Origin of the sequence: Rhizobium indigoferae (assembly GCF_034554815.1) — a bacterium.
Classification (GTDB): domain Bacteria; phylum Pseudomonadota; class Alphaproteobacteria; order Rhizobiales; family Rhizobiaceae; genus Rhizobium; species Rhizobium leguminosarum.
This window is the reverse complement of record NZ_CP140635.1, coordinates 278800-334641: the sequence shown is the minus strand read 5'-3', so window position 1 is coordinate 334641 and position 55842 is coordinate 278800. Positions and strand designations below refer to the sequence as shown.

Sequence of the window (55842 nt, the reverse complement as noted above, 5' to 3'; positions counted from 1 at the left end):
ATGTTGGCGATGTTGTTCGCGATGACTTCCAGATTGGTCTGCTGGGCATCCATGCCCGTTGCTGCGATGGCGAGCGCTCTCATGTGTTCGTCCTCAAATCAGTTACATCTGCATCTTGGTGACTTCGAGAAAGGCCGAGACGACCTTGTCGCGGATGGCAATCGCGGTCTGCAGCGTCTGCTCGGCCTGGAGCATGGAATCGACAACTTCACGCGTCGTCGCCGTGCCCTTGATACCGGCAAAGGACATGCTTTCCGCACCCTTCAGGCTGCTGACCGCGTCGCTCGCCATGTTGCCCATGACCGAGGCGAAGCTCATGCCATTGGCCGCACCGGCGGCGCCCGGCATGGTGGCGGCAGACGACGAGGCGGAATTTTCGGTGTCGACGGCGCCGAGCGCGCGGGTCATCGAAAGGTTGCTGACATTCTGGACGCTGCTGATCATTATTATTGGCTCTTCAGGAGATCGATCGTGGAGGAGATGAGATCGCGGGTCTGTTTGATGGTCTGCAGATTGGCGTCATACGAGCGGTTGGCTTCGCGCATGTCGGCCATCTCGACGAGGATGTTGACGTTCGGCAGTTTGACGACGCCCTTCTGGTCCGCAGCCGGGTTGGTGGGATCGAATTCAGTGCTGAAGTCGCCTTCGTCGACGCCGACCTTCTTGACGCCGACCGTCTCGACGCCGCTGGCGCGATCCATCTGCTGGCCGAAGGTAATCGTCTTGCGCCGATAAGGCTCGGCGCCGGGCGTGTCGCCGGTCGAGCGGGCATTGGCAATGTTTTCCGAGACGATGCGCAGGCGCGTTGACTGTGCTTCGAGCCCGGAGCCGGCGATTTTCATTGCTGCTGAAAGCGGATCCATGACTTTACCTTCTGACGGTCATCAACATCATGCGGTTGAAGGAACTGACCAGCGAGGTGTTCAGATCGTACTGGCGCTTGATATCGCCCGACTTGGAAAGCTCCTCGGCCAAACCGACGGTATTGCCGGATTCCTGAACGCCGATTTCCTGGTCGAGTGCAGCGTCCTTGACGTCGATATCGCCGCTGTTGCTGAAATCGTTACCGCTGAGATGCGCCGGATTGGTGCGCGCCATAGCGATGTCGGACTTGTCGAGCACAGCGTCAAAGGGCGTGACGTCCTTGGCGTGGAACTTCGGGGTATTGGCATTCGCGATGTTGCCGGCAACAACCTGCTGACGAATCGTCAGCCATTCCGCCTGTCGCGAAGCCAAGTCGAAAAGTTGGATTGGTTGCATGAAACTCTCCGTTTTTACTGTCCCGAACCTAGTGCGGTAATCTTGCGTGGGACTTACGGGAATTCAGGCTTCGCGAGGCTTTTGTGCGAACGCCGCCGCTATCAAAGGAACAGGGGCAAAAGAACAGGGGCTCCGGCCGGTTCGCGGCGGAGCCCCTGTTGCCTGGCTTTGCGGACAGGTTCAGTTGTTCTGGTAGGTCTCGCCCTTGGAGGTGACGATCACCCATTTGCCGTCGCGCTGCTCAAGCGTCGCAAGGCGGCTTTCATCGGGCAGGATCGAGCCGATGCGCACCACATACATCCCGGAGGGATCCTCGATCAGCGCCCGGCCGTTGGAAACATGCAGCAGGCGGAAGGATGATTTGCCGGGGAAGGGCTGATCCTCCAATATGGGGCCGCCATCGCGCTCCTTGCCGAGATCGGACACCGTTGCGGTCGTCAGCGGATCAATCGGCGGGGCCTTTTTTTCCCCCTCGTTCTTGTTGACCATGGCAAGCGGCGAGACGCTGAAGACGTTGCGCGCCGGCCAATCCGGCAGTTCGCGCGAATTGCTGCTGGTGGCAACATTGATGCCGAACTTATCCGCGTTGAAGAACACGTACCAGGGGAAGAAAGCGGAGGCGCCGGCAAGCGCCAGGCCGGTGAAGGTCAGCAGCCGATCCAGGATGACGGTTTTCCTGCGCTGCTTCAGGGAAGCGATGCGTTCGTCGTCGAATTCAGTCACGTCTATCTCCTCTGGATGGGTCCGCCCTGATTGCCCATGCCGGCTGCAGCCTTGAGCGCGCCGGCGAGATCGGCAAAGGCATCGGGCGAGTCGCGATCGCCCGGAGACTGTTTCAGGACGTCGTAAATGATCGGCACCTGCTTGACCGCCATGTCGAGATCGGGATCGGCACCCTGGCGGTAACCGCCGATCAGGCGCAGGTCGCGCGTCTCTTCAAAGCGGTGAATCAGCACCTTCAGCCGCGACACCAGCTTTTCCTGGTCCGGCGTCCAGGCCTTGCGGGCAAGACGCGAGATCGAGGCAAGCGGATCGATCGGAGGATAGCGCCCTTCTTCGGCGAGACTGCGCTGCAGGACGATATGACCGTCGAGGATGCCGCGCGTCGAATCGGCAATCGGGTCGTTGTGATTGTCGCCGTCGACGAGGATCGAGATGATCGCCGTGATGGTTCCGGCGCCCTCGGGGCCGGGACCGGCGCGTTCCAGCAGACGTGGCAGCTCGGTGAAAACGGAAGCGGGATAGCCGCGCGCGATCGGCGGTTCGCCGGAGGCGGTCGCTACCTCGCGGATCGCATGGGCGAAACGCGTGACGCTGTCGACGATGAAGAGGACGTTCTCGCCCTTGTCGCGGAAATGTTCGGCGATGGTGACGGCCGTCAGCGGCGCCATCTTGCGAAGCATCGGGCTCTCGTCGCTGGTTGCGACGACGGCGATGGCCTTCCTCATATTGCTGCCGAGCGTATCCTCGATGAATTCGCGCACCTCGCGGCCGCGTTCGCCGACGAGCGCAATAACAACCTTGTCGAAAGCATCAGCGCGAGCGAGCATGGACAGAAGCGTCGACTTGCCCACACCGGAGCCGGCGAAGATGCCGAGGCGCTGCCCCAGGCAGAGCGGCGAGAAGATGTCGATCGCGCGCACGCCCGTCTTGAAGCCGGTCTCGACACGCTTGCGGGTCATCGAGGGCGGCGCGGTATTGGAGATCGAGCGGCGATCGAGCCCTTCGGTGACCGGACCCAGCCCGTCGATCGGTTCGCCCAGCGAGTTGACAGTGCGCCCACACCAGCTGTCAGACGGTGAAATGCGGAAGGCGCCCTTGCGGATGACGGTGTCGTGTATGCCGATCGGCTCGCCGGGTTCGATCGGGCAGACATAGATCAGTTCCGGCTCGACGCGCACGACTTCGCCTAGATGGATGCCGGTCGCGGATTTATGGGCCACGAACTCGCCGAGACGAACATGGCGGGAGAGGCCGTGAACCGTGTAATGGCCGGCGGCGATGGTCTGCACGCGACCGCCATGGGCAACTGCGAACTCCGGCGATGCGTATCGGTCGACGAGGCCCGCCAGATGCGCCAGCTTCGGGGAAAGGCCGTCCTCAGACAGTAGCGTGGTGCTCATGCTTTAACTTTCAACTTTCGCCTAGCGGCTGCCCCCAAGTGTCTGGACGGCTTCCTTGAAGGAATCTTCGCTGTCGCGCATCAGCGACGAGACACTTTCGAAGGCGCGGTTGACTTCGATCAGCTGGGTGATCTCGCGCATGGCGTTGACGTTGGAGTTTTCGAGATAACCCTGCTCGACACCGACATTGAAGCGGTCGACAACGGCGCGCGGCTGGTCGGTGGTCATGATGCCGCTGTTTTCGTAGCGCAAGTAACCCTTGCTGATATCGGCCTCGAACAGACCGAGCGAAGCGACCTGGCGGTCGCCCTGATAGATGATGCCGTCGGTGCCGACGGCAGGCTCGCCGCCTTTGGTGTTCAGCTGGATCGGGGCACCGCCAGCGTCGAGAACCGGATATCCCCGGATCGAAACAAGTTCGCCGGTTTCCTTGATCGTGAAGCGGCCATCCCTCGTCAGGACGCGGCCGGCCGGCGTATCGAGCGAAAACCAGGCATCACCCTTGATGGCGAAATCCAGCATGTTGCCGGTGTGTTGCAGTTCGCCGTTTCCCTCGTTCAAATAGTCGTTGCCCTGGGAAACGAAGGCGACTTTGGTGTTCAGCTTGTTCTTGGTATTCGCCACCATCTCATCGAACTTCACCTCGGTGGCGCGAAAACCGGTCGTATTCACGTTCGCCATGTTGTCTGCGATGGTGTTCAGACGCTTTTCGAGGGCCATCTGCGACGACAGAGAAACATAAAGACCGGATTGCATGTCGGTAAGCTCCAAGCATTGGCGATGAACGGGACGAAAAGCCGGGCGTCGTCTCATGTGGTTCGGCCGGGATTTCGCTGAGGCGGCATCTCAGAAACGGGCGCGGGCACCCATTCGTCTCCTTTAGACTGACGGCAGATGCTTGCGCGAAGCTGGCACGCGGAAATGCCTCGCGATCGGGCCTTTCATCAGCCTCACGCAAGGCAGAAACCCTATCCGTCTCAAAGAAAAGCAACGTTCAGATTGGGCTGACGATGAATATCATTATCGGATTTATAGTGACTTGCGGCTGTATCGTCGGCAGCTTCATGGCGATGGGCGGCGAAGTGGACGCGCTGTTCCAGCCCTTCGAATTCCTCATCATCGGCGGCGCCGGCCTCGGCAGCTTCATCATGGCGAACCCGATGAAGGTGGTGAAGGACTCCGGCAAGGCGCTCAGCGAAGCCTTCAGGCACGCCGTGCCGAAGGAACGCAATTATCTCGATACGCTCGGCGTGCTCTATTCGCTAATGCGCGACCTGCGCACCAAGTCGCGAAACGAAATCGAAGCCCATATCGACAATCCGGCCGAATCGACGATCTTCCAGGCGGCTCCGACGGTTCTGAAGAACAAGGAGCTGACGGCGTTCATCTGCGACTACGTACGCCTGATCATCATCGGCAACGCCCGCAGCCACGAGATCGAAGCGCTGATGGACGAAGAGCTCAACACCATCATGCACGACAAGATGAAGCCCTACCACTCGATCCAGATCATGAGCGATTCCTTCCCGGCGATCGGCATCGTCGCGGCCGTTCTCGGCGTCATCAAGGCGATGGCCCACATCAACGATTCGCCTGAAGTGCTCGGCCACCTGATCGGCTCGGCGCTCGTCGGCACCTTCCTCGGCATTCTCTTGTCCTACTGCGTCTGCTCGCCGCTGGTCTCCCAGATCAAGGTCGTGCGCAACAAGCAGCACCGCCTCTACGTCATCGTCAAGCAGACACTGCTTGCCTATATGAACGGCTCGGTACCGCAGGTCGCTCTCGAATACGGCCGCAAGACGATCTCGGCTTACGAGCGTCCGTCCATCGATGCGGTCGAGCAGGAAATGATGAACCCAGGTGGCGAAAACAAGGCGGCTTAAATGACTATGAGCAATGCTTCGCACGACAAACCGACAATGGATCCTGCCCTCCTCGCCAAGCTGACAGGCGGGCTTGGCGACAGAGGCAGGGTCGCCAAGATCTGCAGTTCCTTCGGGGAAATCTACAGTGAATTCTTTCCCGACGTCATCAAAAGCGAGACCGGCCTCGACGTGACGGTCAACTATCTCGGCTGCGAGATCGGCTACAAGAACCACCTCATCGAAGACCTGAGCGCGAACGTCACACTCGTCGACGCGACGCTGCGCAACTGGTCGCAGAACATTACGCTTGCCTGCGGCAACGGCTTCGTCATCACGCTGATGGAGCATCTGCTCGGCGCCACCGCCGATACAATCGAGGAACCGGCCGACCGGATGCTTTCGATCATCGAGCTCGATCTGGCGGTCATGGTCTTCGACAAGATCGCCAAGGTGCTGCGCTCGGCCGTCAACGCGCCGGGTGGTTTCGAACCGAGCCTTTCGGCTCCGCACGCCCATGACACGCGCGCCCGGCCGCAGGAGGATCGTCCGGATGAATTCGCGGCCGCCATCAACATGTCGATCGCGCTTGCCGGCATCGTTTCGGAATTTTCGTTGATCGTTCCGCAGACGGCACTGCTCAAGACCAAGGTGACGCCGCCGAAGCCGAAACGCCAGGCCAGCAGCAACTCAGCGGAATGGACCGAACAGCTCGGTGACCAGGTCCGCCGCTCACATGTCACGCTCGAGGCCAAGATCAGGCTGCAGGACCTGACGCTGCGCACGATATCGAAGCTGATGGTCGGCGACGTCATTCCGTTCCGCGACCACGGCGACGTGCGTGTCGAGGTCAGCGCCAACAGCAAGGAATTGTATGTGTGCGAGTTCGGGCGTTCAGGCGAAAACTACATGGTCCGCGTCAAGGATACGATGAACTCGGATGATGAACTCATCCGTCATTTAATGAATTAATCGGTTCTCTGGCTTTTGGGCTGCAAAGGCAGTTTGAGGCAAGTTTCAACTGGAATAGTGATTTCATGGCTACGAAGAAAACACAGCAGAACAGCGACCTCTCCCTGGATCTTCCGGGCAGCGAAGCGGATCTCGATCAGGCGATCGACGATCTGCGCGGCGTGCTGAAGCAGGATGCCGACGGCGACCTGTCGCAGTTTGGCGACGACCTGCAGAGCGACCCCTTCGCAGCAGGAACGGACCTGGCGGCCTTTGGTGGCGAGACTTCGGAAACCCCCTTTGGCAGCGACGATTTCGGCGGCGACTTCGGCGGCGGCGATGCCAGCCCGGCTGCCGGCATGGATTTCGGCAGCAGTTCCTTCGAGGCGTCGCCAGCCCCGCTCGGCAGCGCTTTGAATTCCAACTTCGACCTGATCATGGACATCCCGATCGACGTCCAGATCATGCTCGGCACCAGCCGCATGCAGGTCTCCGGCCTGATGAACCTCAATGAAGGGGCGACGATCGCCCTCGACAAGAAGATCGGCGAACCGGTCGAGATCATGGTGAATGGCCGCAGGATTGCCCGCGGCGAAATTACGGTGCTTGATAACGACGACACGCGATTCGGTGTGAAACTAATAGAAGTTTTGAGTACGAAAAAAGCCTGATCCCTGTGTGGGACGGAGAGGTTAGACCATGATGGACTTTGACGATTTCGGCGGCGCGCTAGCCGGGAAACCGTTGACCCAGGCTGAAAAGGCGGCGGCTGTTCTTCTCGCTATGGGAAAGGGAGTCGCCGGCAGGCTGTTGAAATATTTCACCCAGGCCGAACTGCAGACCATTATCTCATCCGCCCAGTCGCTACGCGCCATTCCGCCGGACGAGCTGCTGTTGCTCGTCTCCGAGTTCGAAGACCTCTTCACCGAGGGCGCCGGACTGATGGACAACGCCAAGGCGATCGAGGCCATCCTGGAAGAAGGCCTGACGCCCGACGAAGTCGATAGCCTGCTCGGCCGCCGCACCGCATTCCAAGCTTACGAAACCTCGATCTGGGATCGCCTTAGCGAGGCGGAGCCGACATTCGTCGCACAATTCCTGCTGCGCGAACATCCGCAGACCGTCGCCTATATTCTTTCGATGATGCCCTCCTCCTTCGGCGCCAAGGTGCTGCTGCAGCTTCCCGACAACCGCCGCGCCGACATCATGAACAGAACGGTCAATATGAAGGCGGTCAGCCCCAAGGCTGCGCAGATCATTGAAAACCAGGTCATGACGCTGCTTGCCGAGGTCGAGGCAGAGCGCAATGCAGCCGGCTCGACGAAGGTCGCCGATCTCATGAACGAGCTCGACAAGCCGCAGGTCGACACGCTGCTCAGCTCGCTCGAATCGATCAGCCGCGAATCGGTCAACAAGGTTCGCCCGAAGATCTTCCTGTTCGAGGACCTCATGTACATGCCGCAGCGCAGCCGCGTCATGCTGCTCAACGACATCTCGACGGATGTGCTCACCGTCGCGCTGCGCGGGTCGCCCCCCGAGATTCGCGAATCGGTTCTCTCCGCCATCAGCCCACGTCAGCGCCGCATGATCGAATCGGATCTGCAGAGCGGCATGGGCGGCGTCAATCCGCGCGAGATCGCGATTGCCCGCCGCGCCGTGGCCCAGGAAGCGATTCGCCTGGCCAATTCCGGTCAGATCGAGCTCAAGGAAAAGGAAGGCGACGCTTCGGCGGCCGCCTAAAACGCGTCGCAGTGAACTGATTCATGCGACTCGTTTTAGTTCCTTGTTTTATGCACGTCGTTATCCCGGAACCGCTGCACACTTCCAGGCAACATGCATCGGCACGTCGAGACTGTTGACAAATCCGGCATGCCGAAAGGCGGCTGTTGATCGCCGTGCCACAGGCGACTACCCTTCCAGCCATAGACCGCGCTCTAAAGCGCGTCGCATAGAACTCGGTTCCTGCGACGCGCTTTAGAGCTTTGTTCTGATGCATGTCGTTATCCCAAAACCGCTGCACCTTTTTGGGGCGGCATGCATTAGCTGCGGCCTATTTTTTTGACGGAGGGCCGCGACTTGGCAGACGATGACAAGGACAGCAAAACAGAAGCCCCAACCGCGAAAAAGCAAAGCGATGCCGCGGAAAAGGGCAACGTGCCGTCTTCGCGCGAGCTTTCGATCTTTGCGACGATCCTCGCGACCTTCATTTACCTCGTATTCTTCCTTCCCGACAGCGTCGGACGCATGAGTGAAACGCTGCGCGACATCTTCGAACAGCCCGATCAATGGAAGATCGAGACGGGGCCGGATGTGCTGGCGCTGTTCGGGCGGCTCGGCTGGGCAAGTGCCGCGCTGGTGGCGCCTGCCTTCATCCTGTTCATGGTGTTCGGCATCGCCTCCTCCGTCTTCCAGAATCTGCCGACGCTGGTGCTTGAACGCATCCGCCCGCAGGCCTCGCGTATCTCGCCGATCAAAGGCTGGTCACGGCTCTTCAGTGTGCCCGGCCTGGTCGAATTCGGAAAGTCGCTGTTCAAGGTGGTCGTCGTCGGGGTGATCCTGTTCTTCGTGCTCAGGAGCGAATATTTCGGCTCGATCGACGCGATGTTCTCCGATCCGCAGACGATTCTCGTGCGAATGATGGCAGCGATGCGCAAGATCATCATCGTCATGCTGATCGCCACCGCGATCGTGGCAATCGCCGATCTTTTCTGGACGCGCCATCACTGGTTCACCGAGCTGAAGATGACGCGGCACGAGGTGAAGGAAGAAAACAAGCAGGCGCAGGGCGACCCCTTCGTCAAGAGCCGGCAGCGCTCGCTGATGCGCGACCGCGCGCGCCGGCGCATGATCGCCAACGTGCACCGCGCGACGCTGGTGATTGCAAACCCGACGCATTATGCGGTGGCGCTGCGTTACGCGCGTGAAGAGAACGATGCGCCGGTGGTGCTGGCCAAGGGTCAGGACCTTATTGCGCTCAAAATCAGGGAGATTGCCGAGCAGAACGGCATACCGGTGTTCGAGGATCCGCCGCTTGCGCGCTCCATGTTTGCGCAAGTCTCGATCGATAGTGTCATCCCGTCAGTCTTCTATAAGGCCGTTGCGGAGCTCATCCACCGGGTCTACGCCGCAGACGCCAAGAACAAACGGGTCAGATAAGCCGAATGAAAAAATGCCCCCACTCTACCCAGCGTGAAAAGATCCTCGCAGACGCGATCAGCCCGGTCGCCACTGAACTGCGCCTTCTGGATGCTTCTGACCTAATTTCACTGCTGCGCTTCGAGTATTACGGCAATCTTTCCGATCTCGTCGCTTCGGCGGCGGAGCTTTTCTTTCATCCGGGCACGGTGAATTTCGGCCTGGGCGGCAATTATACGCTGGAGTGGGGTGGCAAGCCCGAAGTCGTTCTCGACCTGGAAATCAAACCGCGCGGCGTCACCGTCTACGCGCAGCTCACCCTTGCCGAAGATCACGCCGGCATCGAGATCAATCATATCGCTTTCCAGGATCCCTCGGCCGATCCTGACGAGAACACCATCTTCCTCAAAAAGAGCCTTCGGGAAGCGCGTTACAGCGTGAACCAGCCGCCTCAGTCGCTGGCCGGCTGAGGACTTTCAAGACAACCGAGCTTTCACATTCGCCTTGGACCGCAATTCAAAGCCTTACAGCCTGCGCGGGTTCAGCTGATATAACCGAGCCGGATTGCCTTGGCGATCGCCTGAATACGGTTGACGGAATCGAGCTTGATGGTCGCCGAGCCGAGATAGGCGTTCACGGTGTGCACCGACAGGCCAAGCTTGTCGGCAATCTCTTCGCTGATGCGGCCGTCGCCGGCAAGCTGTAGACAGGCGATCTCGCGTTCGCTGAGCGCCTCGGCGGCGGCGGTGCGGCGTTCGTCGAGCGAGAGTAGATCCATCATGATATGGCAGCAGCGACCGTGCAGTTCGACGATGGTATCGCTCGATGGATCGATCTCATCGCCGGTAAAAAGGATGAAACCGTTGCCGACGGCGCCGAGCCGCACCGGAAAGGCAAGTCCGGAGAAAGGCAGAATACCGTCCTGCAGCCGGGTCATGAACGGCGCGAAGTCCGCCGGACCGGGCGCCGCACGGTCGTAACCGCCGGCCCATGAAAGCGGCAGCAGCGATTTGTCGATATGGTCGAGAAGAATATCGCCATAGGCGTCTGCGAAGGCCTTGCCGAAACCGGCATTGGACGGTCCCCAGTTCTCAAGCTCGCAGGCAAGCCGCTGCTTTGCCGGAAGGCCCGAACCGCTGACGCGGAAGATCGCGAATCCTTGCGCATCGACGAGCTTCTGCATCGCGATCAGCCGCGGAAAAAGATCGGACCGGCTGGAAATCCTGCTCACACGCACCATGCGCAGCTGCTCAGCGCTGCTCATCGTCCTGCCTGATGGGTGCCCCATAGATCCCCCTATACGAGATTATTCCGGACGGCGAAAGCAATGGCCTCGGACCGGGTCTTGGTCGCCGTCTTGCGCATCACACTGGTGATGTAGTTGTTGATGGTATTGCGGGAAATTCCGAGGATCATCGCGATCTCGTCGCTGGTCTTGCCCTCGGCAATCCAGAACAGGCATTCCAGTTCCCGGTCCGTCAATTCGAAATCGCGATCGACCCTCGTCCCGCCGCAGCGAAGGAAGCTCGCGACATAACCTGCAAGCAGACCGACATCGCGCAACCGCTCCGGCGAAAGAATGAATCCCTCGCCGAACAGGAACATCAGAGCCAGCCGCGACCGGCCGACATTGAAGGTCACCGAACAATATTGGCGGCTGGCGCCGTCCGGAACTTCGGCACTGTCAGGCAGAAGAGCAAAATTCGGCTGGAAGACCTGCATGCATCTTTCCAGCTCGGTCGAACGTGCATAGCCGCGGACCAGATCATTGGCGATGTCCCTGACCAGGTCGAAGGGCCAATCAGACGAAACGATGAAATCGAGGCCACTTTCCTGGAGGAGATCGCAGCGCGCCAGAAGATAGTGCGAAGCACCCACGTAGTCCGTCAGTGCGCGCAGGCCAGACTGCAACCTGCCGCTGCTGGTGACACCGTGGAGGCGCTGGAGCAGCTCATCGCGCGGCAACAGATCCGGCACCACCGCACTCGCGAAATTCGCCATCTGCCTCTCGCCTTTGCTCGCCTGAATTACATTCATATCCATTGGCAACGTCCTGCGGCTGAGAAACGATCGAACTCGGTGCAACAGCAATTTTTCTGTAAGGGATTCAATTCAAGTCCCGCTCGAATCCCATTTCGAATCACCTAAGGGTAAGCCAGCCGATGCAAATCACCATCTCCGACTTCTAGGGATTTACTTTCGCTGTCGCCAATGCACTGATTCGATCACTCGTTCCAGCCTTCAAGATATAAGGAGGCTAAGGTGATTCTGGCGGTATCGCAACTTGCTTCGCGTTTTACGCGAGTCCCTCTCATCATGTCGCGCTACAGCCGCATTTCAGTGATCGGGTCTATCGTCTTATTCGAATTCCCGACCCTGAATGTCAGGCCGGGTCTCTCGTATCTGCAGTCACGGCTTTTCGGCAAACAGCGGTTGGGGAATCACGCTTCGGGTACCGACATAAAAAAGGCCGGTTGCCCGGCCTTTGCTTTACGCTGCGTCGTCGATCGCCCATTTCCTGAGGATTTTCGCGGCGCGTTCCTCGTTGATCTCGACCATACGGGAAAGCTTGCGTTCCGGGCCTTCCTTGACGCGCCGATTGAAGTTTCCATCGTCGTCGCCGAGGCTGAGCAGGTCCTCGGTACTGTCGAAGCCGAAATCGGACCCGAAGCCGTCCATGAGAGCGCCACCGGCGGCGCCTGATGCAGGCGCGAAGTCCGGAAGCTCGAGGCCGGCCGCTTCCGGCGTGGCGTCGCCGAAAGCCGCGGAGCTGCCGTTGCCGCTGACGCTGCGCACCAGCGGCCGCAGACCCATCCAGACCACCACGAAGGCGACCGCGACAAAGGCGAGCGAGTTGATGATGCCGGCAAGGTTGCGGCTCAGCATGTCCATGACGCGGACGCCACCGGTGGCGTCTTCAAGCAGCTGGTTTTCGAGGAAGTCCATGGCCGTGACGGTGACGACGTCGCCGCGCTTGGCGTCGATGCCGGCCGCCGAAGCGACGATCTTCTGCATTTCGGCAAGATAGGCATCAACCTTGGTCTGGTCGGCGGGTTCTCCGACCATCTTGGCGATGCGGCCCTTGTTGACCACCACAGCGATCGAAAGCTTCTCGACCTTATAGCTGTTACGGGTCGTCGCCGTCGTCTTGCTGTTGATTTCGTAGTTGGTCTGCTCTTCGCGCTTGTCGGATTTGTCCTGCGATTCGGGCCCGGCGGAACCGCCGGCCTCGGGGGCCGCCTGCGGAATGTTCTGCTCGACCGTCGTCGCGCTATCGGACTGCTTCTGCTGTGACTGCTGGGCTTCCTTCGTCGAGCGAACCGAGCGTTCGACCTTGGATTCGGGATCGTAGGTCGTTTCCTGGATCTGCTGGGCGTCCGTGTTGAGATCGGCGGTGACGCTGGAGCGGAAGTTGTCCATGCCGAGGAAGGGTGCCAGCGCCTTGTCGATGTTGGATTCGACTTCCTGCTGAACGTTCTGGACGATGTTGAGCGAGCGGTTCAGCGAGCTGTTGCTCGCCTCGTCGCCGGAAGCGAGCAGCTGGCCGGCGGAATCGAGAATGGTCACGTCATCGACGTCAAGCCCCGGCACAGCCGAGGCGACGAGGTGGCGGATCGAGGTCGCTGCGCTGCGCCCGGTGGTCGCGCTGGCGCGAATCATGACGGAGGCAGTCGGTTTCTGCTCCGCCTTCCGGAAGTTTCCGACCTCCGGCATGACGATGTGGACGCGTGCGGCTGTTATGCCCGAGATCGACTGGATGGTGCGGGCGATTTCGCCTTCCAGCGCCCGAACCCGCGTCACCTCCTGCATGAAGGAGGTCAGGCCAAGAGAGCCGACATTGTCGAAGAGTTCGTAACCGGCATTGGCGCTGTTCGGCAGGCCGCGCTCGGCAAGCATCAAGCGGGCCTTGCCCGTCATCCCCGCGGGGACGCTGATGCTGGTGCCGTCCGTGCCGACCTGGAAATTGATGTTGGCTTCGGCAAGCGCCATGCTGATCTGGTTGAGATCCGGCGAGTCCAGACCGACATAGAGCGTTTCCTGTGCCGGCTTGTTGACGAAAAGGGCAGCCGCAAGGACGATTGCGATAGAGACGGCACCGACGCCTCCAAGAATCATCAGGCGCGTTCGGCCCAAGGCGCCGAAGTTCTTAAATATCTGAACTAATTGATTTAACAGATTCATTCTGTTCTCGCACGATCCGTCAAAGACAAAGCAGGCTTATTGCCTCATCAGACGAATAGTCGGCGAAACTTGTGCGAGCGTTTCGTGAAGAACGGCAGGGCCGAAAAGGTCCCAAGCATGTCGCGCAAAGGTGTGCTGCGGTTTTGCGAAAACGACATGCGCAAAATGGGCCTAAAGCGCAAGGCGCGAATCTGAAGATTGCGACGCGCTTTAGAAGAAATCGAAGTCGCCGGCTGCCTTGCTCAATGGCTGGGAATGGCCGTGGCGTGTGGCGCCGCCCAATGCCTTCTGCATCTCTGCCAGCTTGACGAGGCTGAGCGCGGTTGCGACATCGACTGCCCAGCCGTGCGGGATTTCACCGGTGATGGTATCGATAAATTCGGCAAGGCCGCGCGATTTCTGCACTGCCAGATCAATGCCCTGCATGACCTTCATGGCATCCGGCGAATTCAGGATTTCGGCGCCGCCGATTTCGAGAAGCTGCGGCTCGATGCGCTCGATGAGATAGGCGACATCGTGCAGTTCGGACACGATGCGCATCAGGATGTCGCTCAGCGCTTCAACAGGCGCAGGCGGCTCCATCACCGGGTTAAATGTCATATGAAAATCCTCGCCATCAAAAAAATTCGATACTGGTTTCGACGGGCTTCTGCGGAGCGGCGGGACGCTGCTCGAGAGCGACAGTTCTCTGCGTTTCGGCGCCGGTCAGGGGGTATTGCCGCGCACGACCGGAGACCGGCCAATATTCAAGCTTGCGTCCATGCTCTCCACCGGTCGAGGAACCGACCACCGGAATGCCTTCATCCCTCAGGAACTGCACGGCGAAGGCCGCGTTCTGCTCACCGACATTGGAGAATGTCGAGATCGTCTTCGCGCCGCCGAAGATTTTTGCTTCCAGCCGGTCGCGCCGGGCGCCCTGCTTCAGGAGGCCGTTGATCAGCAGTTCCATCAGATGCACGCCGTACCGCGTGGCATCGCCACCTGAAGTCGGCGACGTCGCCGAACCGGGCAGCAGAAAGTGGTTCATGCCGCCGACACCGGCGACAGGATCTCTGAGGCACGCAGCCACGCACGAACCGAGAATGGTCGAGAGGACCGCATTCGGATCGCTCAGAACCTTGTACTCGCCCTGAATGATGTGCACGCGGCGGGCTGCCCCCTCAGTGATCATTTCAGGGCTCCAAACACGGCTTCGATGGCCGCTTTCATCTTCTCGATCGTGAACGGCTTGGCGAGCACGTTGTTGGCGCCGAGCTGGGCCGCCTTCTGCACCAGCGCGCGGTCGCCCTGGGCGGTCAGGATGATGAAGGCCGCCTTCTTGGTGTTCGGGTTGGTGCGAACAGCCTGAAGGAAGCCGATGCCATCCATCTTCGGCATGTTGAAGTCCGAGATCACCAGGTGGTGCGGCTGCTCGGCCATGATCTTCATGCCCTGCTCGCCGTCGCCGGCCGAGGTGATCTGCTTGAAACCGAGCTGGGTCAGCGCGTCGCTGAGCAGCAACCGGCTCGTTACCTGATCATCGACGATCAGAACTTTGATTTTCTCCGCGATCGACATTTATTCGGTCCCTTCCTTTCGGGCGGCTGTCATTTTCAATATTTCTTCACCGATGGCAGACAGCGGGAGCTGCTGCTCAACGGCGCCAAGTTCGTGAGCAACCCTTGGCATTCCGTAAACGACACAGGTTTTTTCGTTCTGGCCGAGCGTTCTGGCGCCGGCGTGGCGCATTTTCAACAATCCGGCGGCGCCATCGCGGCCCATTCCGGTCAAAATCACACCGACGGCATTGCGGCCCGCCAGTTCCGCGACCGAATCGAAAAGTACGTCCACCGAGGGGCGGTGACCGTTGACCGGTGCCCGGTCAACGAGACGGCAGCACGGCGCCGAGGCGCTGCTGACCTGGAGGTGACGCTCGCCGCCGGGCGCCAGATAGATCTTGCCGATTTCGAGACGGGCACCATCGGTCGCTTCCTGCACCACCGGCGCACAGAGACGGTTCAGTCGTTCGGCGAAGCTCTTGGTGAAGGTCGGCGGCATATGCTGGGTGATAACGGTCGGCGGGCAATTCGCCGGAAATTTCTGCAGCACGGCGATCAGCGCCTCGACACCGCCGGTCGACGAGCCGATCGCGACGATCTTGCGGCCGACCCGGAAATCGGCGACCGAGGGTGGTGGCGCGACGGCGGCAGCAGGCTGGGAATACTGGCGTTGCGTGCGCGCGGCGGCCTTGACCTTCTCGGCGAGGTCGCCAAACGGCCTGAGTTCGCCCGGCGCCGGCTTGCCGACGCAGTCGAACGCGCCGATCTCCAGCGCCGCAAGCGTCGCCTCGGCGCCGCGATGGGTCATGGTGGATACCATGATCACCGGCATCGGACGCAGCGTCATGATCTTTTCGAGGAAATCGAGACCGTTCATGTTTGGCATCTCGATGTCGAGCGTCACGACGTCGGGGTTCAGCCGCTTGATCGCTTCGCGCGCTTCCAGCGCATCGCCGGCCTGGCCGATGACGTTGACCTCGGGGTCGGAACTCAGCACGGCGGTGATCAGGCCCCGCATCGTCGGGGAGTCGTCAACAACGAGAACTCTTGCCGGAGCGCTCATGCCTTCCTCCCGAGACCTTTGGCCGTATAGCGATAGGTCGTGATGCCGATATTGTCGAAGACGTGTTTTGCCTCACCCGAAACGCGCTCGGAATGGCCGATATAGAGATGCCCGCCCTCCGGCAGCAAACCGGCGAAACGTTGCCAGATCTTCATCTGCGTCGGCTCGTCGAAATAGATGACGACGTTGCGGCAGAAGATGACGTCGAACTTGCCCTTGAACGGCCATTGCGCCATCAGGTTCAGCTCGTTGTAGGTGATCAGCCGCTTGACGCGGTCGTCGACCTGGAACTTCCTGCGGCCCTGTATCTCGACTTCGCTGAACCATTGCTTGCGCATGGCAGGCGACACGGTTTCAAGCGCGCTCTCGTCATAGGCGCCGGCCCGGGCGATCGCGAGAATCTTCGGATCGATGTCGGTTGCCAGGATCTTGAAGTCGTAGTCCGCGACATTCGGCATCAGCGACAGCACCGTCAGCGCGATCGAATAGGGTTCCTGGCCATCGGAGGAGGCGGCTGACCAGATGCGCACCCTGCCGCCCGATCTCGCCCGCTGCAGAAGTTCCGGCAGGACATGGTCGCGCAGGTGGTCGAAATGGTGGTTCTCGCGGAAGAAGCGGGTAAAGTTGGTGGTCAGGTGCGAAAGCATCTCGCGCCGCGGCGCAGCACCCGCCGGCGAAGCGACGAGGTCGCAATATTCCCGAAAGCCGGACAGACCGAGATTGCGGATATGCTTCGATAGACGCGAATAGACCAGCGACGCCTTCGTCTCGTTGAGGAAGATGCCGGCATCCGAATAGATCATTGCGGCGATCTCAGTGAGGTCGCGGCGCGTCAGCGGATATTCTCCGCTCGCCAGGACCTCGTCGGATCCCTGTCTCTGATCTTTTGCGCCCATTACACTCATGCGGCTTCGCTTTCGGTCTCTGGAAAGAGGGATTCGAGTTCGATCAGGCAGATCATTCGCTTCTCGATGGCGAGAATGCCGCGGGCAAATTGACGCTCGAGTTCGGAGGAGATCTCGGGCGTCGGCTGGATGGTTTCGTCGGTCACCGTCAGGATATCAGAAACGGCGTCGACCAGGAGGCCGACGACCTTACGCCGGACCTGGGCGACGATGATGACATGACGGGCAGTCGGATCGGCCGGCTTCATGCCGAGCCGGGCCGCAAGATCGATGATCGGCAGCACCGCGCCGCGCAGGTTGATGACACCCAGCATATAGCCAGGCGAATGCGGCATCGCGGTCGCCGGGGTCCAGCCCCGGATTTCGCGAACCGACATGATGTTCACGCAAAATTCCTGATCCCCGATGCGGAACGCGATCAGCTCGCGATCCCCCTCGTTCAGATTTTTTACAGTGTACGACATTCCCTTAGCCCACCGCTGCTAACGACATTTCCGCTTTGAGCGACTGGCCGCGCGAGGCGCCGACAACTGCGTCGACATCGAGGATGAGAGCCACGCGGCCGTCGCCGAGGATTGTGGCGGCAGCAATGCCCGGCACGTGGGTGTAGTTTGCTTCCAGGCTCTTGATGACCACCTGGCGCTGACCCTGGATGGCGTCGACCATCAGGGCGCGCTGGCCGCCGCCTTCGGATTCCACCAGAAGCGCCACGCCCTCGACCGGATTGGCCTGGGTGGCGCGGAAGTTCAGGATGCGGCCGACATCGACCAGCGGGCAGAAGCTGTTGCGGATCGAGATCAGCCGGTGGTTGGCACCGAAGGAATGGATCGCGGCAGCTTCCGGCTGCAGCGTTTCGACGATCGCGGTCAGCGGCACGACCAGCGTCTGGCCGGCGACGGTGACCACCATGCCGTCGAGGACGGCGAGCGTCAGCGGCAGGCTCATGGTGAAGACCGAACCGTGGCCCGGCTTCGAGGTGATGTTGATGCGGCCGCCGAGCGCCTGGATCGAGCGCTTGACGACGTCCATGCCGACGCCGCGGCCGGAGATGTCGGAGATCTTGTCGGCCGTCGAGAAGCCCGGCAGGAAGATCAGGTTGTCGATTTCCTCGTCCGACAGGTTGGCGTCGGCCGGGATGAGGTCGTTGTCGATCGCCTTCTGGCGGACCTTTTCGCGGTTGATGCCGGCGCCGTCGTCGGCAAGCTCGATCAGGATGCGTCCCGAACGATGCTTGGCGGTGAGGCGGACCGTGCCTTCGGTGTTCTTGCCGGCGGCTGCGCGCTTTTCGGGTGTTTCGATGCCGTGGTCGACGGCGTTGCGGATCATGTGGGTCAGCGGCTCGGCCAGCTTGTCGATGACCGTCTTGTCGACTTCGGTGTTTTCACCTTCGGTGATCAGGCGGATCGATTTGCCGGTCATGTCGGCGATTTCGCGGACGATACGCGACATGCGCTGGAACACCGGCTTCACCGGTTGCGCGCGGATCGCCATGACCGAGTCCTGGATCTCGCGGGTGAGCTGCTGCAGCTCCTCGAGGCCCATATTGATCGAGGAGGTGCCGGTCGTGTCATTCTCGATGACGCTCTGCGACAGCATCGCCTGGTTGATGACCAATTCGCCGACGAGGTTGATGAGGCGGTCGACACGGTCGAGATCGACGCGGATCGTCTGGCCGGCACCAGCGGCATTGTTCTGGGCGGCAGCACTTGCTGCGGCCGCTGCGGCGGCTGCCGATTCCTTCTTCTCGACGCGGGCGGCGGCTGCGGCCATCTGCGTGACGTTGGAGGCATTTTCGGCGGCGGCAACGGCTGCGGCCGTCTCTTCGGCGCGCGCGTCTGAGGCGGAAACCTCTTCCGTTGCGCCCGTTTCGTCCAGGATCGACAGATCGAAGGGGACCGGCACCATCGGCAGTTCGTCGTTGCTGGTCGCGTCCGCCCTTGATTCTTCGACCGGCTTCACCGTCAGCTCGCAATCCCACTCGGCGAATTCGAAAACGGTGCGAATGGCGTCCTCGCCCTTGTCCGTCTTGATCGTGACGTTCCAGAAGAAATAAGCGCCTTCCGGATCGAGTTCCTCGAGGCCCGGCAGCTCATCCGTATTGCAATAGATCGTCATTTCGCCGAGGCGCGAGAGGTCGCGCAGCAGCAGGGTGGCGTCATTGCCCTTGGAATAGAGTTCGTAGCGCGGCTTGAAGATGACCTCATAGGCCGGCATGCCGCCCGCATCGCCCTCACCGCCAAAATCGTCAAAGGAAAAGGGGACTGGCTGGAAGCCGCTGTCGTCGGTCGGCTTGGGGGTCGGCGCCGGAGCGGCCGGAGCAGCCTTTGCGGCGGCCTTCGGCGCCGGCGCTTCGGACGATGCCGAGGGAGACGGCAATTCGCCGTTGGCCAACGCCTCAAGTTCCTTGACGAGGCCGCGGCTGCGGCTTTCATCGACGCTGCCGCCGTCGCGTGCGGCGTTCGTCAGGTCGGCGAGCACGTCGGCCGACTTCAGCATCACCTTCAGGACATCCTGGTTCGGCTCAAGCTTGTTGGATCGAACGCAATCGAGAGTGGTCTCGAAAACATGGGCGAAGGCTACCAGATCGTCAAGGCCGAAGGCGCCGGCGCCACCCTTGATCGAATGCACGGCACGGAACACCGCATTGACGGTTTCCGGATCGCGATCGCCATCATTCATTTTCAGAAGACCGGATTCCAGCTCGGCGAGCTGCTCCTCGCACTCCTGGAAAAAGATCTCTTTGATTTCGTTCATATCCATAGGAGCAAATCCTGGGTTTAAGCGGTTACACGCTCAATGGCATCGATCAGCTTGGCCGGGTCGAAAGGCTTGACGATCCAGCCCGTGGCACCGGCCTGGCGGGCGCGGTTCTTCTTTTCCGCGTCGCTTTCGGTGGTCAGGACCAGGATCGGGATCGCCCGATATTTCTCGTTGCGGCGGACACCTTCGATGAAGCCGAAACCGTCGAGGCGCGGCATGTTGATGTCGGTCACGATGACGTCAGGATTGGACTCTTCGAGAACCTCGAGGCCCTCGATACCGTCTTCCGCCTGGATCGTCTCGAAGCCGGCATTGTTCAGCGTCACGAGAAGCATGTTTCGGATGGTGCGGGAATCATCCACGGTGAGCACTTTTTTCTTCATTGCCGAATCTCCTTGGCAAGCAGGTGGTCAATATTGACGCCAACCAGCTGCATCGTTTTCTGAAATGCGTCGGACACCTTGGAGAAGGTGAACGGCTGCTTGTCCTGCTCCCAGGTCTTCTCGGCGGACATCAGAACCTGGGCGCAAAGAGCACCGATCCGTTCGACGCCGGAAGCGTCTATCGAAAGACCGCTACCCCGGAGGGAGAGGAGTTTATCGCGCAAGGCGGAAGCCTCGTTGAGGTCGAGCACCGCTGTCAAATCCAGCGTCTTGCCACTCTTCTTTGCTGCCATCAGCTTTTCCTTGTCCCCTTATCCCCGGCCCGAAAAGACGAGCTGGGGCAATCATCCGATAGGTTAGTAAACATTCCGCCCACCTCCGACGCCTGCGAAGGGCTGTGGAAGGCCAAAATCGTCATTTTCGTATTCGTCCACGGCCGGTGCCGGACGGGCGGCGGCCTCGATGGCGCGCGGCGGTGTCACGCGAACCGGTGCTTGACGCCCGGCAGTGGCATTTTCCCGGGCGATGCGGAATTCGCGAATCGTCTGGCCGAGCTCGAGAATGACGGTGTGGAGGTGGTCGGCGCCTTCAGCGGAGCGCTCCGCAAGTCCAGCACTATCCGCCACTTCGCCACCCAGGCCCTTGACGTCTGAAGTCACGCTGTCGAGGCTTGCGGCATGTTCGCCGGTTCGAGTGGCGATGCCGGCGATGGCGGCGTTGATGTCGGTGACCTGACGCACGATGCTGCCGATCGAATCCTGCGTGCGCCCGACCATCTGCACGCCGGCGTCGACTTGCGCCTTGGTCGTCGTCACCAGCGTCTTGATCTCGCGGGCGGCTTCGGCCGAGCGCTGGGCAAGGGCGCGAACTTCCTGGGCGACGACGGCAAAACCGCGGCCGGAATCGCCGGCGCGAGCGGCCTCGATACCGGCATTCAGCGCCAGAAGATTGGTCTGGAAGGCGATCTCGTCGATCGCGCCGATGATCTGGCCGATCTTTTCGGCCGACTGCTCGATATCGGCCATGGCGCTGATCGCGCGGCCGACGACCTCGCCGCTTGCCTCGACGGCAGCGCGCGTCGTGGCGGCCGCCTGTTCGGCAGCGCGGCTGTCGGCAGCACCATCGCGCACACTGCCGGCGATGCCGGCAAGGGCCGCAGCGGAAAGCTGCAGCCGATCGGCCTGTCCGGAAGCGGTGCTGGCGAACTGCCGCGACAGACCGGCAAGCGAGCCTGTCGCCGCTTCGGCCTTGACCGTGCGCTCGGTGATGGCGGTGAACTCGGCCTGGAGGCCATCCAACGCGCCGTTCAGCGCGGCGGCGATCCCGGCATAGGCGCCGTCGACGGGCGCGCGTCGTGTCAGGTCGTGTGCGGAAAGACCGTCGATGACATCGCCGAAGATCCGGGCGATGTCGGCCTCGTTGTCGGCGCGCTGGTCGGCAAGCGCGCGCTGCTCCCCGGCGCGCAGCGCGTTGAAGCGGAGCGAGACGGCAATTTCCACATCGACCATGACGATGCGGATGATCGCCGTCATCAGATCGGAGATTTCGCGGGTGCGGCGCTTGGCCGACGGCAGCAGCGGACGGCCGGCGATCTCCTCGGCGAGAGCGGAAACGACATGCTCCAGCATGACGGCATGGCCGGCCACGTGCCAGCGCGGGTCGAGGCCCATCTTGCTTTCGGTATCGGAGAGAACCTTGACGCGCTCGGCATAGAGGCTGTCGAACCGCGCATCCGTCAGCACGTCCCAATGCGAGGACTGCAAATCGTGCAGGCGGTCGACCTGGCGCTCGCTCTCGAAATTGCGCGAGGCGTCGGGGAATGACTGGAACCTATGGAAGAGATCCCTAAGGCCCGCCTTCAGATGCGCTTCGAGGGCCGGCCGGTTGCGGCGCACCAGATCGCACTGGTCGGCATCGAGACCGGCAAAGCGCAGGCGGTCGCGCAAGCTGCCTGCCTGCGCGCCACGAGCCTGATCTGATGGCATATCCTGCCTCAACGCCTGTCCCCAACCACTTTCCGGGCAAAGGCCCGGCCAAAAACTTTCGCAGCATCCGATGAACGCGAAGCGTGGAGACGGTCCTCACCACCGGTCGCAACCGGCGGATCGAGCCCCCTGATCAGCTATGTTTCGGAGCTGTCTGAAGAGATGGATACCGGATTAACCCGGTACGGCGGGACGGCGTCATGCCTGGTGGGAACGAGTGCATCTTCCCATTCCGACGTGTAACCCAATGTTTATGGTTAATTCCTTGCTTGAAGGTTAATAAGCCTTTCGCGGTGCAGGCTTTTGAAGCAATTCAAGGCCGTTCACAGCAAATACTGCTGCGGAGTTGCACGGCTGCTACAAGGCACACGCAAGCTCCGTGTTATATGCCGGTCGATAACCAAGACATGACGTCGACAAGGACAGAGCAATGATTGTTCTCGGATTGGGTTCCTGCTTGATTGCAATGACGCTGCTTGCCGCCGTCGCCCGTCTCGATTTTCTCGCTGCAAACCGCGATCTCCGCGCGCTTCGGGTGTTCTAAAGCGCATCGCGATTCTTTGGGATTCGCTCCTCGCGATTTAGCTCTCTGTTTTACACATGTCGTTATCGCAAAACCGCTGCACAGTTTTGCGCGACATGCTTTAGAGCGCCGTGCGTCCTTTCGGACGCACAAAGGACGCTCTAACACTTTGAATCTACGCATCGTGCTTTCCGAAAATCGATTCCGATTTTCGGGCCGATGCGCTAGACCCACCCTTCCCAGTTGGCAGTCCGGCACCTTTGGTGTATCGCACTCGCGCCTTTCATGTCAGCGGAACTATCGGTTCATGTCCCCCAGATCTGGTCTCCTCATCGTTCTTGGCTTCACGCTCTGGCGCGTCGTCACGCTCAATTTCGATGCGACGGACCTTTTCGTCGACGAGGCGCAGTACTGGTTCTGGTCGCAGAATCTCGATCTCGGCTATTATTCCAAGCCGCCGATGATTGCCTGGGTGATCCGGGCGATGACCGAGCTTTCCGGCTCCAACGCCATCTATTGGATCAGACTGCTCGGACCGCTGATCCACATGGCGGCGGCACTGGTGCTGATGAAGACGGCAAAACGTTTCGTCGGGCCGGAGGTCGAAGGCTGGACGGGCGCCACCTACATCACGCTCCCCGGCGTTGCGCTTTCGTCGGTGTTCTTCTCGACCGACGTGATCCTGCTATTCTTCATCGCGATCGCGCTGCTTGCCTATTTCGGCCTTACGCAGCGACGCTCGGTCGAGCTGGCGCTCGTCATGGGCCTTAGCGTCGGCCTCGCCTTCCTGACGAAATATGCCGTGCTGTTCGTCGTTCCGGGCGGCGCGCTTGCCCTCCTCCTCATTCCGGCGGCACGCATCGCCATCCGGGATTGCATCATCGCGGTCGCGGTCGCGGCGGTCGTCGCCCTGCCGAACCTGTGGTGGAACCTGCAGCACGACAACACGACGGTGCGGCATACGCAGGATATCGCCCATTGGAGCGAACTCGGTATCAATGTCCGTCGCGGGCTTGAATTCTTCTCCGCCCAGTTCGGCGTCGTCGGGCCGATCATCTTCTTCGCGATGCTCTGGGCGGTCTATCACATGATCAAGGGCAGGAGCGACGACCGCGAGAAGATGCTGATCTGGCTGTCGATGCCGGTGGTGGTGCTCATCACGCTTCAGGCAACCGTCGCCAAGGCCTATGCCAACTGGGCGGTGACCGCCTATGTCGCCGGGACCATCCTTGCCGTCTGGCTGCTTTACCGGATGTGGCCGAAGGGGCTCAAGCTGTCGCTGACCATCAACGGCATCGCCAGCCTGCTTTTTCCGCTGGCGACGATCTTTCCGCATCAGTTGCTGCTGCCGAACGGCGACGAGCTGATGAAGCGTTATCTCGGCCGCGCCGAGGTCAGCCGCGAGGCCGCCGCACTCGCAGCTCAGACCGGCACCGACATCATCGTCACCGACAATCGCGACATGGTCGCCGATCTTTTCTATACCCTCCGCGATGCGTCCTACAAGATCTATGCGCGAGCGCCCGCGGGCCTTCCGGAGAGCTATTACGAGCAGGAATTCGCTCTGCCTGCCGACATCACCGGCAAGGTGCTTTTCCTGACGGACGGGCCCTTCACCTGCGCCAGCGAGACGCCCGAGGTACTGAAGAACTGGCAGCCGCCGGAAGGCAACTACAAGGGCAAGGCGCTTTCCATCTACAAGGTCTCAGCCACCTGCCTGGCACCCTAAGCCGGTTCAGCCGGCTGTATCAGGTCAGCCGGCTGTATCAGGCAGGCAAAGGCCGGTGCCCGCCCCTTCGATCTCCACAAATTTGACGCCGCCCTCCTCGAAGGCGAGGCGCAGCTGCGCCTCCGTCGCGCGGTGGATGTCGTGGTGCCGGCCTTCATAATCGCGGATGGTGCTGCGCGAGACGGCAGCCCTCTCCGCAAGATCGGTCTGAGTCCAGTCGAGCAGTCCGCGCGCCGCGCGACAGAGAGGGGGAGTGAGAATTGTTTCCCTTGCGCCTTGACCCATGATTTCAAGTTGCCCATATTGGTCGATATAGACCATATATGTCATATTACGAACGGGATTTCCAGATCGGGAGACAGCAATGCCACACGATACGCCCTTGATTTCGACAATCGTCGGCGGCCTCGTGCTGGCTTTCATCTTCGGCGCCTTCGCCCATCGGCTGCGGATGCCGCCGCTCGTCGGTTATCTCATCGCCGGCGTGCTTGTGGGGCCACATACGCCAGGTTATGTGGCGGATCAGAACCTTGCGCCGGAGCTGGCCGAAATCGGCGTCATCCTGCTGATGTTCGGCGTCGGGCTGCACTTCTCCCTGAAAGACCTGCTATCGGTGCGCGGCATCGCCGTGCCCGGCGCGATCGTGCAGATCGCCTTCGCGACACTGCTCGGCTGGGGGCTTGGCGCCTTCATGGGCTGGCCGACCGGCGGCAGTCTGGTCTTCGGCCTGGCGCTTTCGGTCGCCTCCACCGTTGTCCTCTTGAAAGCGCTGCAGGAGCGGCGCCTCGTCGAGACGGAGCGCGGCAGGATCGCCGTCGGCTGGCTGATCGTCGAGGATCTCGCCATGGTGCTGGCGCTGGTGCTGATCCCGGCCGCAGCCAGCATCGGCGGTGAGGGTCACGCTCCCGTCGAGCCGCTCTCGGCCGCGCTGAGCCGCCTGTTCGACCTCGATCTCGGCATCGGCGGCATGATAGCCATGACGCTGGTCAAGGTGGCGCTGTTCGTGGCGCTGATGCTGGTCTTCGGCCGTAAGCTCATTCCATGGACGATGCACCGCATCGCTCATACCGGTTCGCGCGAACTCTTCCGGCTCGGCGTGCTGGCGATCGCGCTCGGCGTCGCCTTCGGAGCGGCAAAGCTCTTCGGCGTATCGCTGGCGCTCGGCGCCTTCTTTGCCGGCATGGTGCTTGCCGAAAGCGAGCTCAGCCATCGCGCAGCACAGGAAAGCCTGCCGCTGCGCGACGCCTTTGCCGTGCTGTTCTTCGTCTCTGTCGGCATGCTGTTCGATCCGAACATCCTGATCGACAAACCGCTGCCGATCCTTGCCACCATCTTCATCATCGTCATCGGCAAGTCAGTCGCCGCGCTCCTGATCGTGCTCGCCTTCAAGAAGCCGCTCGGCACCGCGCTGACGATTTCGGCCAGCCTCGGCCAGATCGGCGAATTCTCCTTCATCCTCGCCGCCCTCGGCGTCGAACTGGGGCTGCTGCCGGAGGAAGGCCGCGATCTGATCCTTGCCGGCGCCATCATCTCGATCATCCTCAATCCGCTGCTGTTTTTCCTCTGTGACCGCATGCGGCCGCTGCTGGATGGTGCAAAGCGCGAAGACGTCGTGGCAGACCCTGCTCCCGCTGCGGATGCGATAGCAGCGCAGGAGGAGATGCCGCCCGAAGACGACGAGGTGCACCCAACCGCTCTCAGCGGCCACGCCATTCTCGTCGGCTATGGGCGGGTTGGCAGCATCGTCGGACAGAATCTCAAGTCGTCAGCCACACCTTTTCTCGTCATCGAGGACTCCGACAAGCGCATCGGCGAGCTGAAGGTGCAGGGTATCGAAACCCTGGCGGGCAATGCGGTGATGCGGGAAACGCTCGACCTTGCCAATCTTTCCGGCGCCCGCAGCATTGCCATCGCTATCCCCAACGCCTTCGAGGCCTGCCGCATCGCCGAGCAGGCGCGCAGCGTCAATCCGTCGATCCTCATCGTCGCCCGCGCCCATTCCGACGCCGAGGTCGATGAGCTGAAGCTCTATGGCGCCGACACCGTCATCATGGGCGAGCGTGAAATCGCGCTTGGCATGGTTGACCGGCTCGCCCAAGTGCATCATGAGAGTGAACCCTATGAAGACGGGCATGGGCCTGATACAATTATGCCGACGGACGACCCTCCGCCGGAAAGAGAATGAGAGATTGGCGCGCTTTTGAGCCGATACGGGAGTGACATCGCCGGGACGGAGAAGATGGAGCTGGACCAGCACCGTCTGACGAGCCGTATCGCCGCTTCTCTCCTCGTCGCCATCTTTGCCTATCTCGGCCTGCTTTTCGGCGGCAATCTGGTGATCTCGCCAGCCGCTGCCGTCAATACGCTTTCCTCTTCCGGTCGAGATCCGCAGCCGCCGCAGTTGACTGCGCGCGACACCGTGCGTGGGCTGCTTGCCACGGAGCGCAAGCTTGCGCCGAAGCAGACGGCACATGACGCCGGCTCGCCTGCCCTTGCCGCCGCTCCGGCCCTTGATTTCGCCGGCTGGAACATATCAGCCGCTTTTCCGGCATTCGAAGCTTCGCTTCACGCCGCAGTCTCCAGGACCCATCAGCCGCGCGCACCGCCGGTCGCTGCCTGACGCTCGCGCCGATCGGCGCTTCCGACATTGACGACATGCCGCCAGCGCCCGAGCGCCGGCCCTCGATATCAAGGAATACAACATGCGTACTTCACCATGGCTGGTGTTCACCTATACGGTGATCATCCTACTCGGCCTATTGATCGCCCTGCCGAACGTCCTGCCGCAATCCGTCCTCCAGCGCGTGCCGGCCTGGCTGCCGCATGAGCAGGTGTCGCTCGGCCTCGACCTTCGCGGCGGTTCGCACCTCGTTCTGGAAGTCGACGAAGCCGACCTGACCAAGGAGCGGCTGCAATCGCTGCTTCAGGATGCGCGCCGCGTGCTGCGCGAAAAGGGCATCCAGCCGAAAGCCGTGGTCCGCAGCCAGAACCAGATCGTCGTGACGCTCGCCGATGCCTCACAGAGCGATGCTGCCGTCACCGAACTCAAGACGCTCGCCAACCCGATCAGCACTGGCCTCAGCGCCGGCCAGGCCGATCTTGATGTCACTGCGAACGGCGCCACCATCACCGTCGGCTTCTCGCCGGCCGGCATCTCCGCCAATGTCGACAATGCCGTCCAGCAGAGCCTCGAAGTCATCCGCCAGCGCGTCGACCAGGTCGGCGTCTCCGAGCCGACCATTCAGCGCATCGGCGCCAACCGCGTGCTCGTCCAGCTTCCGGGCGCGCAGGATCCGTCACACCTGCGCGAACTTCTCGGTTCCACCGCCAAGATGTCGTTCCACATGCTGGCGCCGAACAATGCGCCCGGACCCGGCGTGACCATGCTGAAGGACGATGAAGGCCGATCCTATCCGGTCCTCGACCGCGTCGAAATCTCCGGCGACCGCCTTTCGGATGCCCGCGTCGGCTTCGACCCGAACACGCATGAGCCGATCGTCAGCTTCCGCTTCGACAGCGCCGGCGCCAGCCGCTTTGCCGAGATCACCCGCCAGAATGTCGGCAATCCCTTCGCCATCGTCCTCGACGACAAGGTGCTGAGCGCGCCTGTTATCCGCGAGCCGATCACTGGCGGTTCCGGTCAGATCTCCGGCAGCTTCTCGGCCGATAGCGCCACGACGCTGGCCGCCATGCTGCGCGCCGGCGCCCTGCCCGCCAAGCTGACGGTTATCGAGGAGCGCACCGTCGGCGCCGACCTCGGCGCCGACGCGATCAAGATGGGCATTTATTCCGGCATCGTCGGCTTTGTCCTCGTCGCAGTCTTCATCTTCGTTCTCTATGGCACCTGGGGCTTCCTGGCGAATATCGCACTGTTGATTCACACGATCCTGACCTTCTCGGCGCTTACGCTGGTTGGTGCGACGCTGACGCTACCGGGCATTGCCGGTGTCGTGCTCGGCATCGGCCTTGCGGTCGACGCCAACGTTCTCATCAACGAGCGCATCCGCGAAGAAACGCGCAAGGGCAGGAGCGCCTTCGCCGCCATCGACACCGGTTTCCGCCGTGCCTATTCGACCATCATCGACGGCAACATGACGGCCCTGATCGCTGCGGCCATCCTGTTCTTTTTCGGCTCCGGACCGGTTCGCGGCTTTGCCGTGACCATGGCGCTCGGCCTGATCATCTCGATGTTCACATCGGTCGCCTTCGTGCGTGTGGCGATGATCGAGATCACCCGCCGCAGAAAGCTCAAGGTGCTGAACATCCGGCCGTTGATCCCGTTCAGCCCCTATGACAAGCACATCCAGTTCATGAAGGCGCGCTTCTTCGGCATCACCGTCTCAGCGCTGCTTTCGATCGCCTCCGTCGTGCTCTTCATCCATCCCGGCCTCAACTACGGCGTCGATTTCCGCGGCGGCATCCAGATGGCCGTCAGGACCACCGCCCCGGCCGATCTTGCGACGTTCCGTGAAGGCCTGAACACGCTTGGTCTCGGCGAAATCTCGCTGCAGTCCTTCGGTGACAAGAACAGCATTCTCGTTCGTGCCCAACGGCAGGAAGGCGGCGAAGAGGCACAGACGGCAGCGGTGACCAAGCTGAAGGCCGAAGTCGCCAAAATCGATCCGACCGCCACCATCGAGGGCACCGACGTCATCGGGCCGAAGGTCAGCGGCGAGCTTGCCTGGGCCGGTATCCTGTCGGTCGTGATCGCAAGCTTCGCGATGCTCATCTATATCTGGGTACGGTTCGAATGGCCGTTTGCCGTCGGCGCCATCGTCACGCTGGTGCTCGACGTCACCAAGGCGATCGGCTTCTTCGCGATCACCGGCCTCGACTTCAATCTGACGGCGATCGCCGCCATTCTGACGCTCGTCGGTTACTCGGTGAACGACAAGGTCGTCGTCTATGACCGCATGCGCGAAAATATGCGACTCTATAAGTCGATGCCGCTGCGCGAGATCATCGACAAGTCGATCAACGAGACCTTGGCGCGAAGCCTCTACACCAATGCGACGGCCTTCCTCGCTCTGGTGCCGATGGCGATCTGGGGCGGTAGTGCCGTCTCGAGCTTCGCGATCCCGATGGTCTTCGGCATTCTCGTGGCCGGCGCCTCGTCGATCTTCATCGCAGCACCCATCCTGCTCTTCCTGGGCGACTGGCGCCGCCGCCATGCCAAGGCACCGGCAACCGATGCGGCAGTCGAGATCATCCCGCCGGAACAGGGTCGCCCGCGCAAGTCCGCGAGCTAAATCCCCGTTTTTAACGCATCTTTGAAGAGGGCGCCGGTTGCAGAGCCGGCGCCCTCTTTCTATTGTCGGCTGCTGCATTATGTGCCAATTCAAAGTGTTAGAGCGTCCTTAGCGCGTCTGAAAAGACGCGCGGCGCTGCAATTGAGATCGGGGAAACCGCCAGATGTCATCCGACCCGACGAGACCGCCGGAAACCACCGTTGCCGGAGACAGCGAGGAGCGCATCAAGCGTTTTCTCGCAACCGCCTCGCACGACCTGCAATCGCCGCTCCGCCATATCGCCATGTATGCCGAGCTGCTGCTCGACGATCTCGAGGAGACGCTCGACGGCGAACAGCTTCAGAGCCTCCGGATGATCATGGAAAAGGCGCAGACGGCGCAGCGTCTCACCAAGGCGTTGATGAGCCTTGCCGGTGGCACACCTCAGGTGACGCCTGAAGAGATCGATCTGCAGGCGTTGGCCGAAAATGTCTGGGGCGAACTGACCGATGAGACGGCGGTCCGTGAGGCAACGCTTGAAAGCGACGGCCTGCCTTCCATCCGTACCGACCCTGCCCTCTTCGGTCTGGTGCTGCGGCATCTGCTGACCAATGCCCTCACCTATCGCAGCGAAGTGTCGCCGCGTGTGGCCATTGCCGCGGAGCGCGAGGGGACGGACTGGTTCATCCGGATTGCCGACAATGGGATGGGCATCGATCCGGCTTATCGGGAGCGGATATTCGAGCCGTTCTGGAAATTGCCGAAGCCGGGAGCAGTCCAGGGCGCCGGTCTCGGACTGACGACGGCGCGGGAGTTTCTGACGGCGCTTGGCGGCGATATCAGCCTCGAACATTCGGATGCAAGCGGCAGCTGTTTCATCATCCGCCTTCCCATCGCTTGATGGTTAGATGCTGTAATCGTCCTTCCAGAAATCCGGGACGTCATAGGTCACATATTCGCGGATGATGTGCTGCAGCGCCTGGGCATCGATTTCGTCCTTGCCGATGCGGAAATCGACGCCGTAATCCGGGAATTCCTGGAAATAACCACCCGATATATCGGTCGAGACAACGCCGATCGGGCCGGTGTAACCGATGCCCCGCAGCTCCGGCACCGTTTCGCGGAAATCGGCATTGGGCAGCAGGCGGTTGTCGAGCAGGATGAGATCGAAGCGCGCCAAGCGGATCTTTTCCAGCGCGTCACCGATCGATGGCGAATATTCAACCTCGACGGCCGGCTCGGAGAGATCGGCGATCTTCTTCTTGAGCGCACGGAATTCGATGAATTCGTCATCGACAAAGAGAACCTTGACAGTGTTCCTTCGGCTCGTTTCGGTGATCATCATCTCATTTCCCCAATCCCGAAACCAACTTCACGAAACCAAACCATTCCTCAAGGCGATCGCCACCATATGAACGCGGTTGACAGCGTCAAGTTTGCGCGCGGCCGCGGTGATGTGCGAATTGACCGTATGTTCGGACAGACCGAGAATGATGGCGATTTCCGCCGACGTCTTGCCTTCGCTCGTCCATTTGACGATTTCCGATTCGCGCTGGGTCAGCCGTCCGGACATTTCCGGCGTCAGGATTTCCTCGTAGAGCTTGTCGAAAATGCGCATGGCGTCGAGAAGCATGTCGGCGATCTCACTCTGATCCGGCTCCTGACGCTCGCCGCTGAGCACGAGGCAATATCGCCGCCCTTCCGGCGTAAATAGCGGGATGAAGAGAAAGACGCCGCTCAGGAATTCGTTGAAAACAAGATTGGACGGGTAAGCTTCCGGCTGTGCGCTCCTGCCATGGACCGGCGTTGCCAGGAACTGGGCGCTCTTTGCCCGGACGGTCCCGAGCGCTTCCTTCAACGTCGTGATGAAAAGGCCGACACGTCGCTCGGCGACATTGGTGATGACGATATCACGTTCACCGAAAGGGGCCGAAGCCTCGGAAATGCGGGCAAGCGCGAAATTGTTGAAGTTGTAATGCTGCGCCGCCGACTTCAGCAGACGGAAAAAATCGGTGCGGTTGATCGCCCGGCTAAGCTCCGGTCCGGCATGAAAGGGAATTGCCGGGGCATTGCTCATTCCAACTCTTCCTCTCTTCCCGCCAATACCTCTAATCCCGAAATCTTGGGATATACGTCTTAAACGCGAAGAGCTACAAAAATTGCGAGACGGTTGATGAGGGATATCGAAAACGGGGACTTTCGATATGTAAGGCGGAAATCATCAATTATCTCAACGACAGGTGATGCACGGGCAGATTTTACTGAGGGGCAGTAGTTCTTACCTGGGTATCGTATTCTTCCTGCATTCAACATCCATGAATGCGAGAAGGCAGTGCCAGACGTAAGCGCGAGAGAGCCGATAGACCCATTCAGCTAAGGGGTTGGCTGATGTTCGTGGCGGCGAACGCGGGTTGATCGGTTCTCTCAGCGCTTATTTTGCGTTCCATATTCTTCGCTCCGGTTGCATCTTGTGATGCGTCCTCGACCTTGTCAATTGCGGTTCGTCATATGGCTTGGACGAATGAGGGGGAACAGGTCATCCGGCTTTCGCCGTATTCTACATCTCAAGATTGAGAATGATCGAGGCAAGGTCAAGTGGCTTTTCCAGATAGACATCGGCGCCGGCATCGAGTGAGCGCGCGCGGTCCTCGGCAGCATCCGATCCGCTGCAGATAGCAAGCCGCATCGCCTTGAAACGATCATCCAGGCGCAACCGAGTGATCAGGCCGATGCCGCTATCGAGTGGCATGTAGAGATCGGCGACCAGCACGTCAGGCGGTGTCTTGCCTTCCGCCGCGCGCGTCTCCAGCGCCTCCAGCGCCATTTCGGCTGCGGAGAAACAGAATAGATCGACGTCTATCTGCTGCTTTCTGCAGATATAGTCGAGATAGAAGAGGTCATCCTTGCTGTCGTCGACATAAAATAGGGTGGTCATCTAGCACCGTAATTTGGATATTGTTCGAATGAACCTCGCTGTCCTTCGACATCACCATATCGCGGTTCCACTGAAATTCGATATACCTCATCGCAGATCATTTCGCAAAAAGCGTGGCACCGCCCCGCCTTGCCTATTGAGTATTCCTCGATTTCGGAAAAGATGGCCGCGCGAACCGAAGGAGGACACACGGGTGCAGGATCAGGGCAACGTGGACCTGCAGGACCAGCCAAGGCGGCACTACCGTGCCTTTGCGATTGCGGTCGGCTGCCTGATGTTCCTTCTCGGCGTGACTGCCCTTGCCGGCTGGCTGCTGCAGGTCGAGATTGTCATTTCGCTGGTTCCTGGCTTTCCGTCGATGGCCTTCAACACCGCGCTGTGCTTCGTGCTTTCCGGCGTGGGGCTTGCCGCCTCGACACTGGCGGCCCGCCGTTTTCGCGTGACGGCAACGATCACGGCGGGGCTTGCGGCGGCGATCGCTGCGGCCCGGCTCGTGGAAATCGTCACGATCGGGCGGACTTTTCACAATGTCGACGTGTTGATCACGCGCTTCCTGGTTCCTCCCGATTTCATCGCCAAGATCGGCGGCGGCATGGGACCGAACACGGCGTTGGTCTTCCTGATCGCCAATCTTTCGCTGCTGCTCTCGCTCCACATGGAGAAAAAGAGCCAGGTGGTGCAGGAACTGACGAGCTATGTCGTTGTCACGCTCGGCATGATCGCGCTGGCCGGCTATGTCACCGATGCCGAACAGGGTTACCGCTGGGGTCCCTATGCGGCAATGGCGCTGCATACGGCGATCGGCATCGTGATCTTCGGCTCGGGGCTTCTCGCCCGCTCCTGGTGGATGCAGCCGGCAAACCGGGCGCAGATCCCGCTCTGGATCCCGGCTGCGGTCTGCTTCACCGGCCTTCTCGTCGATCTCTATACGCCGCTGGGTGTCGCCAACGGCATTCTCTATGTGCCGCTGGTGCTGACGGCGCTCTGGTTCGGCAACAGAAATGCGCCGCTTTTCTTCGCCTTTGCCTGCACAGTGCTGTTGATGCTCGGCTTTTTCGCCGTCAGGCACAATGAGGCGGCGTTCTGGCAGGAGATCGCCAACCGCACTATTACGGCTGCCACGCTCTGGCTGATCGCGCTCCTCGTCTACTATTTCATGCGCAACACCCATCACCTGGAAGGCGAGCGCGTCCGCTTCGGCGCGCTGGTGCGCGGCACCCCTGATGCCGTCGTCGTCATCGACGAGCGTGGAACGATCAAGAATTTCAATCCGGCGGCTGAAAGCATGTTCGGCTACTCCCCGCAGGAGACGATCGGCCGGAACATCAAGATGCTGATGCCCGAACCCTACCATTCCGAGCACGACGGCTATCTCGCCCATTACCGGCAGACCGGCGAGGAGCGCATCATCGGCACGACGCGCATGGTCTCCGGACGACGCAAGAACGGCATCGTCTTTCCGATCGATGTTTCCATCAGCGCCGTCGTCACCGGCCATACAAAGACCTTCGTCGGTATCGTGCGCGACATCAGCGAGCGCGTCCGGCAGGAAGAACGGATGAAAACGACGCTTTCCCAGCTCGAGGCCTATACGGCCGAGCTCGAGCGCAGCAACCACGACCTCGATGAATTCGCTTATATCGCCTCGCATGATCTCAAAGAGCCGCTGCGCGGCCTGCACAACCACTCCCGCTTCCTTCTGGAGGACTATGAAGACAAGCTCGACGAGGACGGCGTGCGCCGGCTGAACCGCCTCGTGCGTCTCAGCCAACGCATGGAGAAACTCGTCAACGACCTACTTTATTTCTCCCGGCTCGGGCGTCAGCAGCTGGCGGTCAAACGCACCGATATCGGCCTGATCGTCAAGGATGTCGTCGCGACGATGGAACTGCTGCTGGAGGAGCGGCATGCCAAGGTCATCATTGACGGCCGGCTGCCGGAGGTGGTCTGCGACGCGCCGCGGCTGACCGAAGTGTTCCGCAATCTCATTACCAATGCGATCAAATACAACGACAAGCCGGCGCCGCTCGTCTCGATCGGTTACCTCGACCGGTTCGTCGGCAAGGACGGCACGGTTGCCCGCAACGTGTTTTTCGTTAAGGATAACGGCAAGGGCATCCCGCAGGAATTCCACGAGGATATTTTCCGCATTTTCAAGCGGCTGGAAAAGTCGCAGGATTCCGACGACGGCACCGGAGCAGGCCTTACCTTCGTGCGCAAGATCATCGCGCGGCACAATGGCGATATCTGGCTGGAATCCGAGGTCGGCACCGGCACAACATTCTATTTCACCTTGGGAAAAAAGCGCGAGGGGCAAAATGCAGCAGCGTGACACGCAACCGATCCTGATCGTCGAAGACAGCGAAGACGATTTCGAAGCGACGATGCGCGCCTTCAAACGCACCAACCTGCGCAACTCGATCCGCTGGGCGGCTTCCGGTCAGGAAGCGCTCGACATGCTCGCCTCGATGGTGCCGAAACCGGGACTGATCTTGCTCGATCTCAACATGCCGGGCCTTGACGGCCGCAAGACGCTGGAGGCGATCAAGTCGAATGCCGGCTGGCGCAAGATCCCGGTGGTGATCCTCACGACCTCCGACGACGAACGTGACATCGAAGGATGCTATGCGCTCGGCGCCAATACGTATGTGCAGAAGCCGGTCGATCTCGACGGGCTCTTCGCCGCGATCCAGCGGCTGAAGGAATACTGGTTCGAAATCGCCATCCTGCCGCTCGAGGACTGACAGATTGGCGGAACACTGCTCCATTCTCATCATCGACGACAACATCGACGATCGCGAGGTCTATCGCCGCATATTGGGCCGCGTTTCCAGCACCGCCTATACCGTCGTGGAGGCGGAGACGGGCGAAGAGGGCCTTGCACTGAACGGCCGGAAACGGCCGGACTGCATCCTGCTCGACTATTCGCTGCCGGGGCGCGACGGGCTCGGCGTTCTTGCCGATATCCTGGAGGATGACCCCGCCGCCAACGTCATCATGCTGACCGGCCAAGGCAACGAAACCGTCGCCGTCGAGGTGATGAAGAGCGGGGCACGCGACTATCTGACAAAGGATTCGCTTTCGCCTGAAACACTGCATCGCTGCATACAGAACGCCATCATGCACGGCATGCTGGAAGCAAAACTGGAGCAGAAGCGACAATCGCTGGAGATCTTCACTCGCGCCATGGCCCATGATCTGAAGGAGCCGCTCCGGACGATCAAATCCTTCAGCCGCATCCTGCACGGCTCTGCCGCGCTCCCGGCCGAAGACCGGGAGTTGCTTGATTACGTACTCAGCGCCGCCGACCATATGGAAGACCTGATCGTCAAAGTCTCGGGTTTCACCAAGCTCGAGGCCTACGGCGGGCTGGAGCTCAGGCCGGTCTCGCTATCGGCCGTGCTCGACCAGGTGGAGGACAATCTGCGTCAGCAGACCGAAAGCCGCGGCGCCGTCATCATCCGCGGGGCGCTGCCGGAGGTCATGGGCGATGCGACGCTGCTGACCCAGCTCCTGCAGAACCTGGTGTCGAATGCCATCCGCTATTGCGAGCAGAAGGTTCCGGAGATCAGCATCATAGGCGAAGCGCAGGGCGATATCTGCCGCCTCACCGTGGGTGACAACGGGCCTGGCATCGATCCGGAGCATCGCGAACTGATTTTCCAGCCGTTCAAGCGCCTCGTCGGTCGTGGCATCGAAGGCACCGGGCTCGGCCTTGCCATCTGCCGCCGCATCGCGCAGATGCATGGCGGCTCGATCTGGTGCGAGGCAGAAAATGGGCCGGGCGCCACCTTCATTCTCGAAGTGCCGCTCGCCGAGGTGAGGTCCACGCCGCCTGCCGCATCGGTCATCCCGCACAGCGCCAAGCCGGCGGAGCAGCCAGGCGAAGGTTCGGGCAGGCTGGCCGAGGTGCTGCTGGTGGAAGACAGCCCGGCCGACATCCAGATTCTGAAGATCAAGCTGATGCGGCGGGAGAAGGTGAATTTCAACCTGCATGTCGCCACCAACGGACGCGAGGCAATGCGGCTGCTCGAAGAACGCGCAGGCATCGCCGATGTGCCGCAGATCGACCTGATGCTGCTCGACATCAACATGCCGATCATGGACGGCTTCGAGGTGCTGCATGCGCTTTCAGCCGACGTCCGCCTCAAGCAAATTCCCGTCTGCATCCTCAGCACGTCAAGCGACGAGAGCGACATGCGACGGGCCAGAAATCTCGGCGCGCGCGCCTATATGGTCAAGCCGCCGACCCTGCAGCAACTGGAAGAGGCGCTCGAAGATGTTGAACATTTGGAGTTGTTGCAGCGCGGCGATTCGCTTGCGCTTTGTGCGGAACAAAACTAAGCGATCGTCATTGGCAACGGTATGACCTTCGCAGCTCTCATACTCGCGCTCCTGACGACGCCGCTTCAATCAGGACTGCTCTCGATGGTATCAGGCATACATCACGTCACGGCCGTCACCCGAAAGGTGCAGGCGAACGTGGACTTCTACGCGGGATTTCTCGGCATGCGGCTCGTCAAGCAGACAGCCGGTTACGAGGACGCGACGCAACTTCATCTCTTCTATGGCGATGCGGCAGGGACGCCGGGGTCGCTGCTGACCTTCCTCGCCTGGGAAGATGGCGCGCCCGGCCGGGCCGGCTATGGCCAGATCAGCGAAATATCGCTGTCGATCGACCCTGCCAGCATCGGCTACTGGCTGACGCGCGCCATGAGTTTCGGCCTGCGCTCAGAGGGCCCGGCCGACGAATTCGGTGAGCCCGTCCTGCGGCTGAAGGACCCAGATAACATCATCCTCAAGCTCGCAGGCGCAAAGAACCTGGTATCGCCGGCCGCCTGGGACGGCGCCTCGATCCCGGTCGAGCATGCCATCCAGCGGGTGCGCGGCGCCACCATGCTGACGGAGAAGCCCGCCGAAAGCCGCAGCTTCCTCGAGAGCCATTTCGGTTACCGTTTGCAGGCCAGCCGCGGCACGATCGACAGGCTGGTGTCGCAGTCCGGCGACATTATCGACGTGCGCGATGCACGTGGCTTCTGGTCCGGTGCGCCGGGCACCGGCACGGTCGATCACGTCGCCTTCCGCGCCGCCGACGAGGAGGCGCTGCATTCGGTGCGAAAGGCGCTGGAAGCGACCGACGCGTCGCCGACCAATATGCACGACCGCAAATATTTCCGCTCGCTTTATGCGCGCGAGCCCGGCGGCACGCTGGTGGAGCTTGCGACCGACAAGCCGGGCATGACCGTGGACGAAGAGCACGCCGCCCTCGGGGGCAAGCTCTTCGCGCCACCCGAAGCCATCACCAATCTCCATGACCTGAAGGTGATGCTGCCGCAATTTTCAATGCCCGGTCAGCCGCGCATCAATTATCGCGAGCTGCCATTCGTCCATCGCTTCTATACGCCCCCGGACCCCGATGGCAGCGTCTTCGTGCTGCTGCACGGCTCCGGCGGCAACGAGACGACGCTGATGCCGCTGCTGAACAAGGCGGCGCCGCGGGCGACGCTGCTTGGCGTGCGCGGCCGGGCGACGGAGGAAGGGTTTCCACGCTGGTACAAGCGCATTACTCCCTTCTCCTTCGACCAGAACGACATCAAGACCGAGGCGGAGGCCTTCGCGGCCTTCATCGAGGGCGCCGTCAAATCCTACGGGCTCGATCCTCAGAAGGTCGTTTATGTCGGCTACTCCAATGGCGCCAACCTTTTGAACTCGCTGCTCTACCTGCACCCGAACCTGGTTCACAAGGCGGTGCTGCTGCGCTCCATGCCTGTGCTCAGCGACTATCCGCATGCCGATCTGAAAGGCACGGACCTGCTCGTCATCAGCGGCAAGACGGATGCCTACGGCAAATATGCGAGCGAGTTGGAAGAGAGGCTGAAGAGTTCAGGCGCCACCGTCGATTCCGACGTCATCCCCGGCGGCCACGATCTCGGCGATGCCGACATTCCGATCATCCAGAAATGGCTGCTGCAGGAAAATCGCTGACGATCAGCCGCGGCGGGCAACCATTATGCCGGCCAGCACGACGGCGCCGCCGAGCGCCTGCATCGTCCCGATCGCCTCGTTGAGCAACGCCCAGGCGAGAATGGCCGCAACGACCGGCTGCAACAGCAGCGTCAGCGAGGAAAAGGCCGCCGGCAGATAGGCCAGCGCATAGGTGATCGCCACCTGCCCGCCGGCATGGCTGATAAAGGCCAGGCCGAAAACGATCGACCAGCCATAGACGGTTGCGGGCAGCATATGGCCCTCGTAGATCACGCCGATCGGAAAGATGCAGACCGCAGCGCAGGCTGTGCTCCACAACATGATGCGGATCGTATCGAACCGGCTGCGCAGCCTGCCGATCGCCAGGATGTAGCAGGCATAGAAGAAGGCGGCGATCATCGCGATGCCATCGCCGCTGAAATCGCCGTTGCCAATGGCTGCGGGCCCGCCCTTCAAAATGACGAGGCCGGAGAGAGCCACGGCAAGTCCGAGCATGAAGATGCGGCTGATCCTCGCGCTGAAGAAGAGGAAGGCGATCAGCGTGACGAAAACCGGTGCGAGGTTGGCCAGCAGCGTCGCATTGGCGACCGACGTCATGGTGAGCGAAAGGTGCCAGGCGCCCAGGTCGAGCGCCAGCATGACGCCTGGCAGAATCAGCATGCCATAGTCGGAAAGGCTCTGCGGCTTTGGCCCCGCATCCTTCTTCAGCAGCGAGACGATGAGGATCGGGACCAGCGCCAGCGCCACGCGCCAGAAGGCCGTCGCCATCGGTCCGACCTCGGACAGTCTGACGAAGATCGGCGAGCCGCCGATCGCCGCCCCGCCGAGAAGCAGCGCCGCGAGGGCGAAACGATTGGAAGGCGAGGCTTCGGAAAGGGTGGAGGCAGCCTGCGACATGGTCTCGATATTTCTGGTCGCCCGAATGCCGGGCGGGAATTGGTGGCCGAGTGACTATCAGAAGTCGATCACCGGGGACAGTCGAAGAGCGACATATTGGTGGAAAATCAGGCAGGATGCCTATTCGTCGCGCTGGTCCGCAGCTTTTCGGCGATCTCGCCGGCGATGAAGAACGCATGCTCGGTCACCTGCGGTAGGCCCATCAGCTCGCCGAACGTGCCGCGTGCCAACGGGCCGGAGATCAGCAGCGAAGGATCTGCATGTCCGGACGGGCCGATCGCTTGCGAATGCTGGTTACAGGCAAGGCCAAGGCCGGTCGGATCGAGAGATAGGTGGCCGCTTGCCGCAAGTGCCGCGAGCCAGGGCTGGGTTTCGAGAATGCCACCATGCGCCGGGCCGGTGGTGACAACGACGGCGTCATAGCGCCGCTCCAACAGCTGGCGCTGATGACGCGGCTGCAGGGTGCAAAGAATGAGTTCGCCCTCAATGCGCGCATCGGCAACCGACCCGGCCAGGATATCCAGATGGCCCGAGGCAATCGCTGCGTCGAGCACGGCCTCGACCTGCGGGGCGATACGGAAACGATGCACATCCCAATAGGGACGCAGATGGCGGACGAGACGGCGTCGTTCGGCAACCGGTAGCGCCTGCCAGAGATCGTATCCCTGCGCCCGCACCTGATCGATCACGCCATGCCAGCTTATGCCCTCTGCCTTCGCCGCTTTTATGGCAGTGCGGATCGCTGCCAACAACGATATGGCCGAATGGGCGGCATTGGAGACGAAATCGCCGAAGAGCTCCTGCGGTACCGGCGGATGGCCGCGAGACCGCAGACCGCGGCGCGAGATCGCGGTCACCGAACCGTCATGCCCGCGCTGCGCCAGCGAGGCAATGACATCGGCAGCCGTCAGGCCATTGCCGATGACCAGCACCCGGTCATGCGGGCGGACCACGTCGAGCGCGCCCGGCTTGGTGGTATCGGCGACGAAACGGGGATGGGCGGCAAGCCGGCTCGCAAGCCGGCCGGGGGCTGCCGGCGGCGGATGGCTGGTGGCGATCGCGACGATATCGGCCTCCGTCACGCCGCCTCTGTCGTCGCGGATCGACCAACGGCCGGCACGGGCTTCGACAGCCGTCACCGCAGCGCGGCAATGACGCACGCTACCGTCTTCCAGCAGCGGCTTCAGCAGCGAGGCGACATATTCGCCGAAGAGCCGGCGCTGGGGGAAGAGCGAGCCATCGGGCTGCCTGGCCTCAGGGTCGCCGGCGACGGCGTCGCGGGCTTCGATCCAGGCCAGGAATTCGCCCAGGTCATCGGGCTGCAGGCTCATCTTGGCGGCGGGAACATTGATGCGGTGGGCCGGATCGGCCGTGTCATAGGCAAGGCCGCGGCCGAGTTCGGCGCGCGGCTCGAAGACCATGATGGCAGGGCGCTCGCCGCAGTCGGCTCTCGCGAGATGATAGGCGACGCCGGCTCCGGAGACACCGCCGCCGATGATGGCGACGACGGGCTGTTCAGACGTCGGGAGAGGCTTGGGCTGCATGGTGGCCGGGATCATTGCTTTCGATGCCCGAGCATAGAAGCCGGGCATTGGTCACGCAATCCTCCGCCCTCTATTGTCTATAATTATTATGCAGATTTAACCTTATCCCGATATCGTCGTCGAGAACTCGGGATTGCCGCGGATGGTGTTGCTCACCGTGCAGATCTCGTCTTCGGCGGCATGGGCGATTTTCTGTCGGGTTTCCTCGTCGATATCGCCCTTGATCGAAAAGGCGATGTTGAACTTGGCGACGCGCGAAAGGCCTTCCGCCGCCTTCTCGCCGGTGACCTCGGCAGTGATCTCGCTGATCTTGTCGAGAACGCCCATCTGGCTGGCGGCGATGCGGGCGCTGAGCACCAGGCAGGCCGAGAGCGAGGAGTAGAGCAGATCGAGCGGATTGAAACCCGGCTGCGACGGCGCGGTGACGATATCGATCTCGCCCTTGGTGGCGGAGGTGACGTGCGGGAAACCGGTACGGCCGAGAACGGCGGTGGCGCCGGTCGGGCGGGGACGAGCCTTGAGATCGGCCATGTTGAAATCCTCTTGCGAATATCTTGCAGATGGTGATTTCCGCCTGAGGCGGCAATGGCAAACGCCGCCATGGGTTTCGGAACCTTTCCATCCGTCATCAGTTGAATACACCTGAACGAAATCAGTGACAAAGGTGGATTGCGATGCCTGACGTCCGCAGCATGGATAACCAAGGCCGGCGGATGGATGTTCGCGATCGGCTGATCGTTGCGCTCTATGCGCAGCTGAAGGCCGAGCGGGAAACCCGCGAAACGCTGGAATGGGCGATCCGAAATGGCGCCGTCTCACAGGCGGTGCTGGAAGCCATCGCTGCCGATCCGGTTCCCGTCGTCACCAGCGAGGACATCGCATCGCTGGAGAAGATCATTGCGCTCGATGAACGGCGCAAATCAAAGCGGAACTAGCCGACGACATCATGCACCCTATTTAGTTGAGAAGAGGAGATCCGAAATGGCCGATATCACCTATCAGGTCGTGCCGCATGACAATGGCTGGGCCTATAAGCTCGGCGACACACTTTCGGAAACCTATGCGACAGCTGACGAAGCGATTGTCCATGCCAAGGACGCCGCATCGCGCCAGAAGATCGGCAATGGCGATGCGCTGCTCGCCTATCCCGCACCCGACGGCTGCGGATGGGCATTTCAGGAACTCGAAACCGACAAGAGCGGCAGCCGGCTCTGATTTGCGACGGAGGATGGAATGGCCGCTCGGGCAAGCTGGAAGGGTCATCTGAAGGTGGGCGACCTTGCCTGCGCCGTCGGGCTCTACACCGCCGTTTCCTCCTCTGACCGCGTCTCCTTCAACATTATCAACCGCAGGACCGGCCACCGGGTGGAACGGCAATTCGTCGACAGCGAGACCGGTAAACCGGTCGAGCGGGGCGACCAGGTCAAGGGCTACCAGATGGAGAATGGCGACTACATCGTCATCGAGGGCGACGAGATCGCCGAAATCCTGCCGGAAAGCGACAAGGTCCTCAATATCAAGGCTTTCATCGCCTTCGACGATATCGACAAGCTATATTTCGACCGCCCTTACTATCTCGCGCCCGTCGACGAACATGACGAGGAGGCGCTGTCGCTGATCGCCAGGGGCATGCGTGACGGCAAGGTCGCGGCTCTGGCCGAAGCCGTGCTTTTCCGGCGCATCCGGACGCTGCTGATCCGTCCGCATGACGACTACATCGTCGCGACGATGCTGAATTTCGACCACGAGGTGCGTTCTGCCGATACGGTCTTCAAGGATATCCCCGACATCAAGTTCGACAAGGAAATGATCGAGCTTGCGGGCCATATCATCGGCACCAAGCAAGGCAGCTTCGAACCGAGCACGTACGAGGATCGCTACGAGGCTGCCCTCGTCGAACTGGTGAGGGCTAAGATCGAAGGCCGGGCGCCACCGAAGAAGAAACAGGCCCCAGAACGCAAGGTCGTCGACCTGATGGAGGCACTGCGCCAGAGTGCCAAGATGAGCGGCAAGGCGCCAGCAAAGAAGGCCCTGGCGAAGAAGAAGGCGCCGGCGCGCAGCGACAGCCGCAGCAAGAAGGCAAGCTGAGATGGCCTCGCCCCCTGGCGGGCGATGGGCAATCTCAAGCGCACCCGACCTCGCGCGAATACAACGGTTTGTCGCGCCGGCGAAGCCGCGGGACCTGAAGCGCGTCAAAGTGGATTTCCGCGATGCTTTAAGTCTTTGATTTATGTATATTGTTTCCCAAAATCGCTGGCCACTTTTTCATTGGCGCGGCTTCTGGCCGCCTTCCGCTGCCAGGCTCTTCTTCAGCGCATCCATGATATTGATGACGTTGCCGGTCGATTTCACCGGTGCGGGTTTTGCCACGGGCGCTGCCTTCTTCAGGCTCTTCTGCTTGCCGCGGATCATCGACTTCAGGCGTTTCTGGACCGGGTCCTGCACCATGCTCGGGCTCCAATCCTTCGTCTCTTCCTTCACCAGTTGCGTCATCAGCGTCAGCAGCTTGCTATCGATCTCGGCCTTATCGTCGAGTTCGGCTATCGGATCACGCACCTCGTCGCCGTAGCGCAGGGTCCAGAGAACGATGCCTTTGCCTTGCGGCTCCAGCAGCACGGCACGCTCACGCCGATAAAGGACAAGCCGGGCGATGCCGACGACCTCATTCGCCTTCATCGCCTCGCGGATGACGCAGAAGGCTTCCACCCCGACCTTGTCCTCGGGCGCCAGAAAATGCGGTTTATCGTACCAGATCCAATCGATCGAGCCGCGGGGCACGAAACTGTCGATCTCGATGGTGCGGGTGCTTTCGAGCCCGATTTCCTCGATCTCCTCGTCTTCGAGGAGAACATAGTCGTCCTCGCCGCGCGGATAGCCCTTCACCTGGTCCCTCTCGGCCACCGGTTTATGGGTGACGCTATCGACATAGCGGCTTTCGACGCGGTTCTTCGTCTGGCGATTGAGGACGTGGAAACGGACCTTGTTGCTTTCGGTCGTCGCCGGCGTCAGCGAGACGGCGGCGGTGACGAGCGAGAGCTTGAGATAGCCTTTCCAGAATGTCTGACGTGCCATGTCTGTCCTGCCTCCCGGACACGGTTGGGCATGGCTATCAACGGCGGGTTCGGTCTTTGGTTCCGCGAGCTGAACGAGGTTTCGATTGGCGACAACAGCAAACCTCCCGGCGTGCGCGTCAGGGGTGCGATCGTACCCGCCGGGGAAGTTGGACAAGATCATACCCACATTGAATGATAGTGGCGTTACGCAGTTGCGAGCGTGTGGCAGCGGATGGCTAGGACCAGTTGGCGCGACATATTGGAAGGTTTAGCAAACTGGATTCGACGAATAATATGGCTTAGAGTGGCGCCCACATGGCGGCTTAAGCAGAAATTGAAGCAATAACTTATTGATCTGGTTCATGAATTGCACGCCAACCACACACACTGCAAACGAGCTACGTGCCGGCTGTTTTGGATTGGGAGTGGCGAACCAATCGAACCGTATCGATTTGTGATGGATTGTAGACAGAAACCAGTGTCAATGATTTCAATGTCGCATACAGAGTCGAACAGAGGTAAATTGTGATTTTGGCTCAGTCCTATTTCGAATAGGAACATCCCCGAACATGAGATAGAAGAGCTCTTAATGGCGATACAAGACGCGTCTATAGCACGAGACTATTATCAAGGCAGCCACCGTCGGCGCACTGCGTCCAGATGGCGCGTCAGGCGAGACGTGCTGGCGAAGCTGGTTCTTACTGTCGCATTTTATGCGGCGCTTTGGCGGGCGACCGGCATGTGGTACGGCCTGCCTGCAAATTTCGATGATGGCGCGTCGGTAGACCCGCTTCCGATGAAGTTAATGCTTTACAGCCTTATCCCATTGTCCGGTCTGTATTTTCTGTTGGAACAACGGCAATTCATAAGAACCTTTTCAAGGATTTCACCGCTCATCGGGGTCGTTGCCATTTCCTGTCTGACATCAATCGTCTTCTCGATTGACAAAGGTGCATCTTTAAAGGGATTGGCCGCCGTCATCGTTCTTGCGGTCCCGCCGCTTCTTTATCGCGCGCGCTATGGCAACGTGGAAGCATTTCGCATCCTGGGGCGTTTTGCGATCGCGGCGGCATTTATCAATGTTCTCTATACTGCCGCTTTCCCGCAATTTGCAATCATGCGCGGCAGCTATGCCGGTATGGTAAAGGGAGCGTTTTACCACAAGAATACATTGGGACAATTTTGCTCAGTCAGCTTTGTTTGCCTGTTGTCGACGCAGAAGCTAGGTCGACTTCGTTACAGCACGCTTGTTCGATGGGCTGCGATGCTTTGCCTCCTCGCTTTGATTGTAGCGACAAAGTCCTCGACAGCGGTTGTATTGACGATGTTCGGCAGTGTCATGCTGTATGCTATCCGGATTATCCACGTCTACCCAAATCGCCTTTTTCGCTCATTTGTCGTCGCTCTGCTGTTTCTTCTTGTGGGTTTTGCGGCCAGTTTCATTTATTTAGGTGTGGCCTCTGCCGTTGCTGAAGCTTTCGGCAAAGACCTTACTTTCTCGGGGCGCACCAACATCTGGGAACAGCTGTTTCCGCTGATATGGGATAGGCCCATAACCGGCTACGGCTTTGCGATGTTCCGCCAGCCTGATGTCATGGAGGAATATGTCAAGGTGACGTTCGACGCGCGGTCGACGCACAACACCTATCTCGAACTTGCCCTCAATATCGGCATTCCCGGTGTCGGTGCATGGGTTGTGTTTTTGGTGACTCGTCTTTTCCGGAAGATGACAATCGTCGAATCCGATCAAGAGCAATCGGGCGCCAGACGGAAGGAGATCGTGATTATCATCCTGATCATGCTTGGATCCATGACAGAGGCAGGGATGATGCTCGCACCCTTTATTCTCTGGCCACACACGGTGATTGCACTCTCCGAGCTGCGTCCGAGGTTGTTGGCAAACCGGAGACCGCGTGAGGCTTGAGACGCGGAGGCTTCACGGAGGCTCCGCCTGGCCTCAGTGTGGCGATTAAATAGAGAGATAGCGCTTCTGCCAAGGCAGCATGTTTTCTTGCCATGCACGCGGCGTGAAATCGTCATAGGCCGTCTCGGCAATCGCCAACATCCAATTCTGCCCCTTGCGGGCCAGCAATACGCATGACAATTCCATGCCAGGCTCGATCGCAATGGAGGGCCGGTTGGCGCCTGATATATCGATCCCTTTGTTCCGCCACTGGATGCGGATTTCGTCGGGCTCGGATGTCCATTCGCCGGAGGAAACGGAAGCCTTTCCGTCCGGCTTGACGCGAAGCGGCGGCGGCGTGACGTTCAGAAAGCTGCCGTCGTTGAGATAGTTGTCTTCGATTTCCCCCGCAGTCGCTCTGCCGTTTCCTTTCAGAAAGATGTCCTGCTTGCACCGCAAGAATATGTTGCGTCGAAAGCTTCCAGACCACGGCCGATTGGCAAAAAACCCAATCTCACATTCGCTGATCACGTTATCGTGGATATCCATGTCTTTGCGAAATGCCAGGCTCTGGTCCGAGTAACCGCTCAAACTCACGCCACGATTGCTGTTCTCGATCCTGTTGTCATAAACATGGTGGCCAGCATGGTCGACTTGATCGCCAACCCCATACCCGAAGGAATAATCATTCATCTTCCCGTCGCGCATGACGTTACTGCGCACGACGGCATCGTCGCCGATCGATGAAAAGGAGAAATTTTTCCCCCCGATGAAATTGTATTCAACAAGGTATTGTCGCGTTCTACCGCAAACCAGCGCCCCCTTGTTGGATGTGCTGGTCGGCGACTGAAGAAAAAGGTTGCCCCGAACCACCACATTGGAGCTCACATTGCGATCGTCGTTTTCGTAGGCGAATTGGCAACAATCCGCCCCCTGGCCGGGCGCCGGGCCGACGCGGTTGTTCTCCAGCAACACGTCCGACGTCATGGTTAGGTAAATGCCGTCGCCGTTCACATTATCGGTCTCACAGCGCCGTATGACGAGATTCCTGCCATTGTGAAATTTGAAGCCGCGGGGAGAATTCTTGACGATCACGTCTTCGACCACCGTATCGGAAAACACCTGATAGGCGACGCCGATGTCCGGAGCGCCGTCGATGACCTGTCTCCGCGTAGATGCACCGTGAATTTTCTTTCGCAAGATGGCGGGCATCGGATCTCCATTCGATACGGTTACAGCTTCTAATAATGAGGGGTCGTGTGGCGGATGTTTGAATATCTGGAAATTATCCTAAACTGAACGACCGCTGAGAAATCCATGTAAATAGACCCATGACGTCCCGGCCACATCGATTGAAACTGTGTCCGTCCAGCTGCGTGCTCTGCCCTGGGATCGCCTTCCGGCACTCTGTTGGTCACACGTTCGCCCAATTTGGCCTGCAAGCCGTCCTTGCAATGCCGCGCTGCGTTTCGGCAGTCAATGTTAAATCGCCCGTCAGCCTTATGGGCTGAGTTGTGGAACCGTTGAAAGGCAGCTGTAAAATGTGCCCTTTAGTCGAATCACCGTCGAAATGAGAAGCGGATGGACATCGCTCTCCTTCTCGCCAGCTTCATCGGACGAATGGTAAAATAAGCAATACTCCGAAAACACCGATGACCCTTGCGGCCCCTCCGCCGACTCTCGAGGCCGTTTCTCGCTGTGGACAGAAGCCCGTCTAAGGCGAGTAGTTTTCATTTCACCCTGATGCTGATTGCATATTGACCGGTCTCACGGTACGAAATCCTGGGAGGCTAAATATCGAGGCCCAAATGATTACGCATCGTCAAGATATCGACGGCCTGCGTGCCGTAGCCGTAATTTTTGTGATTCTTTATCACTGTGGATTTGACCGCATTCTCCCCGGTGGATTTATCGGGGTGGACATTTTTTTCGTGATCTCGGGATACCTGATTACGAAAATCATTCTTGCTGACGTTGGGGATGGCCGATTCTCGATTGGCAACTTTTATAGTCGCCGCGCAAAACGAATTCTTCCCGCTGTCGTGGTCATGTATGCCGTTGTGATGGCGGCTTCTTATTTTACGATGCTGCCTGACGAAAGCTTGCGGGTCTTTAAGTCTGTCACTTCCTCCGCGCTTTTTGCCTCAAATGCTTATTTCTATTTTACAACTGGATATTTCGATGATTCCTCGGAATTCAATCCAGTCCTGCACACATGGTCGTTGTCGGTCGAAGAGCAGTTCTACGTCTTTTTTCCACTGATCGTCATGTTGGCAAGCCGATATGGGCGCAGGGCAACCGGGATGGCCATAGCGGGGCTTTTTGCGGTCAGCATCATTGCTTCCATTATCACTGTTCCAATCAACCGCTCCGCAGCCTTTTATCTTGTACAGTATCGCGCGTGGGAACTGCTCGTAGGCGCTCTCATCGCAGGACCGGCACTGACGAAATTCTCTGATGCGCGGATCAACGATGTGCTTTCGGCAATCGGTGCTTTGCTCATCTGCCTCAGCGCGTTGCTGCTGTCGAAGACGTCCGAGTTTCCCGGATTGACGGCGTTGCCCGCGACCGCAGGCACGGCGCTGATCATCTGGACGGGCCCAAGCACCCTTGTCAGCAAGCTTCTCTCATTGAGGGTCGCCACTGCTATAGGCTTGATCTCGTACTCCCTCTATCTGTGGCATTGGCCGATTTGGGTGTTTTCGAACCAGTACGGAGCTTGGGAGCATGGCTGGCAATTGGTGCCGATCGCTTTGAGTTTCATCGTCGCATATGTTTCGTGGCGATTTGTCGAAACGCCGTTCCGAACAATGAGATACCGACCTCTCGTGTCCGTAGCCGCCGGAGCTGCTTCAATCGCATCCGTAGCAATGCTGGCATTTGTCGGGCAACTCGCTGCCGATCAAATGAAAGAGGACAACACGGCTGTTGAACGGGTGGCGGAATTTGCTGACTACGACCCTTCGAAAGCCTTTCGCAGTGGACAATGCTTCCTCACGTCAAACGACGGCATCGAAAAATATGATCGTGATGCCTGCCTGGCTCTATCAAACAATCAGCAAAACATAGCGCTTGTCGGTGATAGTCACGCCGCTCATCTATATCCCGGGCTAAGGGCGCTTTCGGGGGCCAATGTCATTCAAGCGAACGCATCAGGGTGTCGTCCCACCCTCGACGCCGAAGGCGAGGAACGCTGCATTGAACTCATGAACTACATGTTCAAGGATTTCTTGCCGAGCCATAAAGTCGATGTTCTCGTATTGGCTGGACGCTGGACAAAAGATGACGTGAAACTCATCAGAAAGACGGTGGATTACCTATCACCGTTTGCCAAAAAGATCGTCGTCTTCGGACCAGTGGCAGAGTATAAATCTTCCCTGCCGCGGTTGCTCGCACACAGTCTCTACGACAAGCAACCATTTAAAGCCGCCGATCATCTGGTGCCTCGACAACACATCGGTCTGGACATTCAAGACGCGTTGGCCGGAAGCGGGGCAACATACATCTCTACCTATAAGACGATGTGCAATCCAGATTGTGTGGTGTGGACAAACAGCGGAGACCCAGTCCAATTCGACTATGGGCACTTCACCGCCGACGGCTCCCGCGTTCTGATTTCAAGAGTTAAGCAAGCCCTCGTCGTTCAGTGATAAGAGCGTGCCCATCATCGCGCGTTTAGTTGAAATGATCCCATCGATACCGGCGCAGCAGGGATTAAGCCGGAGCATGGAAGGCGGAAGCGATCAAGCAGATGATCGAGCGGCTCGCGCGGAGGCGCTCATTCTCACGCCCCCGCCACAAGCGCTTTGTTCTTACTTTGAGACTGCCATGGCCGCCTCATCGATAAAGCCGCGACCTCCAGAGGCTTTGATTGCGGCAAAGCATGACTTGCTTCCAAGGTCATGACTTTCCGAGCATTGAGACGAGCCGACATTGCCCTCTGATTTTCGGGAGCAATCATCCTGTCTTCACTTGCTATTTGATACCAGGATGGCTTCTTCCGCCAGGCGGGCGCGGTGATGACGTCACCAAAGGTACCGGCAAGCGGCGCTTTTTGGGTGGCCGCCAGAACGACACCTTCTTCGGGAGGCAGATCCTGGCAGAAGCTTTCATGGAATTTGTCGGCCTTGAGCCAGAGATAGTTGTCGCTGTCCGGCTCGATATTGGCCAGTGCCGCAGGCGGATGCTGTTGGGTGATGCTGCCTGGACTTTCGCCTGCATCGGGGGCGAATGCGGCGATATAGACAAGCCCCGCGACATTCGGTTGATCTCCGGCTTCGGTGATGACCGCACCGCCGTAGGAATGACCGACGAGCAGGACCGGCCCTTTCTGTTGGGCCACCATCTTGCGTGTCCGTTCAGCGTCCTCGGCTAGCGACGTCAACGGCAGTTCGACGGCGTGAACGGACTGATAGCCCCTATGCGCCAGCTCGAGTATGACCTTTCCCCAATGGGCGGCCCCACCCCAAAAGCCGTGCACCAGAATGATCGTGGGTTCATGACTCATAGTTTCTCCTGTTTTCTGAAAAGAACGATACGACTGTGATCGGCGAGAACGGAATCCAGGCATCCGCTTTCGCCGTCGGCGGAATTGGCGGCTTGTTCCGTTGGTACACCAACGGTCTCACGCACACATCCAACCGCTTTAATTGATTGCATTCAATATAGCTAGATTTTTTCGATTGATGCGATAACGCCTGTTGACGCGTAGCCCTTCTTCGAACCGAGATGCATCCATTGCATTGCGACGCCGCCGGAAAGGCGGCCTCAACTCGGACAACAGCTTCGATCCTGGCCCGCGCCGGGCAGGTATCAATGCTTCCTGCTATGATTGACGACCAATTGAATGCACCTGTATTGAGCTTTCGTGCATTCGATTTTTGCACGCCGTCGCTCAGAAAATTAGCTCTAAAATTTTCTCTTTCGTTATTGATTGCATAATTGAATGCATTATCGACATATTTGACTGCTATTTGTGCATAATCAATCTGGCATAGCGCTTGCAATTGGATGGATGCTCCCCGGATGGGGATCGGATTTCAATCAAGGAGCCATCCATGCCCGCAGTGACCAAGCCAGCCAATCAAAAAGGCGACTTTCTTGTCGATTACGAGGACAAGGTATTTGAGGACGTACAGGCCGGCGAAGGCGAAAAGGCCCTCGTCACCTTCCATACAGTGGCCTTCGAAGGATCGATCGGATTCGTCAACCTGCTGCAGGCGACGCGCCTGAAGCGGAAGGGGTTCGAGACCTCGGTCCTTCTCTACGGCCCGGGCGTCACGCTCGGCGTCCAGCGCGGTTTTCCGACGCTTGGGGCGGAGGCCTTTCCCGGCCATCTGAATTTCAACAACCAGATCGTCAAGTTCATGGAAGAAGGCGGCAAAGTCTATGCGTGCCGTTTTGCCCTTCAGGCGCTCTACGGTCATGGCGAAGGCGCGCTGATCCCCGGCATCACGCCGATCAGTCCGCTCGACGTTCTCGACCTGATCCTGATCCATCGCCGCGACGGCGCCTTCATCCTTGATACCTGGACGCTCTGAGCATCAGGCGCCCCAAAAAATAAAGGGCGGAGCCTTGGCGCTCCGCCTCCCCACACGTTAATCGAGGATTTCGTCATGGAGAAAAAACCGAGCGTCCGGGTTGCCGCCGCGCAGATCGCGCCGGATCTGACCTCGCGCGAGAAAACACTGGCCCGCGTGCTGGACGCAATTCGTGAGGCCGCCGCCAAAGGCGCCGAGCTGATCGTCTTTCCCGAAACCTTCGTCCCCTGGTACCCCTATTTTTCCTTCGTGTTGCCGCCGGTTTTTTCCGGCAAGGAGCATGTGCGACTTTATGAGGAAGCCGTCACGGTGCCGAGTGCTGCCACCGATGCCGTCTCGGCAGCCGCCCGCCAGCATGGCATCGTTGTGGCGCTTGGCGTCAACGAGCGTGACCACGGATCGCTCTATAATGCCCAGCTGCTGTTTGATGCCGATGGCACGCTCCTCCTCAAGCGTCGCAAGATCACCCCAACCTTTCATGAGCGAATGATCTGGGGCCAGGGCGACGCCTCCGGCCTGAAGGTGGTCGACAGCGCCGTCGGACGCGTTGGGGCGCTGGCCTGCTGGGAGCATTACAATCCACTGGCCCGCTACGCCCTGATGGCCCAGCACGAGGATATCCATATCGCCCAGTTTCCGGGCTCGATGGTCGGACCGATTTTTGCCGACCAGATGGAAGTCACCATCCGCCACCACGCGCTGGAAAGCGGTTGTTTCGTGGTCAATGCCACAGGCTGGCTGACCGACGAGCAGATTGCCTCCATCACGTCCGACGCCGGTCTGCAGAAGGCGCTGCGCGGCGGCTGCATGACCGCAATCATCTCGCCGGAAGGCAAACACGTCGTGCCGCCGCTCACAGAGGGCGAAGGCATCCTGATCGCCGATCTCGACATGAGCCTGATCGTCAAACGCAAGCGGATGATGGATTCGGTCGGCCATTATGCCCGGCCCGAGCTGCTGCATCTTGTCATGGATGGCCGCGCCACGGCGCCAATGGTCACCACCTCCCAGCCATCCCTCCCCACAGCCGAAGCAAGGATCCTTTCCGATGGAGAATACGATACGTCTGCCGACCGAGATTCTGATCAACGAATTGCAGTCCTACGGAGCCCGGCTCGTTGACCCTAAGGCCGGGCATGAAAGCCGCCGCGGTGGTGCCGGACCTTCCGACCACAAGGCGCTGACCATTGACGGCATGACGGTGATGGTGCCGGTTCACACCGCACCTGCGTTCGAGAGCCCCTATCTGGTGGAAAAGCCGGACGAGATGGGCCGCAGCCGTATCAGCCGGGACGGCACGGTGCTGGGCGAGGTTTCCTTTCCCCTGCGCCCGCGCTTCTACGAGCGCTCGACCGCTGACGGCATTCCCTATTCGCAGATCGCCGTTCTGCACGGCAAGGACGTGCTCGCTACCACCGTGCTGCAGACCTGCATCCGCTATCAGAGCCGCACCAAGACCTGTCAGTTCTGCGCCATCGGCCAATCGCTGGCCGCCGGCCGTACCATTGCCCACAAGACGCCAGAGCAGCTCGCCGAAGTCGCCAAGGCCGCCGTCGAACTGGACGGCGTCAAGCATATGGTGATGACCACCGGCACGCCGAAGGGCGACGACCGCGGCGCTGCGATCCTCGCCGACAGCGCCCGCGCCATCAAGGCGGCCGTTAATATTCCCATCCAGGCGCAATGCGAGCCGCCGGAAGACGATATATGGTTCACCCGCATGAAGGAGGCCGGCGTCGATGCACTGGGCATGCATCTGGAAGCCGTGACGCCAGAGGTGCGCGCCCGCGTCATGCCGGGCAAGGCGCAGGTCTCGATCGCCAAATACATGGCCTCGTTCAGGGCCGCAGTGGAGGTTTTCGGGCGCGGCCAGGTCTCGACCTACATTCTGGCGGGTCTCGGCGACAGCCGTGAAGCCATTCTGGATATCTGCGAAAAGCTGGTTGCACTCGGCGTCTATCCCTTCGTCGTGCCCTTCGTGCCGATCTCCGGCACGCCGCTCGAAAGCCACCCGGCGCCGAGGCCCGACTTCATGCACTCGATCCTCGGACCCCTGTCCAGGATGCTGGTCGACAGCGGCTTGAAGGCCGTCGACATCAAGGCCGGCTGCGGCAAATGCGGCGCCTGCTCCGCCCTTTCCACCTATGAAAGGATGCTCACCAAATGATGCTCGAAGCCTTTGCTCCCTATCGCTCGAGCGAATTCCAGGTAAAGTTCGCAACCTCCGCCTGGGAGCGCCGCGAAGCGCATGCGCTACGCCGTGCCGTCTTCTGCGAGGAACAGCGGATCTTCGAAGGCGATGACCGCGACGCGATCGACGATGACGCCATCCCGATCGTGGCTCTCTCCATGCTCGGCATTGCCGCCGACCAGTTGGTCGGAGCGGTGCGCATCCATCAGGCCGAACCCGGCCTCTGGTGGGGCTCGCGACTGGCGGTCCATCCGGATTTTCGCAAGATCGGCGCCCTGGGGGCGACCCTGATCAAGCTCGCCGTATCCTCCGCCAATGCGATCGGATGCCACACATTTCTCGCCAATGTGCAGGTTCAGAACGGTCTGCTGTTCCGCAGGCTGCACTGGGATGTGCTCGAGGAGTTCGAGGTCTACGGCAAGCCGCATCTCAGGATGAAGGCCGACCTTGCCTATTATCCGCCCTGCGTCACACCCGAGGCAGGCTTCACCGCCCTTTCCAGAAAGGCGGCGTGAGAATGGTCGCGATCGACATCAAGACCCTGGCGGCAAAACTCTCGACCAGCAGCGGCATCGCCGCCAAGCAGGATATCGGCACGATCGCGGCAAGGCTCGGCCTGCAGGGGCAGCAGATTGCCGTCGGCGACGATTGCGCCGCGCTGCGCGATGGCGACGGTTATCTGCTTTTTGCCATCGAAGGGTTCATGAACGAGTTCGTCGCCGCCGACCCTTGGTTCGCCGGCTGGTGCGGCGTCATGGTCAATATCTCCGACGTCGTTGCCATGGGCGGCCGGCCAATCGCCGTGGTTGATGCCGTCTGGGCCAATGGCGAGGCTGGCGCGACACCCGTTCTCGAAGGCATGCGGGCGGCATCCAGCGCCTTTGGCGTGCCGATCGTCGGCGGGCACACCAATATCCGCACCGAACGCGGCCAATTGTCGGTCGCCATTCTCGGTCGTGCCAAGATGCTGCTGACGAGCTTCGATGCAAAGCCGGGCGATGTGCTGGTTGCAGCGATCGACCATCGCGGCCGTTACCGCGAACCCTTCAACAACTGGGAAGCCGCCACCGATGCCGCGCCGGCGCGCCTGCGCGGCGACCTCGAGCTGCTACCCGAGATCGCCGAGGCCGGGCTGGCGCTGTCTGCGAAGGATATCAGCCAGGGCGGCATCATCGGCACGGCCATCATGCTGGCCGAATGTTCGCATGTCGGCATCGATATCGACGTCACCGCCATTCCCCTGCCCGCCGGTGTGAGCCTTGACCGCTGGCTCGTCACCTTTCCGAGCTTCGGCTATCTGCTCTCGGTCGCGCCGGAACATGCGGTCGATGTCGTCACCCGCTTCACCGCGCGCGGCATCAGCGCCGCGGTCATCGGCGCAGTCGTGGCTGGTGCCGAGGTCGCACTGGTCGATGGCGAGAGCCGTGCAGTGGTGCGCAATCATGCCGAAACACCCCTTTTGCAGCTCGGTCGACAGGATGTCGCCGCATGAGCCTCCCGCCGCACCGAACCCTGCGCATTGCCATGCTGACCCATTCCACCAATCCGCGTGGCGGCGTGGTTCATGCCATGCAGCTTTCGGAAGCGCTGACCTCGCTTGGCCATGAGGTGGTCCTGCATGCGCCTGATGCCAAGGGGGCGGGCTTCTTTCGTCAACCCTCCTGCGGCACGGCCTGCATTGCCGTGCCGCCGGCACCCGCGGACATGACGCAAATGGTCGAGCAGCGGATTGCTGACTATGTCGGTTATTTCCGAAGAACCGCAACCAATGGCTTCGACCTGTTCCACGCCCATGACGGCATTTCCGGCAATGCGCTGGCAACCCTCAAGCTGGAGGGCCTGATCCCGAATTTTGCCCGCACGGTCCACCACATCGACCAGTTCGCCGATCCGCGTCTCATGACTTTGCAAGATCGCGCGATCGACGCGGCCGATATCTTCTTCGCCGTCAGCCGCCTCTGGCGGGACAAGCTGAGAGAGGATCGCGGCATTGATGCGGTGGTAGTCGGCAATGGTGTCGACACCACCCGCTTCTCGCCTGCCTGGAGCGGAGAGCAGGTCGCTCTCAGCGACAGGCTGCAGCTGGGAAGCGGGCCGATCTTCCTTAGTGTCGGCGGCATCGAGGCGCGAAAGAACACCCTTGGTATTCTCGAAGCCTTTCGTCAGG

57 protein-coding genes and 1 pseudogene (2 of these 58 cut by a window edge) are annotated in these 55842 nt (G+C 60.3%); 27 read left to right on the top strand and 31 right to left on the bottom strand.

Annotated elements, in window-relative coordinates; all coding sequences use genetic code 11:
- From flgG to flgF, 7 genes are all read right to left on the bottom strand, one after another.
- Window positions 1-83, bottom strand: the start of a protein-coding gene (flgG, locus tag U5G49_RS01730; protein WP_028734020.1) for a flagellar basal-body rod protein FlgG. It extends 706 nt beyond the left edge of the window; only the first 83 of its 789 coding nucleotides appear in the window; it begins with the start codon at window positions 81-83; its stop codon lies beyond the left edge, outside the window.
- Between the two features lie 19 nt (window positions 84-102).
- Window positions 103-444, bottom strand: a complete 342-nt coding sequence (locus U5G49_RS01725) for a flagellar hook-basal body complex protein FliE (protein WP_028734021.1) — start codon at window positions 442-444, stop codon at window positions 103-105.
- Window positions 445-446: 2 nt separating this feature from the next.
- Complete coding sequence (gene flgC / locus U5G49_RS01720) at window positions 447-863, bottom strand: flagellar basal body rod protein FlgC (protein ID WP_193446810.1); 417 nt, start codon at window positions 861-863, stop codon at window positions 447-449.
- Between the two features lie 4 nt (window positions 864-867).
- Window positions 868-1260, bottom strand: a complete 393-nt coding sequence (gene flgB / locus U5G49_RS01715) for a flagellar basal body rod protein FlgB (protein ID WP_027685990.1) — start codon at window positions 1258-1260, stop codon at window positions 868-870.
- Between the two features lie 180 nt (window positions 1261-1440).
- The gene (locus U5G49_RS01710) at window positions 1441-1983 is read right to left on the bottom strand and encodes a flagellar protein (RefSeq protein ID WP_193446809.1); all 543 of its coding nucleotides are present in this window, start codon (window positions 1981-1983) and stop codon (window positions 1441-1443) included.
- 2 nt (window positions 1984-1985) lie between these two features.
- Window positions 1986-3383, bottom strand: coding sequence for a flagellar protein export ATPase FliI (gene fliI, locus U5G49_RS01705; RefSeq protein WP_018244807.1), 1398 nt, complete (start codon window positions 3381-3383; stop codon window positions 1986-1988).
- Window positions 3384-3404: 21 nt separating this feature from the next.
- Complete coding sequence (gene flgF, locus U5G49_RS01700) at window positions 3405-4139, bottom strand: flagellar basal-body rod protein FlgF (protein ID WP_028734025.1); 735 nt, start codon at window positions 4137-4139, stop codon at window positions 3405-3407.
- Window positions 4140-4393: 254 nt separating this feature from the next.
- Here flgF and motA point away from each other — a divergent pair, with 254 nt between their 5' ends.
- The 6 genes from motA (at window position 4394) to U5G49_RS01670 (ending at window position 9801) form a co-directional block, all read left to right on the top strand.
- On the top strand, window positions 4394-5266 hold the full coding sequence (gene motA, locus U5G49_RS01695) for a flagellar motor stator protein MotA (RefSeq protein WP_018244805.1): 873 nt from the start codon (window positions 4394-4396) through the stop codon (window positions 5264-5266).
- Window positions 5267-6217: a FliM/FliN family flagellar motor switch protein gene (locus U5G49_RS01690; RefSeq protein ID WP_193446808.1), complete on the top strand. Its 951-nt coding sequence runs from the start codon at window positions 5267-5269 to the stop codon at window positions 6215-6217.
- Between the two features lie 65 nt (window positions 6218-6282).
- Complete coding sequence (fliN, locus tag U5G49_RS01685) at window positions 6283-6867, top strand: flagellar motor switch protein FliN (RefSeq protein ID WP_047622533.1); 585 nt, start codon at window positions 6283-6285, stop codon at window positions 6865-6867.
- Between the two features lie 28 nt (window positions 6868-6895).
- Window positions 6896-7936, top strand: coding sequence for a flagellar motor switch protein FliG (gene fliG / locus U5G49_RS01680; protein WP_003545520.1), 1041 nt, complete (start codon window positions 6896-6898; stop codon window positions 7934-7936).
- Between the two features lie 336 nt (window positions 7937-8272).
- On the top strand, window positions 8273-9352 hold the full coding sequence (flhB, locus tag U5G49_RS01675; RefSeq protein WP_026188625.1) for a flagellar biosynthesis protein FlhB: 1080 nt from the start codon (window positions 8273-8275) through the stop codon (window positions 9350-9352).
- 5 nt (window positions 9353-9357) lie between these two features.
- A complete protein-coding gene (locus U5G49_RS01670; protein ID WP_130715626.1) occupies window positions 9358-9801 on the top strand; it encodes a hypothetical protein in 444 nt (147 codons plus the stop codon).
- A 71-nt stretch (window positions 9802-9872) separates the two neighbouring features.
- Here the strand turns inward: U5G49_RS01670 and visR are convergent, their stop codons facing one another.
- The 13 genes from visR to U5G49_RS01605 form a co-directional block, all read right to left on the bottom strand.
- Window positions 9873-10619, bottom strand: a complete 747-nt coding sequence (visR, locus tag U5G49_RS01665; RefSeq protein ID WP_193446807.1) for a transcriptional regulator VisR — start codon at window positions 10617-10619, stop codon at window positions 9873-9875.
- 8 nt (window positions 10620-10627) lie between these two features.
- Window positions 10628-11374, bottom strand: a complete 747-nt coding sequence (gene visN, locus U5G49_RS01660) for a transcriptional regulator VisN (protein WP_028734030.1) — start codon at window positions 11372-11374, stop codon at window positions 10628-10630.
- A 447-nt stretch (window positions 11375-11821) separates the two neighbouring features.
- On the bottom strand, window positions 11822-13513 hold the full coding sequence (gene fliF / locus U5G49_RS01655; protein WP_018244797.1) for a flagellar basal-body MS-ring/collar protein FliF: 1692 nt from the start codon (window positions 13511-13513) through the stop codon (window positions 11822-11824).
- A gap of 210 nt (window positions 13514-13723) precedes the next feature.
- On the bottom strand, window positions 13724-14113 hold the full coding sequence (cheT, locus tag U5G49_RS01650) for a chemotaxis protein CheT (RefSeq protein ID WP_018072555.1): 390 nt from the start codon (window positions 14111-14113) through the stop codon (window positions 13724-13726).
- 16 nt (window positions 14114-14129) lie between these two features.
- Window positions 14130-14684 (bottom strand): chemoreceptor glutamine deamidase CheD, encoded by a 555-nt coding sequence (gene cheD, locus U5G49_RS01645; RefSeq protein WP_018244796.1) that lies wholly within the window; start codon window positions 14682-14684, stop codon window positions 14130-14132.
- Window positions 14681-15070 carry a response regulator gene (locus U5G49_RS01640; RefSeq protein ID WP_003556488.1) on the bottom strand — a complete coding sequence of 130 codons (390 nt, stop codon included), beginning with the start codon at window positions 15068-15070 and terminating at the stop codon, window positions 14681-14683. Before U5G49_RS01640 ends, cheD begins: the two co-directional genes overlap by 4 nt.
- Window positions 15071-16114 carry a protein-glutamate O-methylesterase CheB gene (gene cheB / locus U5G49_RS01635; protein ID WP_193446806.1) on the bottom strand — a complete coding sequence of 348 codons (1044 nt, stop codon included), beginning with the start codon at window positions 16112-16114 and terminating at the stop codon, window positions 15071-15073.
- On the bottom strand, window positions 16111-17019 hold the full coding sequence (gene cheR / locus U5G49_RS01630) for a protein-glutamate O-methyltransferase CheR (protein ID WP_017992932.1): 909 nt from the start codon (window positions 17017-17019) through the stop codon (window positions 16111-16113). Before cheR ends, cheB begins: the two co-directional genes overlap by 4 nt.
- Entirely contained in the window at window positions 17016-17483 is a 468-nt protein-coding gene (locus U5G49_RS01625; protein ID WP_012756045.1) for a chemotaxis protein CheW, read from the bottom strand. Before U5G49_RS01625 ends, cheR begins: the two co-directional genes overlap by 4 nt.
- Window positions 17484-17487: 4 nt before the next feature.
- Window positions 17488-19779, bottom strand: coding sequence for a chemotaxis protein CheA (locus U5G49_RS01620; protein WP_193446805.1), 2292 nt, complete (start codon window positions 19777-19779; stop codon window positions 17488-17490).
- 17 nt (window positions 19780-19796) lie between these two features.
- The gene (gene cheY1, locus U5G49_RS01615; RefSeq protein WP_003545492.1) at window positions 19797-20162 is read right to left on the bottom strand and encodes a chemotaxis response regulator CheY1; all 366 of its coding nucleotides are present in this window, start codon (window positions 20160-20162) and stop codon (window positions 19797-19799) included.
- The gene (locus tag U5G49_RS01610) at window positions 20159-20455 is read right to left on the bottom strand and encodes an STAS domain-containing protein (RefSeq protein ID WP_003545491.1); all 297 of its coding nucleotides are present in this window, start codon (window positions 20453-20455) and stop codon (window positions 20159-20161) included. The genes cheY1 and U5G49_RS01610 overlap by 4 nt, the downstream gene beginning before the upstream one ends.
- A 63-nt stretch (window positions 20456-20518) precedes the next feature.
- A complete protein-coding gene (locus tag U5G49_RS01605) occupies window positions 20519-22147 on the bottom strand; it encodes a globin-coupled sensor protein (RefSeq protein WP_193446804.1) in 1629 nt (542 codons plus the stop codon).
- Window positions 22148-22977: 830 nt separating this feature from the next.
- Between U5G49_RS01605 and U5G49_RS01600 the strand changes: the two genes are divergently transcribed.
- The gene (locus tag U5G49_RS01600; RefSeq protein WP_193446803.1) at window positions 22978-24399 is read left to right on the top strand and encodes an ArnT family glycosyltransferase; all 1422 of its coding nucleotides are present in this window, start codon (window positions 22978-22980) and stop codon (window positions 24397-24399) included.
- A 24-nt stretch (window positions 24400-24423) separates the two neighbouring features.
- Here the strand turns inward: U5G49_RS01600 and U5G49_RS01595 are convergent, their stop codons facing one another.
- Window positions 24424-24729 carry a helix-turn-helix transcriptional regulator gene (locus U5G49_RS01595; RefSeq protein ID WP_018445827.1) on the bottom strand — a complete coding sequence of 102 codons (306 nt, stop codon included), beginning with the start codon at window positions 24727-24729 and terminating at the stop codon, window positions 24424-24426.
- A 34-nt stretch (window positions 24730-24763) separates the two neighbouring features.
- Here U5G49_RS01595 and ybaL point away from each other — a divergent pair, with 34 nt between their 5' ends.
- The 4 genes from ybaL (at window position 24764) to U5G49_RS01575 (ending at window position 30528) form a co-directional block, all read left to right on the top strand.
- Window positions 24764-26584 (top strand): YbaL family putative K(+) efflux transporter, encoded by a 1821-nt coding sequence (gene ybaL, locus U5G49_RS01590; RefSeq protein WP_018445828.1) that lies wholly within the window; start codon window positions 24764-24766, stop codon window positions 26582-26584.
- A gap of 54 nt (window positions 26585-26638) precedes the next feature.
- Window positions 26639-27019 (top strand): hypothetical protein, encoded by a 381-nt coding sequence (locus U5G49_RS01585; protein ID WP_018244789.1) that lies wholly within the window; start codon window positions 26639-26641, stop codon window positions 27017-27019.
- Window positions 27020-27101: 82 nt separating this feature from the next.
- Window positions 27102-29648 carry a protein translocase subunit SecD gene (gene secD / locus U5G49_RS01580; protein WP_193446802.1) on the top strand — a complete coding sequence of 849 codons (2547 nt, stop codon included), beginning with the start codon at window positions 27102-27104 and terminating at the stop codon, window positions 29646-29648.
- A gap of 163 nt (window positions 29649-29811) precedes the next feature.
- Window positions 29812-30528, top strand: a complete 717-nt coding sequence (locus U5G49_RS01575; protein ID WP_018244787.1) for a sensor histidine kinase — start codon at window positions 29812-29814, stop codon at window positions 30526-30528.
- A gap of 3 nt (window positions 30529-30531) precedes the next feature.
- On the opposite strand, the gene U5G49_RS01570 is transcribed toward U5G49_RS01575, so the two are convergent.
- From U5G49_RS01570 to U5G49_RS01560, 3 genes are all read right to left on the bottom strand, one after another.
- The gene (locus U5G49_RS01570) at window positions 30532-30969 is read right to left on the bottom strand and encodes a response regulator (RefSeq protein ID WP_018445830.1); all 438 of its coding nucleotides are present in this window, start codon (window positions 30967-30969) and stop codon (window positions 30532-30534) included.
- Between the two features lie 30 nt (window positions 30970-30999).
- Entirely contained in the window at window positions 31000-31704 is a 705-nt protein-coding gene (locus U5G49_RS01565; RefSeq protein WP_018244785.1) for a response regulator transcription factor, read from the bottom strand.
- Between the two features lie 480 nt (window positions 31705-32184).
- A complete protein-coding gene (locus U5G49_RS01560) occupies window positions 32185-32562 on the bottom strand; it encodes a response regulator (RefSeq protein ID WP_018445831.1) in 378 nt (125 codons plus the stop codon).
- Window positions 32563-32590: 28 nt separating this feature from the next.
- Here U5G49_RS01560 and U5G49_RS01555 point away from each other — a divergent pair, with 28 nt between their 5' ends.
- Genes U5G49_RS01555 through U5G49_RS01540 form a run of 4 tightly spaced genes read left to right on the top strand, consistent with a single transcriptional unit; the run spans window position 32591 to window position 38547 of the window.
- Window positions 32591-34894, top strand: coding sequence for a sensor histidine kinase (locus U5G49_RS01555; RefSeq protein ID WP_193446801.1), 2304 nt, complete (start codon window positions 32591-32593; stop codon window positions 34892-34894).
- Window positions 34881-35306, top strand: coding sequence for a response regulator (locus U5G49_RS01550; RefSeq protein ID WP_018244782.1), 426 nt, complete (start codon window positions 34881-34883; stop codon window positions 35304-35306). The genes U5G49_RS01555 and U5G49_RS01550 overlap by 14 nt, the downstream gene beginning before the upstream one ends.
- Window positions 35307-35310: 4 nt before the next feature.
- Window positions 35311-36906: a response regulator gene (locus U5G49_RS01545; RefSeq protein WP_018244781.1), complete on the top strand. Its 1596-nt coding sequence runs from the start codon at window positions 35311-35313 to the stop codon at window positions 36904-36906.
- A gap of 21 nt (window positions 36907-36927) precedes the next feature.
- Window positions 36928-38547: a VOC family protein gene (locus U5G49_RS01540; RefSeq protein WP_193446800.1), complete on the top strand. Its 1620-nt coding sequence runs from the start codon at window positions 36928-36930 to the stop codon at window positions 38545-38547.
- 3 nt (window positions 38548-38550) lie between these two features.
- On the opposite strand, the gene U5G49_RS01535 is transcribed toward U5G49_RS01540, so the two are convergent.
- The 3 genes from U5G49_RS01535 to U5G49_RS01525 all read right to left on the bottom strand — a co-directional run bounded on the left by U5G49_RS01535 (window position 38551) and on the right by U5G49_RS01525 (window position 41519).
- The gene (locus tag U5G49_RS01535; protein ID WP_193446799.1) at window positions 38551-39444 is read right to left on the bottom strand and encodes a DMT family transporter; all 894 of its coding nucleotides are present in this window, start codon (window positions 39442-39444) and stop codon (window positions 38551-38553) included.
- 107 nt (window positions 39445-39551) lie between these two features.
- Window positions 39552-41036: an FAD/NAD(P)-binding protein gene (locus tag U5G49_RS01530; RefSeq protein ID WP_047622545.1), complete on the bottom strand. Its 1485-nt coding sequence runs from the start codon at window positions 41034-41036 to the stop codon at window positions 39552-39554.
- Window positions 41037-41090: 54 nt separating this feature from the next.
- Window positions 41091-41519 carry an OsmC family protein gene (locus U5G49_RS01525; protein WP_018445837.1) on the bottom strand — a complete coding sequence of 143 codons (429 nt, stop codon included), beginning with the start codon at window positions 41517-41519 and terminating at the stop codon, window positions 41091-41093.
- Between the two features lie 143 nt (window positions 41520-41662).
- On the opposite strand from U5G49_RS01525, the gene U5G49_RS01520 reads away from it, so the two are divergent.
- The 3 genes from U5G49_RS01520 to ku (U5G49_RS01510) are packed head-to-tail and all read left to right on the top strand — an operon-like array spanning window position 41663 to window position 43076.
- Window positions 41663-41923: a hypothetical protein gene (locus U5G49_RS01520; RefSeq protein WP_193446798.1), complete on the top strand. Its 261-nt coding sequence runs from the start codon at window positions 41663-41665 to the stop codon at window positions 41921-41923.
- A 46-nt stretch (window positions 41924-41969) separates the two neighbouring features.
- Window positions 41970-42203 carry a DUF2188 domain-containing protein gene (locus tag U5G49_RS01515; RefSeq protein ID WP_047622573.1) on the top strand — a complete coding sequence of 78 codons (234 nt, stop codon included), beginning with the start codon at window positions 41970-41972 and terminating at the stop codon, window positions 42201-42203.
- Between the two features lie 18 nt (window positions 42204-42221).
- On the top strand, window positions 42222-43076 hold the full coding sequence (gene ku, locus U5G49_RS01510; protein WP_193446797.1) for a non-homologous end joining protein Ku: 855 nt from the start codon (window positions 42222-42224) through the stop codon (window positions 43074-43076).
- 177 nt (window positions 43077-43253) lie between these two features.
- Here the strand turns inward: ku (U5G49_RS01510) and ku (U5G49_RS01505) are convergent, their stop codons facing one another.
- Window positions 43254-44060: a non-homologous end joining protein Ku gene (gene ku / locus U5G49_RS01505; protein WP_018445839.1), complete on the bottom strand. Its 807-nt coding sequence runs from the start codon at window positions 44058-44060 to the stop codon at window positions 43254-43256.
- A gap of 30 nt (window positions 44061-44090) precedes the next feature.
- Here ku (U5G49_RS01505) and U5G49_RS01500 point away from each other — a divergent pair, with 30 nt between their 5' ends.
- On the top strand, window positions 44091-44237 hold the full coding sequence (locus U5G49_RS01500) for a hypothetical protein (RefSeq protein WP_155295872.1): 147 nt from the start codon (window positions 44091-44093) through the stop codon (window positions 44235-44237).
- A gap of 393 nt (window positions 44238-44630) precedes the next feature.
- Window positions 44631-45965, top strand: a complete 1335-nt coding sequence (locus U5G49_RS01495; RefSeq protein WP_047622549.1) for an O-antigen ligase family protein — start codon at window positions 44631-44633, stop codon at window positions 45963-45965.
- Between the two features lie 45 nt (window positions 45966-46010).
- On the opposite strand, the gene U5G49_RS01490 is transcribed toward U5G49_RS01495, so the two are convergent.
- On the bottom strand, window positions 46011-47156 hold the full coding sequence (locus U5G49_RS01490; RefSeq protein ID WP_193446796.1) for a right-handed parallel beta-helix repeat-containing protein: 1146 nt from the start codon (window positions 47154-47156) through the stop codon (window positions 46011-46013).
- Between the two features lie 596 nt (window positions 47157-47752).
- On the opposite strand from U5G49_RS01490, the gene U5G49_RS01485 reads away from it, so the two are divergent.
- Window positions 47753-49594: an acyltransferase family protein gene (locus U5G49_RS01485; RefSeq protein ID WP_047622551.1), complete on the top strand. Its 1842-nt coding sequence runs from the start codon at window positions 47753-47755 to the stop codon at window positions 49592-49594.
- Between the two features lie 162 nt (window positions 49595-49756).
- Here U5G49_RS01485 and U5G49_RS01480 read toward each other — a convergent pair.
- Together U5G49_RS01480 and U5G49_RS01475 are read right to left on the bottom strand one after the other, a co-directional pair.
- Window positions 49757-50451, bottom strand: a pseudogene (locus tag U5G49_RS01480) (alpha/beta hydrolase).
- Window positions 50441-50950 (bottom strand): hypothetical protein, encoded by a 510-nt coding sequence (locus U5G49_RS01475; protein WP_193446827.1) that lies wholly within the window; start codon window positions 50948-50950, stop codon window positions 50441-50443. The pseudogene U5G49_RS01480 and the gene U5G49_RS01475 overlap by 11 nt, the downstream one beginning before the upstream one ends.
- A gap of 51 nt (window positions 50951-51001) precedes the next feature.
- Here U5G49_RS01475 and U5G49_RS01470 point away from each other — a divergent pair, with 51 nt between their 5' ends.
- From U5G49_RS01470 to U5G49_RS01445, 6 genes are all read left to right on the top strand, one after another.
- Window positions 51002-51484, top strand: coding sequence for an MSMEG_0572/Sll0783 family nitrogen starvation response protein (locus U5G49_RS01470; protein WP_018244765.1), 483 nt, complete (start codon window positions 51002-51004; stop codon window positions 51482-51484).
- 75 nt (window positions 51485-51559) lie between these two features.
- Complete coding sequence (locus U5G49_RS01465) at window positions 51560-52606, top strand: Nit6803 family nitrilase (RefSeq protein WP_047622574.1); 1047 nt, start codon at window positions 51560-51562, stop codon at window positions 52604-52606.
- Window positions 52533-53651: an MSMEG_0568 family radical SAM protein gene (locus U5G49_RS01460; RefSeq protein ID WP_166480616.1), complete on the top strand. Its 1119-nt coding sequence runs from the start codon at window positions 52533-52535 to the stop codon at window positions 53649-53651. Before U5G49_RS01465 ends, U5G49_RS01460 begins: the two co-directional genes overlap by 74 nt.
- Entirely contained in the window at window positions 53648-54190 is a 543-nt protein-coding gene (locus U5G49_RS01455; protein ID WP_193446795.1) for an MSMEG_0567/Sll0786 family nitrogen starvation N-acetyltransferase, read from the top strand. Before U5G49_RS01460 ends, U5G49_RS01455 begins: the two co-directional genes overlap by 4 nt.
- Window positions 54191-54192: 2 nt before the next feature.
- The gene (locus U5G49_RS01450; RefSeq protein WP_130813303.1) at window positions 54193-55167 is read left to right on the top strand and encodes a sll0787 family AIR synthase-like protein; all 975 of its coding nucleotides are present in this window, start codon (window positions 54193-54195) and stop codon (window positions 55165-55167) included.
- Window positions 55164-55842 carry the 5' portion of an MSMEG_0565 family glycosyltransferase gene (locus U5G49_RS01445; protein WP_193446794.1) on the top strand. It continues 491 nt past the right edge of the window, so 679 of the gene's 1170 nt are visible here — the first part of the coding sequence; the start codon lies at window positions 55164-55166; the stop codon falls past the right edge of the window. The genes U5G49_RS01450 and U5G49_RS01445 overlap by 4 nt, the downstream gene beginning before the upstream one ends.

Excerpts from the sequence above, each read along its gene's own strand:
- fliG (WP_003545520.1), top strand. The coding sequence starts at position 6,896 with ATGATGGACTTTGACGATTTCGGCGGCGCGCTAGCCGGGAAACCGTTG.
- cheD (WP_018244796.1), bottom strand. The coding sequence starts at position 14,684 with ATGATCACTGAGGGGGCAGCCCGCCGCGTGCACATCATTCAGGGCGAG.
- cheR (WP_017992932.1), bottom strand. The coding sequence starts at position 17,019 with ATGAGTGTAATGGGCGCAAAAGATCAGAGACAGGGATCCGACGAGGTC.
- U5G49_RS01625 (WP_012756045.1), bottom strand. The coding sequence starts at position 17,483 with ATGTCGTACACTGTAAAAAATCTGAACGAGGGGGATCGCGAGCTGATC.
- ku (WP_193446797.1), top strand. The coding sequence starts at position 42,222 with ATGGCCGCTCGGGCAAGCTGGAAGGGTCATCTGAAGGTGGGCGACCTT.
- U5G49_RS01485 (WP_047622551.1), top strand. The coding sequence starts at position 47,753 with ATGATTACGCATCGTCAAGATATCGACGGCCTGCGTGCCGTAGCCGTA.
- U5G49_RS01585 (WP_018244789.1), top strand. The coding sequence starts at position 26,639 with ATGGAGCTGGACCAGCACCGTCTGACGAGCCGTATCGCCGCTTCTCTC.
- U5G49_RS01465 (WP_047622574.1), top strand. The coding sequence starts at position 51,560 with ATGGAGAAAAAACCGAGCGTCCGGGTTGCCGCCGCGCAGATCGCGCCG.
- flgB (WP_027685990.1), bottom strand. The coding sequence starts at position 1,260 with ATGCAACCAATCCAACTTTTCGACTTGGCTTCGCGACAGGCGGAATGG.
- U5G49_RS01670 (WP_130715626.1), top strand. The coding sequence starts at position 9,358 with ATGAAAAAATGCCCCCACTCTACCCAGCGTGAAAAGATCCTCGCAGAC.
- U5G49_RS01600 (WP_193446803.1), top strand. The coding sequence starts at position 22,978 with ATGTCCCCCAGATCTGGTCTCCTCATCGTTCTTGGCTTCACGCTCTGG.
- secD (WP_193446802.1), top strand. The coding sequence starts at position 27,102 with ATGCGTACTTCACCATGGCTGGTGTTCACCTATACGGTGATCATCCTA.
- cheT (WP_018072555.1), bottom strand. The coding sequence starts at position 14,113 with ATGACATTTAACCCGGTGATGGAGCCGCCTGCGCCTGTTGAAGCGCTG.
- U5G49_RS01490 (WP_193446796.1), bottom strand. The coding sequence starts at position 47,156 with ATGCCCGCCATCTTGCGAAAGAAAATTCACGGTGCATCTACGCGGAGA.
- U5G49_RS01500 (WP_155295872.1), top strand. The coding sequence starts at position 44,091 with ATGGCTATCAACGGCGGGTTCGGTCTTTGGTTCCGCGAGCTGAACGAG.
- cheB (WP_193446806.1), bottom strand. The coding sequence starts at position 16,114 with ATGAGCGCTCCGGCAAGAGTTCTCGTTGTTGACGACTCCCCGACGATG.
- U5G49_RS01520 (WP_193446798.1), top strand. The coding sequence starts at position 41,663 with ATGCCTGACGTCCGCAGCATGGATAACCAAGGCCGGCGGATGGATGTT.
- U5G49_RS01525 (WP_018445837.1), bottom strand. The coding sequence starts at position 41,519 with ATGGCCGATCTCAAGGCTCGTCCCCGCCCGACCGGCGCCACCGCCGTT.
- U5G49_RS01495 (WP_047622549.1), top strand. The coding sequence starts at position 44,631 with ATGGCGATACAAGACGCGTCTATAGCACGAGACTATTATCAAGGCAGC.
- U5G49_RS01565 (WP_018244785.1), bottom strand. The coding sequence starts at position 31,704 with ATGAGCAATGCCCCGGCAATTCCCTTTCATGCCGGACCGGAGCTTAGC.
- U5G49_RS01530 (WP_047622545.1), bottom strand. The coding sequence starts at position 41,036 with ATGCCCGGCTTCTATGCTCGGGCATCGAAAGCAATGATCCCGGCCACC.
- fliI (WP_018244807.1), bottom strand. The coding sequence starts at position 3,383 with ATGAGCACCACGCTACTGTCTGAGGACGGCCTTTCCCCGAAGCTGGCG.
- U5G49_RS01515 (WP_047622573.1), top strand. The coding sequence starts at position 41,970 with ATGGCCGATATCACCTATCAGGTCGTGCCGCATGACAATGGCTGGGCC.
- motA (WP_018244805.1), top strand. The coding sequence starts at position 4,394 with ATGAATATCATTATCGGATTTATAGTGACTTGCGGCTGTATCGTCGGC.
- U5G49_RS01690 (WP_193446808.1), top strand. The coding sequence starts at position 5,267 with ATGACTATGAGCAATGCTTCGCACGACAAACCGACAATGGATCCTGCC.
- U5G49_RS01725 (WP_028734021.1), bottom strand. The coding sequence starts at position 444 with ATGATCAGCAGCGTCCAGAATGTCAGCAACCTTTCGATGACCCGCGCG.
- U5G49_RS01540 (WP_193446800.1), top strand. The coding sequence starts at position 36,928 with ATGACCTTCGCAGCTCTCATACTCGCGCTCCTGACGACGCCGCTTCAA.
- fliN (WP_047622533.1), top strand. The coding sequence starts at position 6,283 with ATGGCTACGAAGAAAACACAGCAGAACAGCGACCTCTCCCTGGATCTT.
- visR (WP_193446807.1), bottom strand. The coding sequence starts at position 10,619 with ATGGGGCACCCATCAGGCAGGACGATGAGCAGCGCTGAGCAGCTGCGC.
- U5G49_RS01620 (WP_193446805.1), bottom strand. The coding sequence starts at position 19,779 with ATGGATATGAACGAAATCAAAGAGATCTTTTTCCAGGAGTGCGAGGAG.
- U5G49_RS01535 (WP_193446799.1), bottom strand. The coding sequence starts at position 39,444 with ATGTCGCAGGCTGCCTCCACCCTTTCCGAAGCCTCGCCTTCCAATCGT.
- U5G49_RS01450 (WP_130813303.1), top strand. The coding sequence starts at position 54,193 with ATGGTCGCGATCGACATCAAGACCCTGGCGGCAAAACTCTCGACCAGC.
- fliF (WP_018244797.1), bottom strand. The coding sequence starts at position 13,513 with ATGAATCTGTTAAATCAATTAGTTCAGATATTTAAGAACTTCGGCGCC.
- U5G49_RS01550 (WP_018244782.1), top strand. The coding sequence starts at position 34,881 with ATGCAGCAGCGTGACACGCAACCGATCCTGATCGTCGAAGACAGCGAA.
- U5G49_RS01610 (WP_003545491.1), bottom strand. The coding sequence starts at position 20,455 with ATGGCAGCAAAGAAGAGTGGCAAGACGCTGGATTTGACAGCGGTGCTC.
- flgF (WP_028734025.1), bottom strand. The coding sequence starts at position 4,139 with ATGCAATCCGGTCTTTATGTTTCTCTGTCGTCGCAGATGGCCCTCGAA.
- cheY1 (WP_003545492.1), bottom strand. The coding sequence starts at position 20,162 with ATGAAGAAAAAAGTGCTCACCGTGGATGATTCCCGCACCATCCGAAAC.
- U5G49_RS01640 (WP_003556488.1), bottom strand. The coding sequence starts at position 15,070 with ATGTCGATCGCGGAGAAAATCAAAGTTCTGATCGTCGATGATCAGGTA.
- ku (WP_018445839.1), bottom strand. The coding sequence starts at position 44,060 with ATGGCACGTCAGACATTCTGGAAAGGCTATCTCAAGCTCTCGCTCGTC.
- U5G49_RS01605 (WP_193446804.1), bottom strand. The coding sequence starts at position 22,147 with ATGCCATCAGATCAGGCTCGTGGCGCGCAGGCAGGCAGCTTGCGCGAC.
- U5G49_RS01560 (WP_018445831.1), bottom strand. The coding sequence starts at position 32,562 with ATGACCACCCTATTTTATGTCGACGACAGCAAGGATGACCTCTTCTAT.
- U5G49_RS01470 (WP_018244765.1), top strand. The coding sequence starts at position 51,002 with ATGCCCGCAGTGACCAAGCCAGCCAATCAAAAAGGCGACTTTCTTGTC.
- visN (WP_028734030.1), bottom strand. The coding sequence starts at position 11,374 with ATGGATATGAATGTAATTCAGGCGAGCAAAGGCGAGAGGCAGATGGCG.
- U5G49_RS01455 (WP_193446795.1), top strand. The coding sequence starts at position 53,648 with ATGATGCTCGAAGCCTTTGCTCCCTATCGCTCGAGCGAATTCCAGGTA.
- U5G49_RS01570 (WP_018445830.1), bottom strand. The coding sequence starts at position 30,969 with ATGATCACCGAAACGAGCCGAAGGAACACTGTCAAGGTTCTCTTTGTC.
- ybaL (WP_018445828.1), top strand. The coding sequence starts at position 24,764 with ATGCCACACGATACGCCCTTGATTTCGACAATCGTCGGCGGCCTCGTG.
- U5G49_RS01555 (WP_193446801.1), top strand. The coding sequence starts at position 32,591 with ATGAACCTCGCTGTCCTTCGACATCACCATATCGCGGTTCCACTGAAA.
- U5G49_RS01460 (WP_166480616.1), top strand. The coding sequence starts at position 52,533 with ATGGAGAATACGATACGTCTGCCGACCGAGATTCTGATCAACGAATTG.
- flgC (WP_193446810.1), bottom strand. The coding sequence starts at position 863 with ATGGATCCGCTTTCAGCAGCAATGAAAATCGCCGGCTCCGGGCTCGAA.
- U5G49_RS01575 (WP_018244787.1), top strand. The coding sequence starts at position 29,812 with ATGTCATCCGACCCGACGAGACCGCCGGAAACCACCGTTGCCGGAGAC.
- U5G49_RS01595 (WP_018445827.1), bottom strand. The coding sequence starts at position 24,729 with ATGACATATATGGTCTATATCGACCAATATGGGCAACTTGAAATCATG.